The organism is Flavobacterium gilvum (assembly GCF_001761465.1).
Taxonomy (GTDB): Bacteria; Bacteroidota; Bacteroidia; order Flavobacteriales; family Flavobacteriaceae; genus Flavobacterium; species Flavobacterium gilvum.
This window is the reverse complement of sequence record NZ_CP017479.1, coordinates 1152268-1209938: the sequence shown is the minus strand read 5'-3', so window position 1 is coordinate 1209938 and position 57671 is coordinate 1152268. Positions and strand designations below refer to the sequence as shown.

Annotated in this window: 41 protein-coding genes (2 of these 41 only partly in view); 13 read left to right on the top strand and 28 right to left on the bottom strand. The window is 36.4% G+C overall.

Going from position 1 to position 57671, the window contains the following annotated elements; genetic code table 11:
- Nucleotides 1–655, bottom strand: the 5' portion of a protein-coding gene (locus EM308_RS05105; protein ID WP_035633480.1) for a zinc-dependent metalloprotease. Its footprint begins 2027 nt before the window's first position; only the first 655 of its 2682 coding nucleotides appear in the window; the start codon lies at nt 653–655; its stop codon lies beyond the left edge, outside the window.
- 351 nt (nt 656–1006) lie between these two features.
- Here EM308_RS05105 and EM308_RS05100 point away from each other — a divergent pair, with 351 nt between their 5' ends.
- The 3 genes from EM308_RS05100 (at nt 1007) to bioB (ending at nt 3900) form a co-directional block, all read left to right on the top strand.
- Nucleotides 1007–1954: a bifunctional riboflavin kinase/FAD synthetase gene (locus tag EM308_RS05100; RefSeq protein ID WP_035633482.1), complete on the top strand. Its 948-nt coding sequence runs from the start codon at nt 1007–1009 to the stop codon at nt 1952–1954.
- Between the two features lie 323 nt (nt 1955–2277).
- Complete coding sequence (locus tag EM308_RS05095) at nt 2278–2715, top strand: hypothetical protein (RefSeq protein WP_035633566.1); 438 nt, start codon at nt 2278–2280, stop codon at nt 2713–2715.
- Between the two features lie 99 nt (nt 2716–2814).
- Nucleotides 2815–3900, top strand: coding sequence for a biotin synthase BioB (bioB, locus tag EM308_RS05090; RefSeq protein ID WP_035633484.1), 1086 nt, complete (start codon nt 2815–2817; stop codon nt 3898–3900).
- A gap of 66 nt (nt 3901–3966) precedes the next feature.
- On the opposite strand, the gene EM308_RS05085 is transcribed toward bioB, so the two are convergent.
- The 3 genes from EM308_RS05085 to EM308_RS05075 form a co-directional block, all read right to left on the bottom strand.
- The gene (locus tag EM308_RS05085; protein ID WP_051877617.1) at nt 3967–6453 is read right to left on the bottom strand and encodes a hypothetical protein; all 2487 of its coding nucleotides are present in this window, start codon (nt 6451–6453) and stop codon (nt 3967–3969) included.
- Nucleotides 6454–6634: 181 nt separating this feature from the next.
- On the bottom strand, nt 6635–11371 hold the full coding sequence (locus EM308_RS05080; protein ID WP_051877618.1) for a PKD-like domain-containing protein: 4737 nt from the start codon (nt 11369–11371) through the stop codon (nt 6635–6637).
- A gap of 775 nt (nt 11372–12146) precedes the next feature.
- Nucleotides 12147–17957 (bottom strand): fibronectin type III domain-containing protein, encoded by a 5811-nt coding sequence (locus EM308_RS05075; protein WP_051877619.1) that lies wholly within the window; start codon nt 17955–17957, stop codon nt 12147–12149.
- Nucleotides 17958–18458: 501 nt separating this feature from the next.
- Between EM308_RS05075 and EM308_RS05070 the strand changes: the two genes are divergently transcribed.
- Complete coding sequence (locus tag EM308_RS05070) at nt 18459–18935, top strand: regulatory protein RecX (protein ID WP_035633487.1); 477 nt, start codon at nt 18459–18461, stop codon at nt 18933–18935.
- 55 nt (nt 18936–18990) lie between these two features.
- On the opposite strand, the gene EM308_RS05065 is transcribed toward EM308_RS05070, so the two are convergent.
- The 5 genes from EM308_RS05065 to EM308_RS05045 all read right to left on the bottom strand — a co-directional run bounded on the left by EM308_RS05065 (nt 18991) and on the right by EM308_RS05045 (nt 23965).
- Nucleotides 18991–20145, bottom strand: a complete 1155-nt coding sequence (locus EM308_RS05065; RefSeq protein WP_035633490.1) for a beta-ketoacyl synthase N-terminal-like domain-containing protein — start codon at nt 20143–20145, stop codon at nt 18991–18993.
- Nucleotides 20146–20340: 195 nt separating this feature from the next.
- Nucleotides 20341–21612, bottom strand: a complete 1272-nt coding sequence (gene bioA / locus EM308_RS05060) for an adenosylmethionine--8-amino-7-oxononanoate transaminase (RefSeq protein WP_035633493.1) — start codon at nt 21610–21612, stop codon at nt 20341–20343.
- A 96-nt stretch (nt 21613–21708) separates the two neighbouring features.
- A complete protein-coding gene (gene bioD, locus EM308_RS05055) occupies nt 21709–22329 on the bottom strand; it encodes a dethiobiotin synthase (RefSeq protein ID WP_035633496.1) in 621 nt (206 codons plus the stop codon).
- Nucleotides 22330–22398: 69 nt separating this feature from the next.
- Nucleotides 22399–22806, bottom strand: a complete 408-nt coding sequence (locus EM308_RS05050; protein WP_035633499.1) for a putative signal transducing protein — start codon at nt 22804–22806, stop codon at nt 22399–22401.
- A gap of 4 nt (nt 22807–22810) precedes the next feature.
- On the bottom strand, nt 22811–23965 hold the full coding sequence (locus tag EM308_RS05045; protein ID WP_035633502.1) for an aminotransferase class I/II-fold pyridoxal phosphate-dependent enzyme: 1155 nt from the start codon (nt 23963–23965) through the stop codon (nt 22811–22813).
- On the opposite strand from EM308_RS05045, the gene EM308_RS05040 reads away from it, so the two are divergent.
- Together EM308_RS05040 and EM308_RS05035 are read left to right on the top strand one after the other, a co-directional pair.
- Nucleotides 23956–24972: a DUF2975 domain-containing protein gene (locus tag EM308_RS05040; protein WP_035633504.1), complete on the top strand. Its 1017-nt coding sequence runs from the start codon at nt 23956–23958 to the stop codon at nt 24970–24972. The genes EM308_RS05045 and EM308_RS05040 overlap by 10 nt on opposite strands.
- A gap of 3 nt (nt 24973–24975) precedes the next feature.
- On the top strand, nt 24976–25182 hold the full coding sequence (locus EM308_RS05035) for a helix-turn-helix domain-containing protein (RefSeq protein WP_035633506.1): 207 nt from the start codon (nt 24976–24978) through the stop codon (nt 25180–25182).
- 104 nt (nt 25183–25286) lie between these two features.
- On the opposite strand, the gene EM308_RS05030 is transcribed toward EM308_RS05035, so the two are convergent.
- The 9 genes from EM308_RS05030 to EM308_RS04990 all read right to left on the bottom strand — a co-directional run bounded on the left by EM308_RS05030 (nt 25287) and on the right by EM308_RS04990 (nt 38669).
- On the bottom strand, nt 25287–26033 hold the full coding sequence (locus EM308_RS05030; RefSeq protein ID WP_035633509.1) for a porin family protein: 747 nt from the start codon (nt 26031–26033) through the stop codon (nt 25287–25289).
- Nucleotides 26034–26088: 55 nt separating this feature from the next.
- On the bottom strand, nt 26089–27213 hold the full coding sequence (locus tag EM308_RS05025) for a hypothetical protein (RefSeq protein WP_035633514.1): 1125 nt from the start codon (nt 27211–27213) through the stop codon (nt 26089–26091).
- Between the two features lie 365 nt (nt 27214–27578).
- Nucleotides 27579–27860: a F0F1 ATP synthase subunit epsilon gene (locus tag EM308_RS05020; RefSeq protein ID WP_035633517.1), complete on the bottom strand. Its 282-nt coding sequence runs from the start codon at nt 27858–27860 to the stop codon at nt 27579–27581.
- 70 nt (nt 27861–27930) lie between these two features.
- A complete protein-coding gene (gene atpD, locus EM308_RS05015; RefSeq protein WP_035633519.1) occupies nt 27931–29439 on the bottom strand; it encodes a F0F1 ATP synthase subunit beta in 1509 nt (502 codons plus the stop codon).
- A gap of 253 nt (nt 29440–29692) precedes the next feature.
- Entirely contained in the window at nt 29693–31162 is a 1470-nt protein-coding gene (locus EM308_RS05010; protein WP_035633521.1) for an SGNH/GDSL hydrolase family protein, read from the bottom strand.
- A 36-nt stretch (nt 31163–31198) separates the two neighbouring features.
- On the bottom strand, nt 31199–34036 hold the full coding sequence (locus tag EM308_RS05005; protein ID WP_035633524.1) for a TonB-dependent receptor: 2838 nt from the start codon (nt 34034–34036) through the stop codon (nt 31199–31201).
- A 302-nt stretch (nt 34037–34338) separates the two neighbouring features.
- On the bottom strand, nt 34339–36186 hold the full coding sequence (gene glmS, locus EM308_RS05000) for a glutamine--fructose-6-phosphate transaminase (isomerizing) (protein WP_035633527.1): 1848 nt from the start codon (nt 36184–36186) through the stop codon (nt 34339–34341).
- Nucleotides 36187–36218: 32 nt separating this feature from the next.
- A complete protein-coding gene (locus tag EM308_RS04995; protein ID WP_035633530.1) occupies nt 36219–37841 on the bottom strand; it encodes a DUF4270 domain-containing protein in 1623 nt (540 codons plus the stop codon).
- Between the two features lie 21 nt (nt 37842–37862).
- A complete protein-coding gene (locus EM308_RS04990) occupies nt 37863–38669 on the bottom strand; it encodes a glycogen/starch synthase (protein WP_035633532.1) in 807 nt (268 codons plus the stop codon).
- A 107-nt stretch (nt 38670–38776) separates the two neighbouring features.
- On the opposite strand from EM308_RS04990, the gene panC reads away from it, so the two are divergent.
- The 4 genes from panC to radA all read left to right on the top strand — a co-directional run bounded on the left by panC (nt 38777) and on the right by radA (nt 42686).
- Nucleotides 38777–39625, top strand: a complete 849-nt coding sequence (gene panC, locus EM308_RS04985) for a pantoate--beta-alanine ligase (protein WP_035633533.1) — start codon at nt 38777–38779, stop codon at nt 39623–39625.
- A gap of 6 nt (nt 39626–39631) precedes the next feature.
- Nucleotides 39632–39982, top strand: a complete 351-nt coding sequence (gene panD, locus EM308_RS04980; protein WP_035633535.1) for an aspartate 1-decarboxylase — start codon at nt 39632–39634, stop codon at nt 39980–39982.
- An 86-nt stretch (nt 39983–40068) separates the two neighbouring features.
- Nucleotides 40069–41322, top strand: coding sequence for an alpha/beta hydrolase (locus EM308_RS04975; RefSeq protein ID WP_035633538.1), 1254 nt, complete (start codon nt 40069–40071; stop codon nt 41320–41322).
- Nucleotides 41323–41324: 2 nt separating this feature from the next.
- On the top strand, nt 41325–42686 hold the full coding sequence (gene radA / locus EM308_RS04970; protein WP_035633541.1) for a DNA repair protein RadA: 1362 nt from the start codon (nt 41325–41327) through the stop codon (nt 42684–42686).
- Between the two features lie 67 nt (nt 42687–42753).
- Here the strand turns inward: radA and EM308_RS04965 are convergent, their stop codons facing one another.
- Both EM308_RS04965 and EM308_RS04960 read right to left on the bottom strand, forming a co-directional pair.
- Nucleotides 42754–43518: a LytR/AlgR family response regulator transcription factor gene (locus tag EM308_RS04965; RefSeq protein WP_035633543.1), complete on the bottom strand. Its 765-nt coding sequence runs from the start codon at nt 43516–43518 to the stop codon at nt 42754–42756.
- The gene (locus EM308_RS04960) at nt 43515–45470 is read right to left on the bottom strand and encodes a sensor histidine kinase (protein ID WP_051877620.1); all 1956 of its coding nucleotides are present in this window, start codon (nt 45468–45470) and stop codon (nt 43515–43517) included. Before EM308_RS04960 ends, EM308_RS04965 begins: the two co-directional genes overlap by 4 nt.
- Nucleotides 45471–45741: 271 nt before the next feature.
- Here EM308_RS04960 and EM308_RS04955 point away from each other — a divergent pair, with 271 nt between their 5' ends.
- Together EM308_RS04955 and EM308_RS04950 are read left to right on the top strand one after the other, a co-directional pair.
- Nucleotides 45742–47703, top strand: a complete 1962-nt coding sequence (locus EM308_RS04955) for a transglycosylase domain-containing protein (protein ID WP_035633546.1) — start codon at nt 45742–45744, stop codon at nt 47701–47703.
- A gap of 173 nt (nt 47704–47876) precedes the next feature.
- Complete coding sequence (locus tag EM308_RS04950) at nt 47877–49244, top strand: PQQ-dependent sugar dehydrogenase (protein ID WP_035633548.1); 1368 nt, start codon at nt 47877–47879, stop codon at nt 49242–49244.
- Between the two features lie 311 nt (nt 49245–49555).
- On the opposite strand, the gene EM308_RS04945 is transcribed toward EM308_RS04950, so the two are convergent.
- The 3 genes from EM308_RS04945 to EM308_RS04935 all read right to left on the bottom strand — a co-directional run bounded on the left by EM308_RS04945 (nt 49556) and on the right by EM308_RS04935 (nt 52940).
- Nucleotides 49556–50593, bottom strand: a complete 1038-nt coding sequence (locus EM308_RS04945; RefSeq protein ID WP_035633550.1) for an aldo/keto reductase — start codon at nt 50591–50593, stop codon at nt 49556–49558.
- A 333-nt stretch (nt 50594–50926) separates the two neighbouring features.
- Entirely contained in the window at nt 50927–51865 is a 939-nt protein-coding gene (locus EM308_RS04940; RefSeq protein WP_035633552.1) for an OmpA/MotB family protein, read from the bottom strand.
- A gap of 313 nt (nt 51866–52178) precedes the next feature.
- The gene (locus EM308_RS04935; protein ID WP_035641242.1) at nt 52179–52940 is read right to left on the bottom strand and encodes an exodeoxyribonuclease III; all 762 of its coding nucleotides are present in this window, start codon (nt 52938–52940) and stop codon (nt 52179–52181) included.
- 197 nt (nt 52941–53137) lie between these two features.
- Between EM308_RS04935 and EM308_RS04930 the strand changes: the two genes are divergently transcribed.
- Nucleotides 53138–54940, top strand: coding sequence for a GNAT family N-acyltransferase (locus EM308_RS04930; protein ID WP_070261791.1), 1803 nt, complete (start codon nt 53138–53140; stop codon nt 54938–54940).
- 348 nt (nt 54941–55288) lie between these two features.
- On the opposite strand, the gene EM308_RS04925 is transcribed toward EM308_RS04930, so the two are convergent.
- From EM308_RS04925 to EM308_RS04905, 5 genes are all read right to left on the bottom strand, one after another.
- Complete coding sequence (locus EM308_RS04925) at nt 55289–56086, bottom strand: M48 family metallopeptidase (protein ID WP_051877929.1); 798 nt, start codon at nt 56084–56086, stop codon at nt 55289–55291.
- Entirely contained in the window at nt 56070–56519 is a 450-nt protein-coding gene (locus tag EM308_RS04920) for a DUF4870 domain-containing protein (RefSeq protein ID WP_035641246.1), read from the bottom strand. The genes EM308_RS04925 and EM308_RS04920 overlap by 17 nt, the downstream gene beginning before the upstream one ends.
- 76 nt (nt 56520–56595) lie before the next feature.
- Complete coding sequence (locus EM308_RS04915) at nt 56596–56928, bottom strand: DUF2752 domain-containing protein (RefSeq protein ID WP_083273905.1); 333 nt, start codon at nt 56926–56928, stop codon at nt 56596–56598.
- A 3-nt stretch (nt 56929–56931) separates the two neighbouring features.
- A complete protein-coding gene (locus EM308_RS04910) occupies nt 56932–57270 on the bottom strand; it encodes a TM2 domain-containing protein (RefSeq protein ID WP_070261790.1) in 339 nt (112 codons plus the stop codon).
- A gap of 196 nt (nt 57271–57466) precedes the next feature.
- Nucleotides 57467–57671, bottom strand: the 3' portion of a protein-coding gene (locus EM308_RS04905) for a TM2 domain-containing protein (RefSeq protein WP_035641422.1). Its footprint extends 74 nt past the window's final position; only the last 205 of its 279 coding nucleotides appear in the window; its start codon lies beyond the right edge, outside the window; its stop codon occupies nt 57467–57469.

Here is a 57671-nt window from a genome sequence, read left to right as displayed (position 1 = left end):
TATTTACTGTTCCTCCAAAAAACTGAGTATATTCACCTGTACAAGACAGAGCTAGTCTCAAAGTTTTAAAAACTCCATTAGTGGCCTTGATTTCGGCAGTTTTCTTCACTAAATCTTTATTCAACACCACATCAACCGTTTTACAAGTCAATGGCAAAATTCCCTTTTCTCTTTTCTTCGAACTGGAAAGAACATATATCGATTTATCGTTATCTGCCCGTTCAATAAATTCCGAATCGCTATCTCCTCTCAAAACCATTGTAGAAACACCGTCTGGAGACACACTAAAACTAATTGATGCTTTTGGATCAGTAATCCCTGTCCCAGAATAGGATCTAATTTCTGGATATTTCGCTTGTAATTCGGGTGCAAAATTGGAAGATTCCACAACAGCAAACTCTTCTGTTTTTCCTTCTCCATTAGGAATTGCAACAGCTATGGTTGTTTCAGTTTTGGACTGAAGTGCTGTCAGCGACTGCCTGAATTCGGATTCATTCAAGGAGAACAAAAGCTGATGATTCAATCCCAAATCATTTTCCTGTTTTGAAACAAGTACCTTTTGAGTAGGATTTATGGATTTCCAGGATGATTTAACCTGTGAAAACCCAACGAAATTCAAAACAAATACTATCAGGAAAAATAATAATCTCTTCATAAGCTGACCGTGTTTTATGAATTGACAAATTCATATAATTTCACTCTATTTTTGTTCTATCCGTCCTATTAATTTTAGAATTCATCAACTGCTACCAATACGCGAACAGAAGAATTCATTTCGATTGGGGCCAATTCTCGATACTATTACTTCATGATTATTTTACAAAATTAACTCATTTTACAATGGAATAACCAAAGTTTTGAAAACGATTTAACAAAAGAATAATATAACGTAATTTAAAATATTTATTTAACATAAAGAATGCGGTAGCTAATAAATTTAAAAACTTCTTATCCTGCTTTTTAAAATAGATAATATAAATTTGCAAAATATTTTAAAAAAGGTATTTTGAAAATATTTCATTCTATAAACGATTTCCAAATTGCATCTGGTGAAAATGCAAAAAAGACAATTCTTACATTAGGAACCTTTGATGGCGTTCATTTTGGACATAAAAAAATATTGGAAAAAGTCACTCAAAATACCGAAAACGAGAAATACGAAAGTCTCGTACTTACATTTTTTCCGCATCCGCGAATGGTCCTACAAGAGGATTCAGATATCAAACTACTCAATACTATAGAAGAAAAAATTGAACTGCTGGATAAAATCGGGATTCAAAATTTGGTCATCCATCCTTTTGACGAAAGTTTCTCAAGGTTAACCGCCGAAGAATTTGTAAAAAACATTCTTGTAGATAAATTTCATATCTATAAAATCATAATTGGTCATGACCATCGATTTGGACGTAACAGAACTGCAAATATTAATGATTTAAAAGCTTTTGGAGCACAATATGATTTTGAAGTAGAAGAAATTTCGGCTCAGGAAATCAAAGAAGTATCTGTAAGTTCAACAAAAATTAGACACGCCTTATCCGAAGGAAATATGGCTTTGGCCAATGAATATCTAGGTTATAATTATTCTTTAACTGGAATTATAGCCAAAGGAAAACAACTGGGCAGAACAATAGGATTTCCCACAGCAAATTTAAAAATTGCCGAAACCTTCAAGCTTATTCCCAAGAATGGCGTTTATATTGTAAAAAGTATCATCCAAACAAAAACGGTTTTAGGCATGATGAACATTGGCTTCAACCCTACTGTTGATGGGAAACATCAAACAATCGAAATCAATTATTTTGACTTTGACGAAGATTTATACGACCAAAAAATCACCGTTTCCATATTGGAACGAATCCGATCCGAAGTAAAATTTGATTCGGTTGCACTTTTGAAAGAACAATTAGAAAAAGACAAAGAAACAGCTTTGGCTTATTTCAAATCTAAACTTTAGATTTTAAGCATTTAGCACAGCTAGCGCGAGCGTCCCGCTCGTGCCCGTTCCAATTTACATAATCTTAAAACCTTTGTTTGCGGGCACGAGCGGGACGCTCGCGCTAGCTTCGAATAACATAGCGTTATCGGATTATGCGATTCCTCGTTCCTCGGAATGACAACCCTGAGGCCGAATCATCCAACTTTTTACGAAAATGACAATAATAAGAAAAAACTCTTGTCGTTATCACCTCTTTTTTGTTAAAATTTTTCGTAAATTTATATCAACATACTGAATACCAAACACCTATTGCATTTCTAACTTTTAAAAAAAAACAAGCCATGAAAGTAAAAAAAGAAATTAAAAACGGGTACTTTATTTTTATATCAATAGGAACCTATTTTCTCTTGATGGAATTTTTGGGTTTATCCAATGTTTTCTATTTACGATTACTGAATGTTTTCTTTGTCCTTTATGCCGTAAATGACACATTAAAGTCAAGGGTTAAAAACGGTAACACAAGTTTTTTGCACAATATCAAGGCAGCATTAACTACTTCTCTTGTCGGAGTCACATTATCTATCCTTGGTCTTTTGATTTATAGCTATATGAGAGGTGGAGATGCTTATATTCATAATTTGTCGGAGAGTTTTTTATTCGGAGGTCATCCTTCCATCAATATGTATTGTTTCTCCTTGTTTTTTGAGGGAATTGCGTCGTCCGTAATCGTCACCTTACTGCTAGTTCTGTACTATAATGACAAGTTTGCCGCCGACTAGAACTCATTTAATCTATTTATATTAAGACATTTTAAGACTTGTGCGTTGTGTTACTTTAGAACAATTTGATTACTTTTGGGGCATCAAAAACAAGGATCAATGAGTATCACAAAACATAACTGGACGAAAGAAGAAATTATTGCAATTTATAATAAACCTTTGATGGATTTGCTTTTTGAAGCATCAACAATCCATCGCGAACATCACGACCCAAATGTGGTTCAGGTTTCTACTTTGGTTTCCATAAAAACAGGAGGATGTTCTGAAGATTGCGGATATTGCCCGCAAGCCGCAAGATACAACACCGGTGTTGAAGGAAACAATTTAATGTCTGTAAACCAAGTAAAAGAACAGGCAATTCAAGCCAAATCTGGAGGTTCTTCCCGCGTATGTATGGGTGCTGCTTGGAGAAACGTAAAAGACGGACCTGAGTTTGACCAAGTTTTGGAAATGGTTCGTACCATCAACAAAATGGATATGGAAGTGTGCTGTACTCTTGGTATGATTACCGAAAATCAAGCACAGCGACTAGCCGAAGCAGGTCTTTATGCTTATAACCACAACTTAGACACTTCTGAGGATTATTACAAAGAAGTTATTTCGACACGCGGATTTGAAGACCGTTTGCAAACTATAGAAAACGTAAGAAAAACAAGTGTTACAGTTTGTAGTGGTGGAATTATTGGAATGGGAGAAAGTATCGATGACAGAGCAGGAATGCTTGTGGCTCTTTCTACATTGAATCCTCAACCAGAATCGGTGCCAATCAATGCTTTGGTTGCCGTAGAAGGAACTCCGATGGAAAATGAAAAACCAGTCGAAATTTGGGAAATGATTCGAATGGTTGCAACCACCCGAATTGTAATGCCTGAGACACAAGTTCGTCTATCGGCAGGAAGAATGAACATGAGCCGAGAAGGTCAAGCAATGTGTTTCTTTGCTGGAGCTAACTCTATTTTTGCTGGAGATAAATTGCTTACAACGCCAAATCCCGATGTTAACGAAGACATGAAAATGTTTGATTTATTGGGTTTAAAACCGCAAAAACCATTTACAAAAAAATCACAAAGACCAACCGTTGAAGCTGTAGATTCACAATTTGAAGCTCTTGGCGAAAAGCCAAAATGGTCGCGCCCAAACCATATTATCGAAAAAAATCTTGAAGCCTCTGTAAAAGGGAAATAAGACTTTTTTAAAACTATAAAACCCCCATTTTGAAGATAAAAATGGGGGTTTTGTTTTTTTTGCCAATTAAAAAAAGACCTTATTTATCTGATAATCAGAATTATCGAAAACCGTTTTTACAATTAAAATTTGATGCTTCGAGGTTAAATTAGGAATCACAATTTGCTCTTTATCAATATCTTTCTTTTTATAGAGTAATTTTCCATTCAAATCATAAATAACAATCATCGAAATTTTTTCAACAGCAGAATTAATACTCAATTGTTTTTCCTGAGTATAAATTGCAAGTCCCTGTTTTGTTTTTTCCGTCTCTTGCTTCGAAGTGGACTTTATATCAAGTTCTTTATAACTCAACACAAAGCGACTATTATATTCTCCTTTTGATGCTGAAAACGGATAAGATCTTTCTTTTAAATCGTGGAGTATTCCTGTATTTTTATCTTCTAAAAAAATAGCACAATTGCTTAACAAACCATCGGTGTGGTCAATTTTTATTTCAAAAGCACCATCAATGTTGGTTTTAAAACCTAATGCTACTTTATCTGTATAATCAAAAGGTAAAGCCCGGCCTTGAATAACCAATTTATTTTCTTCGCTAATGCTATAAAAATCGACAAAAGCATTTCCGTCAGAAGTTGTGCCATCGTATAGATTATCCATTTCATTGGTAGCTCCCGTAACATATCCTACCAACAATTGTTTGAAAGCACCTTCGGAATTTGTTAAATTCAACCATAGTCTATTCTTCTCAATTGATGAATCCTTCTTAGTATTTGAAATTTTAAAAAATTGATTATTGGAATTAGACGCCAAAACTTTTCCCGAATTTCGCATGGCGTTATTAAACACAAAATTCCCGGCTACTTTACTCGTCACAAAAAAGGATACTCCTGAAGCAATTTTACCATTTGGAATTGTTCCCGAATCACCGGCACTCGGTGCGGCTGTTCCTGTTCCTCCCGTCAAATTATAAGAAGCATAATCATCTGAATTATAAACATAAAAAGCCCCATCTTGCTTAATAGCTGTATTATGTGTCCAAAAGTTAAGCGTTCCCACAATTATTGCAGAGTTGGCCTTGATAAATTCATCGGCATCAATGGCAGAAGGGTAAGGATTGCCTATTAAATTATCCATTCCAATACCTTCCGAAAGAATTTCGATAACGCCATTATTAGGAATCCCTTTAAACTGAACTGGTTGAGAATAAGTTGATCCTGTCCAATATTCTTTATTGGAGTATTTAGTATCAGGCTTTGGCACACGAATTACAAATCCCTTACCTGCAGGATCCATTGAATTAGCACCATTTTCGTACACCCAATTCCCATTTGCAAAACTAAAATACTTATCCGAAAGTGTATTTGGAGACAATACATTCAAAATCTGACCCTGCACTGGAGACGACCAATAAGTAAAATCAAAATTTTTCATCGGTGAAGTAATGCGATTGTAAATAATCTGACCAATGTTTACTGCAGCATCATTCACCTGAATCAAACTTGAATTGTTCTCAAAAGTTATTGTTCCTGCACCCAAAACATCTAATCTATTTTGAAGCTTTAAAACCCCTCCAGAATCAACATGAACGGCTACACCGTTATCGATTTGGCAAGAACAGGTTTCTAATGATTCATTCAGATTAAAATCTTTTGAAAAGCGTACATTTTTACCCGAATCTGGAAGACCATTAGACCAAGAACCATTATAAATCGTTTCTGGCGGAGCTGCTTTTATAACATTCGAATAACTGATTTCACCACATTCATTGGCTGATTTCAGTCGAACATAATAAGGTCCACCTGCAGCCAAATCTTCAACGGTTTCAGACAAAGTATTTCCTAAAATCTTATTTTTGTAACCTTCTAAATTATTAATAAAACCGGAATCGGTAGCCACATCAATAAAATAATTCGAAGCATTTGAACAAGCCGCCCAATTCAAAATAAAAGAAGTAGAAGTACAAGCAAGGTTCACTTCTGGCAAAGTAGGCGCTTGCGACTTTACGCAGGAAACCACACCATTAAACTGGAAATCATTAATACTAAAAGCTCCCGTTCTCGTTATAGCAGCCCATCCATAAAACCTGAAAGTAATCGGAAAATCAACTCCTTGAAAGGCCGTCGAAGACAAAGAAACCGTTCCTCTAGCTCCTGAAACAGACCCTATATTTGTTGAAAAACCATCAACACTGGAACGAAATGCAAAAAGTCTTGGACCATTAGCCGAAACTTGCCCTGTATAAACAAAACTGATAAAATTTATTTGCCTACCCTGATTTGGAGTAATGGTAAACTCAAAATAAGTGTCGGAATCAGAGTCGTCGACCTTCCAACCCTTCGCATCATATCTATTATTTGCATTTACATAACTCAAAGCCCCACTCCTGCCAATACCACTAACTTTAATGCCGGGATCCACATTTTGTCCTATCGTATAAGGATTTGATTGACCGGGATAAGTTCCCGTAATTGGATTATTAAATATTGATTGAGAAAAAATAAGAACTGGTGAAACAATAAAAAACAAACACGCCAAGAAAAATTGTTTCATAAAATGATAGCATTAATGAATACTCAGAAAACATATTAATACTAAAATAAGAATTTATTTATAATTTAAATAAAATATTAAATTTATTTTCTTACAATTTTTAATTCGTCCTGTTTTTAAAACGAAAAAGTCCCATTCCTATAAATCGGAATGAGACTTTAAAAAACGGGGGTATTGTAAATTAGTTCTTAAAAATAATCTCTTTTGTGACCCATTTCCCGTCAGTCAATTGAATCATAACAATTAAAAACTGGTCGCTGGAATTCAATCCCTGAATCACATATTCATTACTTTTCACATTAGTGTTTTCAAAAATCTTCCTTCCTCTCAAATCATACAACAAGACAGTGCCCATCGTTTTATCAAAAGAGTTGATTTTTATTTGATGATTCTTTACAGAAACAACAAGGGATTTATTTTTACTCTCAGTTGGTTTTTCAATAGTTGGATCCAAACTCTCAACTGGTGGCACGACAACTACTGGCGGTTCGGTCACAATTGGTGGATTCACAACAACTGGTGGTTCTACAGCCACTGGCGGTTCGGTCACAATTGGAGGATTCACAACAACTGGTGGTTCTACAGCAACTGGCGGTTCGGTTACAATTGGCGGATTCACGACAACCGGAGGTTCTACAGCCACTGGTGGTTCGATTACAATTGGCGGATTCACGACAACCGGAGGTTCTACAGCTACAGGAGGTTCTGTTACAATTGGAGGATTCACGACAACTGGAGGATCTACAGCTACAGGTGGTTCTGCTACAATTGGAGGATTCACGACAACCGGTGGTTCTACTGCTACCGGTGGCTCAGTTACAATTGGAGGATTCACGACAACTGGTGGCACTACAGCTACAGGCGGTTCGGTTACAATTGGCGGATTCACAACAACCGGTGGTTCTACTGCTACCGGTGGTTCCGTTACAATTGGCGGATTGACAACAACAGGTGGTTCTACCGCTACAGGAGGCTCGGTTACAATTGGCGGATTGACAACAACAGGTGGTTCTACCGCTACAGGAGGCTCGGTTACAATTGGCGGATTCACGACAACCGGAGGTTCTACAGCTACTGGTGGTTCGGTTACAATTGGTGGATTCACAACAACCGGTGGCTCAATTACAATCGGAGCATTTTTATCAACATAAACCAAAGTAAAGCGATTATCAAAAGTTCCTTTGGCCGTAGTAAATGAATAAGGACCATCATTTAGATTATGAACAGCTTTGGTTACATTATCTTCAAGAAAGACAGTTTGATTAGTCAAAACTCCGTCTACTTTGTCGATACTTATCCTAAAAGTTCCCTGTATTGCAGTTTTGTAACCCAAAGGCACCTTATCCCCTTTATCAAATGGCAAAGCACGCCCTTGTATCGTAAGTTTATCTTCTTTGTTAACACTATAAAAATCAACATAATCATTCCCATCAAAACTAATGCCGTCATACAATTTATCCATCTCATTGGTAGCACCTGTAATATAGCCCACCAACAATTGTTTGAAAGCCCCATCAGAATTGGACAAATTCAGCCAAACTCTACTCTTTTCGACAGCAACCGTTTTTTTGGTTTGAGCCATTCTCAAAAACTGACTATTCGATCCAGCCGTAGAATTACGCATCGAATTCTTAAACACAAAATCACCAGACGCTTTGCTGATCACAAAAAAGGACTGTCCAGCCGCAATTTTACCATTCGGTTTATTATTATCATCTATAGTTTCACCAGCATCGAGAACACCATTATTATTCGCATCAATAAAATTGCCTCTAGTTCCTGCTCCTCCTGTCAAGTTATAAGTTGCATAATCATTGGAATTATAAACATAAAACGAGCCACTTTGCGTAATAGCAGTGTTATGTGTCCAAAAATACAGTGCCCCACCTATGACTGACGCGTTAGCATTGATAAACGCATCGGCATCTATGGCAGAAGGATAAGGATTCCCTATTAAATTATCCATTCCAGTTCCCTCTGTCGCAATTGAAATGGAACCATTATTTGGAATTCCCTCAAATTGAACCGGCTGAGCATAGGTAGCTGTATACCATTTTTCTCCATTAGGGTAAACGACTCCAGGTTTTGGCACGCGGATAATAAATCCTTTTCCAGCAGGATTCATCTTGTTGGTTACCCCTTCAACCTTCCAATTGCCATTGTTAAAACTATAATATTTATCCCAAAGAGTATTAGGTGACAAAACATTCAACACCTGATCTTTTACTGGAGAAGACCAATACGTAAAATCAAAATTTTTCATCGGACTGGTAATGCGCTTGTATATAATTTTCCCATTATTTATTGCAGCATCATTAACCTGAATCAAACTTGCATTGTTTTCAAAGGTTAATGTCCCAGTGCTCAAAACATCCAAACCGTTTTCAATTGTCAAAACTACACCAGAAGCTACGCCAACTGCTACACCAGAATTAATTTGACATGAACAGGCATTTAAAGCAGCCGTTATGGTAACATTACCCGCAAAAACAGCTCTTTTGGTAGCATCCGGAACACCATTATCCCAACTGGAACCACTCCAAGTAGTTGTCCCTGCAACATTTAATGAAATTTTATCTGAAGCTACCGAAACGCAACCTGAAGCATTTTTGGCTGTTACATAATAATCTCCAGCTGGCACACTATTAAATATTCCAGATGTATTACTATAATTAGTTCCATCAATACTATAACTAAGTCCTGCTCCAGTTGGTGATGTTACTGTAATAGTTCCTGTTGAAACTACACAAGTAGGCTGTTTGGTAGCTGATGCTATTGGTTTTATTGGGGAAGAATTTACCGTAATTGTTACTACAGAAGAATTGACACTTGTCCCACAACCACTTTGTGATCTTGCTCTAACATAATACGTTACACCTGGAGACAGTCCGTTTATGGCTAATGAAGTAGCTGCTGCAGAAACTGAAAGATTATTATAACCCGTGAGATAAGTCCCAAATAAAGGATCTGTAGAAACATCAAATCGGTAATTTGTAATACCTGAAATTGCTGTCCAAGTTTCTGTAGCAGTAGTTTGATTACATCCCAAAGTGATATTACTTAAAACGGGAGCTACTGGAGTTGGATTTACAGTAACAACCAAATTGAACGGACTTCCGGGACAACCTGAAGCCAATTTTGGAGTCAAAATATAAGTAACAGTAATAGCTGAAGTTGTTGTATTAATCAAAGTTTCTGTGATTCCTGTAGCATTGGCAACTTCTGTAGCCGAACCTGCTGAATTGCTAATGCCGGTCACTGCTGCGCGAGTCCAATCAAATGTTGTTCCCGTGGAAGTGATTGCTCCACTAGAATAAGAAACCCCGCTACAAACAGAACTAGTTGCTGGCGCAGTGATTACAGGTCTAGGATTTACCGTAACATCTAAATTGAACGGACTCCCGGGACAACCTGAAACCAATTTTGGAGTTAAAACATAAGTAACCGTAATAGCAGAAGTTGTTGTATTGATCAAGGTTTCTGTGATTCCTGAAGCATTGGCAACTCCAGTAGCTGAACCTGCTGTATTGCTAATGCCCGTCACTGCTGCTCGAGTCCAATCAAATGTTGTTCCAGTGGAAGTGATTGCTCCACTAGAATAAGAAACCCCGCTACAAGCCGAACCGGTTGCTGGCGCAGTGATTACAGGTTTCGGATTTACCGTAACATCTAAATTGAACGGACTCCCGGGACAACCTGAAGCCAATCTTGGAGTTAAAATATAAGTAACCGTAATAGCAGAAGTTGTTGTATTGATTAAGGTTTCGGTAACTCCTGAAGCATTGTTAACCCCGGTACCTGAACCTGCTGTATTGCTGATTCCTGTTACCACTGCACGAGTCCAGTCAAATTTTGTTCCAGTCGAGGTGATTGCTCCACTTGAATAAGAAAAACCACTACAAACAGAACCAGTTGCTGGCGCAGTGATTACAGTTTTCGGATTAACTGTAATGGTTACTGGTGTTGTATATGCTGATTTAAAAGTTTTGCCTCCAATTACAGAAACCGTTCTTCGTCGATAACTTGCACTTACAGTCAGAGCCGGTGGAGAATAATCCTTTCCTGTAGCGCCTGGAATATCAACATAGCTACCACTTTCATTTGTTTGCCATTCGTATGATATTGTCCCTGAACCCGCACCGTCTCTTGTTGAACTCAAAGTAGATGGAACAAATCCATAACAAACCGTTTGTGATTCTTCTATAGAACCTGCCGAAATATTATTAACACCACCAGCCGCTTCAACTTCAGCAAAGGAATATATTGCACCACCTCCTGTACAAACAGCATAATGTACACCGCCTAGATCTAATTCGTCATTGTTATTACACGAACCACTCAAACTATTAGAACCATTTTCAAGATATATGGCAGCACCCGAAGGCAATTTAAGTGTATTATGGTCAAACTTAATTTGCCCAGTAGAACTAACAACTATCAATTGTGTAGTTAGAGTAATATCAATTTTAAAAACCATTTCCAATAATCCATCAACAGTTATGCTGTTAGCCGAAGCAGTAGTTGTATCCAAAGTCACGGTCGTTCCAGATGAAATCACTACATCGTCAATAGTTGTAGGTACAATCTTTGCCATATAACTTTGAGAAGAAAAAACAGTAGCCGTATTTGCAACTAATGTTAAATGCGTGTTATCGGTAATGGAAGAAACAGTACCAATTACAGTAGTACCATCATCTTTATACAAAATACTGCCAACTGCCAACTCTGTTGTAAATGATGTCCCAACACCAGTAACAATTTTCGAACTACTTGTTGTTGAAATCGTACCAGTTCTACTTATTGTACTCCAAGTTGATGCAGCACCCCAATTACCATTTCCTGTACTAGTAATTGTTGCACTAAAAGCGGTATTTACAAAAAATAAACATAAAAAAATTGAAAGTAAAATTCTATTCATAAATGGGGCTGTTTTTTGAATTTAATCTATTGGATTTTTATTTTGAGACAAATATTAGCCTAGCTGTTCTTTCCTGAAAAAGACAGTTATTAGGTACTTTGGCTTATACTTGTGGAGTTAGAAAACGGAAAGTCTACTCATAATATCTGGGGCTATTACAAAAAATAAACATAAAAAAACTGAAAGTAAAATTCTATCCATATGTGGGGTGGTTTTTAGAATTTAATTTATTGGATTTTATTTTGAGACAAATATTAGCCTGGCTGCTCTTTCCTGAAAAAGACAGTTATTAGGGGATACTCGGGCTGATACTTTGGAATTAAAAGAGGTAAAGTTTATTCATATTATTTGGGGCTATTGCAAAAAACAAAAAAATTGAAAGTAAAATTCTACTCATAAGTGGGGCGGTTTTAAGAATTTAATTTAAGACAAACATCAGCCTGACTACTCTTTCCGGAAAAAGGTAGTTGCTAGGTACTTAAGCTTATACTTGTGGGATTAAAAGAGGAAAAGTTGATTCATGTCGCTTGGGGCTATTTTATTATTAAAAAAAAATCTACAATTGCTGCATTCTAAAAAAAGGGTAAATGCTAAAGCAAAACAGATATATAATGATCAAAATTAAAAATTAAAAATTATTTCTTTCGTTAAGCTTGACAAACAATCTAAATATCAGTTAAACAACCTTATTTTAATAATTTAACAAGTATTAAAACACAGAAATCCCTTCCGGTTACCCAGAAAGGATTTTTATTAATAAAAAATTTTAGATGTCCTAAAAAATAATTTCCTTAGTAACCCACTGACCGTTTTTAAGCAAGACTTGCACAATTAAAAATTGCTCAGCAGAATTAAAATTAGAAACGCTAAACACATTACTGTTCACATTTTCTTTTTCATAAAGCAAACTTGCTTTTAAATCATAAATCATCACTTTATCTATTACATCTTCAAGCGAATTGATATTGATCTGTTTATCTTTAACCGATACAAGGACTGTCTTATCTACTGTATCAGCAGTGACTTTGGTACTCATTTTTGAAATACTGCCAGCTGTAAATTTCAACACAAAACGATTATTAAAAACTCCACTGGTAGTAGAAAAAGTATAAGGCCCGTTTTTAAGATTTGTAATCGTTGCTGTCACTTTGTCTTCAATAAAGATATCCTGATTAACTAAGACTCCATCTGTTTTTTCAATACCAATAGTAAAATTTCCCTGAATTGTGCTTCTGTAGCCAAGAGGTATCTCATCTGTATTTTCAAAAGGCAAAGCACGTCCTTGGATTGATAGATTATTACCGTTATTTATACTATAAAAGTCAACATACGTATTTGAATCCATACTAAGGGCATCGTATAAATTATCAAATTCGTTGGTGGCTCCGGCAATGTATCCCACTAACAATTGCTTAAATGCCCCTCCGGAATTGGTTAAATCCAGCCAAACCCTATTTTCCTCAATAGTTGTCATTTTCTTGGTTTGGGACATTCTGAAAAATGTACTGTTAGATCCAGAAGGCAAAACAATTGGGGTGTTACGCATAGCATTAGTAAAAACAAAATCACTACCACTATTGCTGGTCACAAAAAAGGCTTGCCCGGCTGCTATTTTTCCATCTGGAATTTTTCCTCCTGTTGTAGCCTTTGCCCCTCCGGTTAAGTTAAAGAGTGCATAATCTCCGTCATCATAAACAAAAAAAGCACCACTTGGTGTGACGGCCGTGTTGTGAGTCCAAAACTGCAAAGCACCGCTTATCAGCGTCGAATTGTCCTCCATAAACTTTTTTGCATCTATTGCTGAAGGGTACGGATTACCTATTAAATTATCCATATTAAGTCCTTGAGCTTTAATTGTTTTATTGCCATTGTATGGAACACCAACAAACTGAACTGGCTGTGCATACGTAGGAGCATTAGGATCATCCCAAAATGGGGGTTTTGGAACACGAATTGCAAACCCTTTTCCTGCCGGATTCATTGTATTAGATACTGGTTCAATTACCCAATTACCAGCGTTAAAACTATAATACTTATCCCATAACGTATTTGGGGACAAATCATACAAAACCTGATCCTCCACAGGAGAGCACCAATAGGTAAAATCAAAATTCTTCATTGGAGTCGAAATACGCTTGTAAATAATTTTTCCTGTATTTACAGCCTCATTCACCTGAATCAAACTCGCATTATTTTCAAAAGTTAATGTACCATTACCTTGAACATCCAAACCATTCTCTAATTTAACAATGGCATCTGCATTTACTCCACCAGGAACTCCCACAACAACATTTACGTTAGGGCTTATTACGCATGAGCAAGCGCTTATTTGGGCGGTTATTATTGCATTTCCAGAAAAAATAACTCTTTTTATACCATCATTCGGAACGCCATTATCCCAACCAGAGCCGTTCCAAGTAGTTGTCTTTATCGCATTCAACAGAACTTGATTTGAATCCAATGAAATGCAACCGGAACTATTTTGGGCTTTTACATAATAAGATCCAGCAGCCACATTATTAAAAATCCCAGAAGTATTACTATAATCAATACCATTTATACTGTAACTAAGACCTGATCCTAATGGCGATGTTACTGTAATAGTCCCCGTCGAAACAAGACAAGTAGGCTGCGTAGGTGTCGCTATTGGTTCTTCTGGCTTAGCATTAACTGTTACCACAACAGGATTACTGCTTGTCATACCACAACTATTTCTCGCAGTATATCTAAGATTCTTGCCATTATCAGCTAATGCAACAGTATATGGTAAACTTAAACTCGCAAATATTCCACTAGCATTTGTTTCCAATTCCCAACCAAATACCGTAAGTATTGTGCCATTATTATTAACTGTTGGTGTCGGTGCGTTCAAAGAAGTTCCCTCACACAATGCAGCCGGAGTACTAATAGAAGCAATGGTTGGTTTATCATTTACTATGATTGTTAGACTGTTTGAAGTAGCAGGTGTGCCTGTCGTACAAACAGCATTCGAAGTCATCACGCAAGTCACCACATCTCCATTGACTAAACCAGAATTATTATAAGTTGCCGAATTGGTTCCTACATCTGTTCCATTCAATCTCCACTGATACACAGGTGTTATTCCTCCATTGGTTGGCATGGCTGTAAAAGTAACTGGTGTACCCGCACAAATCGCACCCGAAGGAGAAGCTGTAATAGTCACACTCGCAGGCAAATTCGGATTGACCGTCATCGTTATGATATTTGAAGTAGCTGGACTTCCTGTCAGACAGGGAGTCGCATTCGAAGTCATCACACAGGTCACTATACCTCCATCCACTAATGTAGAATTGGTATAAGTAACCGAGTTAGTTCCGACATTTGCCCCATTTAGTTGCCATTGATACACCGGTGTTGTTCCCTCATTGGTTGGTGTTGCCGTAAAAGTCACCGATGTTCCCGCACAAATCACAGCCGATGGAGAAGCTGCAATACTTACACTTGCAGGCAAACTAGGCAAAACACTTAAGGTAACACTTTGTGGAGAACTTGCTGAACAATTTGGAGTAACACTTGTATTTGTAATTCCTGTAATTGTTAATGTTTGACCATTATTAGCAAAAGACAGTGCTCCGGTATTAAAACTCGCATTTCCAAAACCATCAGCAACTACTCCAGCAACTGCAGTTTGGGCAACACTGTTTATAGCATAATTTATCGTAGAGGTACTATTGGCTAATAACCCAGTCAGATTTATGGTGGCTGCCGAGCTATCACAGACAGGTGCAGACTGTAAAGCACTAATCAATGTCGTCAAGGGATTAACAAAAACTGTGTAAATAGCTGTCACCTCGTATGGCGGATTACAACTTGGTGAGCCAGTAACAGTCATCGTTAAGGTTATCGGTAATCCCGCATCAGCGACTGCAGAAGTATATGTTGGTGCAAGAGTTGTTTCATTTGTCAGCGTTCCAGCGCCATTATGCGTCCACGAAATAGCACTATCATTAGTTGCTGAAGCGCCACTCACAGTAGCACTTCCACCAACACAAATGTTTTGGCTACCACCAGCCGTTGCGGTTGGAGCGTCTCCTAGGACATTTACTGTATGACTAGCAGTTGCGACCACAGACGAACAACCATTGATACCAGTAACAGTCATTGTTAATAAAACAGTTTCTGCAGGGCCTCCTAATAGTGGTCTATAAATAGGGGTAATAGTAGTTCTATTAATCAAGGTCCCCGCCCCACCGCTTGCCGTCCATTGAATGGTACCATTACTAGCCGAAGCACTACTTATGGTAGCACTGGTATTGGAACAAATAGTTTCACTGCCACCGGCAACTGCAGTAGGTAATCCCTGAACAACAACTGTAGCTGGCTGAGAAACAGCACTACTACAACCTCCAGGATTTACAACTTGAACAGTATAATTTCCTGATACAGGAGGAGTAATACTCTGTGTGGTTTCTCCTGTAGACCATAAAATACCAGATGAAGCACTAGAGGTAATCATATCTGTTTGGCAAATATTAGTTGTGGAACCACTAATTGTCGAACTTTTCCAGCTAATGGTTGGGGTTGTAGCCACAGTTCCCGTAGTTAAAGAAGCCGGATTCGGAGTACCATAAGCACTAGATCCACAACCATTTCGAGCAGAAACCCTATAATAATAAGTTGCACCAGGGGAAAGGTTCGTAAAAGTATGTGAGGTACCGGTTATATTTGGAACTGTACTAATCAAACCAGATGGAAAACCAGGGTTCGTGGCTAATTCTACAGTATAATCAACAGCAAGAGGAGATGCCGTCCAATTTACAGTTAACTGATTACAACCTACTATTGGAGCCTCTAAGTTAGGGACACTGGGTTCAGAAGCTATTGTTGTTATATAATCTGGCCCATTCACTGGATCTCCACTTCCACAACCATTTACAGCTATAACCCTATAATAATATACTTTGCTAGGTGATAAACCTGTAACCGTATAAGGAGATGCTAGAACATGTTCAAATGATTTTAATCCCGCTGATGGAAAAGCTGGATCAGTCGATACCTCAACTGTATAATCTACAGCTCCGGAAGCCTCTGTCCAAGTTACATTGAACTGAGCACACAAAACAGTGTTAGATTCAACATTCGTTGGTTGTACCGGAGTATTCAAAGTGAGCACCGCCCCAATGGTTGCAGAATTGGTACTCGAGCAACTATTCACTGCTGTTACCTTAAAATAATAATTAGTTCCTTTGGTTAAATTCTTAACGGTATAAGACGTACTTGTCAGACCTGTAACAGCAACTGTATTCCCGAGAGAAAACCCTGAGTCTGTAGAACTTTCAACAGTATATGTGTTAGCTCCTGTTACAGCATTCCAACTTAAATCGACTTGGGTACATCTAATAGCTCCATAATTAAAATTGGCAGGTGCGGCTGGAACAGATGGAGCCACAACAGTTATTACATTTGAATTGGGACTATTACAGGTTCCATTAAAAGCTCTTACCCTATAATAATAAGTTGTCCCCGATGTTAAACCTGTAATATCTTTGGATAAAACATTACCCACATTGACAGTGCTAACCATACTAGTAAAACCACTGTTGGTGGCTACATCTAACACATAAGAAGTGGCTCCCGAAACTGCCTGCCAATTGGCCCTTACTGATGTACAACTCAAAGCAGTACCAGCAGTTGCTACCGGTGCCGTTGGAGGGGCATTAACTGCAACAGTAACGGTTTCCGAATTTGTAAAAGGAGTGACGTTATATACAGTAGAAACCGTTAATTTGATGGTATAGGATGTTCCTATGGCATTAGGAAAAGAAACGTTTTTCCCTATAAAATCCTGAGTATTTCCGAATGAATCAACTATATGCCAACCATAGACTGCAGGTGTTCCAACCAAGCCTGTGTAACTCCCCGATAAACTAACACTACTACCTTGACAAACAGCAGCTATAGATCCAATAGCAGCGTTTAAAGACCCCCCACTTGTCATTAAATCATCAAAAGTAAATTTTTTACCCGCACAATAAGAAGTGGCGTCGGGTCCAAAATTAATATCCTGGTTGTTACTACAATCCCCTATGATAGATTTATAACCTATACTCTCATCTTTATTAACGGTAAAAACACCCGTTCCAGGATATAGTGAAGATATTAACCACAAATTTACTTTATTATTAAATTCAATAAGTCCAACATTAGGTTCCACATAAACCCATTGTGCGTCAAGTTCAAATCTTGGAATAGGATTATTTATATTACCAGCCAAATATAATTTTCCTATAATAGTAATTTTACCCATAGGTTGACTGCTAAAATTTGCGCCCGAACCATCACCAATTCGAATTGTATGCCCAGCTAAAATTGTAACAGCCTCATCAATCCCATTGTCTTTCTCCCCTGGATACCCTTGAGCAGCTGTTGGAGTTAACCATCCCGTTGCTGGGCCATTATAATATAGCCAACTTGAAAGTGAAGTCCAAGCACCGGGAGTTGTTGCTGTAGACGGTGCAGATTGATAATCACCTATCGCAGGAGTCTGTCCAAAAACCATACTTGTTGAAAACAACAACAGTAAAACAATGGAAAAAAATTTAAAGGGGCGTAAAAATTTTGTCATGTTTTTATTTTTTATTCTGAAAAAATAACCCAAAATGTAAGTCCCTTATGACAAAACCGAATATTAATATTTTATACAATCATTGAAAAAAGTCTCCCAAAAAAGTATTTTTATTTTCATGATTAATCATTTTTAACATTCAGCAAGTCGTCACAAGATCTCATTCTTAATCAAAACCAATATTTTGTATAACAAGCAATTAATCTGTAAAATTATGAAACATAAGTTGCATTGATTTGTAAACATTTCCCTTTTCGATAATCCATACTTTTTTATCGCTTAAAAACTATAAACAACACTAACACATACAATTTTTACTACTTTTAACAAACATTAAACCACCTCAATACCACCTATTTACAGTCATAAAAATGGTTAAAGCTCATTATTCAATGATTAACGTTCTTAATAAATACTCAACTTCATCGCCTTTTGGATAAAATCGATTGAATACCGCCAAAAAATACTATTTTTGAATCAAATAAAAGCAGGAAGAAAAAGATGAAAGAAGTCTATTCTCTCAAAGAAGCCAAATTAAAAATTGAACATTTTTGTGCCTATCAAGAACGCTGCCACGAAGAAGTGGTTTCTAAACTGTGGAGCATGAAATTAAACCAAAACGAAATAGACGAAATCATCGTCCATCTTATCGAACAAAATTTCTTAAACGAATCTCGATTTGCCTGTAGTTTTGCCCGAGGAAAACACCGCATGAAACATTGGGGGAAAATCCGAATTGTTAATGAGCTAAAAATGCGCAACATTAATCAAACCCAGATTAATCTTGCCTTAAAAGAAATTGAACCCGAGGAATATATTGCCACTTTTGAAGATTTGGCTGAAAGAAATTGGAATTCCATAACGGAGACCAACACCCTCAAAAAAAGAAAGAAATTCTGCGATTATATGCTTCGCCGTGGCTTTGAAAGTAATTTAATTTATGACAAAGTGAAGGAATTAGAAAACAGTGGTCAGTAACTAAAAATCCGTGCCAAATCCTTTTTATCAGTTTAATCCGAGGCCAATAACGCCATTACAAACTCAACAAAACACTCACCGCATTTCCGCCAAAACCAACTGCATTGACCAAAACTTTCTTTATCGGTTTCATTTGTTTTTGCGCTTTCGCAAAAGGAACTCCGATGAACTGATTGTGCTGCATCATCAAAATAGCCATTTCCATACTCAAAATCCCCGAAGCTCCGAAAGTATGGCCTATTTTCCATTTATTGGTAGTTAACAAAGGGACATTTTCGCCAAAGACTTTCTCGATAGCTTTGTATTCTGTCAAATCGCCTTTTATCGTTCCAGGCGCGTGCATAACGATAGCATCGACTTCACTGATTGGTGTATTTTCAAGGGCCATTTTCATAGATTTCTGAAAACAAACCGCTTCGGCAGAAATTGAAATATTATGTTCCAAAATCTCTGTCGCATACCCAATGCCTTCGATAAAAGCCAAAGCATTTTCTTTTTTTCCAATCTCGAGACAACACACACCGGCTCCTTCTCCCAGAATCATGGTGTTTTGTTTTTTATCCAAATCCAAAGCGCGATTAGGATACTGTTCTTCACTTTTGGAGTAGATTTTCAATGCTCGCATTTGGCCAATTGTAAAATCGGTCAAAGGAGCCTCGCTTCCGCCTACCAAAAATTTATCGGACATTCCGGCTCTTAACCAAGCTACGCCATTGAGTACGGCATGCAAAGCTGTTGAACACGTAATGGAATGTGAAATTTCAGGGCCGTTACTTTGCAAATCATGTGCTATCCACGAAGAAATATTACCCAAAGTTGTCGTTGGCGAAGCCAAAGTCTGCGCTTTACCAGTTTCTAAATATTCCTGAAAATGTTTCTCAAACAAATCCGTTGCACCTCGAGAAGAACCAATATTAATTCCAAATTCTGCTCCTTTTCCCCAACCTGCTTTTTCAATCGCTTTTCGGGAAGCTACCATTGCAAAAAGCACCGATATATCTAACGATTTGTATTTCACATCCGATTCCCGTAAAGCTTCAACTTCTGATAGGGAATCGCCATCAAGAGCGGCAACCTTGGTAGTTTGATGATCCAAAAATTGAGTCGAGAAACAAGGATTTTCCGAGAGGTAATTTTGCCAGACCTTTTCAGGAGAATTTCCCAAAGACGAAATAGAAGCTATGGCTATTATGGAAATGGTTTGTGACAAAATGTGCTATTTTGATTTAACCGCAAAGGTCGCAAAGTTTTTGGTAAAAATGAAAACTATTAAAATAGTATAATGTTTGAGTTTTTTCAGTCCTTTTTAAATTTTATAATCTGCGGAAGTCTGCGGAGTCTGTGTGAAAAATATCGCACGCAGACTCCGCAGACTTTTGCAGATTTTTTTCAAAAACCAAAATTCTTAAATAATTTCCAAAGCGCTTTCGACCACTTCATACACTTTTTGCAATTGTACATCAGTAATCACATAAGGAGGCAAAATATAAACGATATTCCCAACAGGACGCAGAATTATTCCATTTTCTATAAAAAAATCATAAAGCCTGTTACGTAGCGTTCCGTAATAACTTGCCGAAGTCGCTGTTTTTATTTCCAATGCAAAAATAACTCCTAGTACTCTTGTCGTTGTAACCAGAGGATGTTTTTCTACCCGTTCTTTAAACTCCAAATGGCATTTGTTGATTCGAACTAAATTTTGCTGCATTTCTTCGGTTTCCAATAAAGTCAAACTGGCAAGAGCCGCTGCACAACCCGTAGGATTTGCGGTAAAAGTATGTCCGTGGAATAATGCTTTGTTGATATCTTCGTCATAAAAAGCATCAAAAAGATCTTGAGTAAAAGTTGTAATCGCCATCGGAATGGTTCCGCCCGTCAAGGCTTTGGACAAGCACATTATATCTGGTTTTTGAGTCAAATAATCGCACGCAAAGGTTTTTCCTGTTTTTCCAAAACCTGTCATTACTTCATCGGCAATCGTGAGCACATTATTTTCCTGACAAATCTGAATTAATTTGTCTAATGCTTCGGGCTCATACATCACCATTCCGGCCGCTCCCTGCACCAAAGGTTCGAATATGAAACCGGCACAATCATTATTTTTAATTGTTTCCCGTAATGCGTCAAAACTCGCCTGTTCCTGCCCTTTTACAGGAACTGGAAACCGAACCACATCGATAAACATTCCCTGGAAAGCCTGGGTGTAAAACGAAATTCCGCTCGCAGCCATCGCGGCGAAAGTATCGCCATGAAAGGCATTTTCGAAAGCAATAATCGTTGTTCTCTTTTGACCTCTATTATAAAAATACTGCAAAGCTACTTTGATTGCCACTTCAACGGATGTCGATCCGTTATCCGAAAAAAATACTTTCTTTTGATTGTCTGGTAAAATTGCCAAAAGTTTTTCGGCCAAAACAATGGCAGGTTCATGCGTGAATCCGCCAAACAAAACGTGTTCTAGGGTAGTCAACTGTTTGTAAATCGCATCGGCAATAAATTTATTGGAATGCCCAAACGGATTGACCCACCACGAAGCGATAGCGTCTATGTATTGTTTGTTGTTTTCGTCCCAAAGCAAAGCGCCTTCGCCTTTGGTTATCGCGATAGGAAGCGCCGCTGTTTTATGTTGCGTATAAGGGTGCCAAAGATGTTGGCTATCTCTTTCGATTAAAGTCATTTGATTTTAGATTGTTGATTAACGATTTTAGATTTTAGATTGGGCTGGCAATAAATAATCATTGGTTTTGACTATTGAAATTGAAATTGATTTTTGCTATTGCATTTGTAAAAGTTGCTCTCTAAACTTATCGGCGTATTCCTTGATTACACTTTGGTCAAAATATGGTTCCTGCTCGATTCTACCGATACATTTAACACCTGTTTTACTCAAAATTATTGATTCGGTTGCTTTATTTTCATCACCGGAAAAGATAATTCCTCCAATCGCTATTTTACGATTAAGCAAGGATTCTATTGTCAATAAAGTATGATTGATGCTTCCCAGATAATGCCTTGAAACCACAATCACTTTATAATCGGGCTGAATTAAGTCAATTACACAATCAGTATCATTCAACGGAACAAAAACACCTCCAGCTCCTTCTATAACCAAATGATTGTCGGTTTTGGGCTCTTTTATCTGCTTTAAATTGATGGTAATTCCGTCCAACGCGGCAGCAAGATGCGGACTCGCCGGCGTATGTAACGCATAAGCATTGGGGTGAAAATGCGACTTTGAGTTTGAAACATAACGTTTGACTTTATGGCTATCGGAATCATTCAAATCGCCCGCCTGAATGGGTTTCCAATAATCTGCCTGCAGCGCTTCAACAATGATTGATGATGCAATGGTCTTGCCCACATCGGTAGAAATTCCTGTAATAAATAGTTTCATTTTTTTGGCCCACGGATAACACGGATGGAACGGATTATCACTGATTTAAAATTTTCACAAAGGGTTTATTTAATTAAATTCGAATTTACACTTTCTACATTTGTACTTACGATTAACATAAAATGGAAATATTGATAAGAGTAATGAAAAAACAAAAAAGACAAGAGATTTAAAATCATTTACAGAAGTTACAACATTAATTTCTTCGGCATTACACTTTGGGCATTTTAACAATTTATCATTTTCATCTAATGAATATTTGCTTACTTGAGAAATAATCTCTTTAGCTTTATGATAATCCTTTTGATAGACAAAAAGTTTAACCCCACCGACAGCATTACTGTATAATGGATTTGCTTCAACAGTAAAATTATCCCGCATAAAAACCTCAATTCCTTCAGACTCTAATTTCCCTTTAAAAATTATTGCTTCTGATGAATATTGATAACTTCCTATTAATTTGAAAATGTCTTCCATAAATTTAAAAAACAAAAGTACTTAACAACGTCAACACTTTAGTCATTTCTTCCTTGCTATTATAACTGTGCAAACAAAAACGCAGTCGCTCCTGTCCTTCGGGGACTGTCGGCGAAAGTATCGCTTTGACATCAAAACCATTTTGCTGAAGTGAATGGGCAATACTTTTGACTTTTTCATTTCCCGGTATAATGACACTTTGAATAGCCGATTTACTTCGAATGAAAAGCGGACTCAAACCAAGCATTTTTTTCACCTGATTAAAAAAAACAATATTATCTCGAAGTGCCTCCAGCGCATTTTTATCTTTTCCCAAATGATGATATCCCATCAAAATAGTGACAACCGAATGAGGCGAAAGTCCCGTCGTATAAATGAAACTTCGCGCAAAATTAACGAGATACGATTTCAATGCTGATGAACCCAAAACAACAGCTCCGTGACAGCCTAAACCTTTGCCAAAAGTCATAATTCTGGCAAATATTTTGTCCTGCAAATGCAAATGCTGAATCAGCCCTTCTCCTTTTTCTCCAAAAACACCCAAAGCATGGGCTTCGTCAACCACTAAATAACAATTGTGCTTTTCTGAAACAGACACCAATTCTTCCATATTGGGGCAATCCCCATCCATCGAAAAAACAGATTCGGTTACGATGTAAATGGTTGATGGTTGATGGTTGATGGTTGATGGTTTTGAAATTAACCGTTCCAAATCCTCAAAATCATTGTGTTTGAATTTATAAGACTTCGCATTCGATAATTGGATTCCGTCGCGAATTGAAGCGTGACACAATTCATCATACAAAATCAAATCTCCTTTTTGGGGAACCGCACTAAAGAAACCAACATTGGCATCATAACCAGAATTGAATATCAAGGCCGATTCCGCTTGATGAAATTGAGAAATGTAATTTTCAGTTTCGGTGTATAAAGAATGGTTTCCTGAGAGCAATCGAGAACCCGTTGCTCCATTGATTTTGATATTTTTATCCAACAAAAATTGATGGGTTGCATCGAAAATGTTTTCCGATTTTGAAAAACCTATATAATCATTCGAAGCAAAATCAATTAAATTATTACATACAGGCAAAAAACGAAAAGCATTAGCCTCTTTTCGTTGTTGCAATTTAATAGACAAAGATTTCGGAAATGATTTCATATAATACAAATGTAGAAAATCTCATTGGAATAAAATTTCAACACAATAATTGTTTTTTAATATTTAATTATTGTTATTCGATAATTTTTGTATTTTTACAGATAGCTAAACTTAAATCAATTATGAGAACAACCAAATACATTGCTTCATTTATGTACTTTATGGTACTATTTTGTTTTATCGTTGCAACCGTAATTTTTATAATTAGTCTATCTGCAAAATTTTTTGGTAATGATGGGCAATATATTTATAAATACGATGATAATTCTTGGACAACTATTGGGAATAAAAATTCTGAAGGATCGTTAGTCCCAGTTAAACTAACTTTACAAATTCCTGATTCAATTAAAATTAATGAAAAATATATGGGTATAGTTGCCGAAGACTCCTATCCTTCTATAAACAATATGTTTTTAAAAGAAAACAAAAAAGCAAAAGCCATAAATCTATATGATGTTGCTGTGCCTTTTCCTGAAGGCAAAAAATTTCAATCCATTTCAATTGAAGAAAACGGAAATTACAAAAACCTTAAACCTAGTTTTAAATTTATCAAATATGTAAATGATGGAAACACTCAATATTTAAGTATAAAAACCGGTGATTCTTTTACAAACATAGTTTTAGGATTAAGAAGTCCAATAAATTTTCTTTTTTATATAATGCAAATGTTTTTTTTAGCAAAAATCTTAAAAGAATTAGCCAAAGAAATTTATTTCTCAAAAGTTCTTTCAAAATATATTTCCAATCTTGGTTTTTTAATGCTTTTTTCCCAAGTAATACCTTTAATTTATGTTTTTATTGACAGGAAATTATTTGGAAACATCACTATAACTCCACATGTTTTACAATCATTAAAAGATGGTTATTTTGAAAATATTAGAGTCTCATTTAATCCAACTGTTGATATGAATATTTACATAATCCTTTTGGGTGCGGTATTGGTATTATTAACTAAACTCATAAAAAGAGGACAAACATTAGAAGAAGAAAACGAACTAACAATTTAAATTATGCCGATAATAGTAAACCTTGACGTTATGCTTGCCAAACGCAAAATGCGTTCTAATGAATTGGCAGAAAAAATTGGAATTACAACTGCAAACCTTTCGATTCTGAAGACTGGAAAAGCGAAAGCTATTCGCTTTTCTACTTTGGAATTGATTTGTGAAACATTGGAGTGTCAACCGGCTGACATAATAGAATATGTTAAAGATTGACACCTAATGTGAATCAAGAACTGAAATAAAACATTGTTGTTTTCCAGCAAGACCTAACAGGTTTTAAAAACCTGTTAGGTCTTGGAACGATAATTCACTAACAGCTAATTACTTTTACTGCCTTCAGCCTCCTTCTTTTCCTTTTCAGCCGCTCTTTTAGCAGCTTTGGCTTTGCCTATTGGCAGGCCTGCCGTTACATATAACGAACGATTGTATTGAGTAGGACTGTTATCCCCCTTAAGAAGCGGTACCAAGCCATAATAATATGACAGGCCAACATTCATACCGTATTTGGTTTTTATTCGATATCCGGCACCAACAAGCAAACCTGCATCAACAACATGGATTTTGTCGCGTATGTTGTTTTTGTACTCTACATCTTCCCCATTATAGTTTTGACGGAATAAATCATGGGCTGTAGACAACAATCCCAATTGCGTTCCTGCTTTGACATAAATATTATTGTCAAACTTGTATTTAATAGTCAAAGGAACATTGAAGTAGTTTATATTTCTTTTAACGGATCCTTCGGCGAATACAGCATCTAGTTTATCGTCATGCAACGAATAAACAGCAATATCTTTGGCTCCCATTGTTGATTTTACAATTACTCCGGTGTTAAAAATCCAAGAAGGGTTCTTTAGATTAAAATCAAAATAAAACCCCAAATTGAAGTCTCTTTTATAATCTGAATCCAAATTCGAAATACTCGAAAAATTGACACCACCATCCAAACCAAATTCGATATTCGGCGAGTTCAATTTGTCTCCAAAAATCAAAGACATTATCACTTGGGATTCCGCTGTATGAAAACTAAAAAATAAAGTGATGACGAATAAAAGTTTTTTCATGTAATGATATTTATTAATTTTCTTGAAAAAAGATTCATTTTATATCATCACTAGACTACAACCCGAAACGATATTGAAAACTAGTCATAAACTGAGTTCTTGTTCCAAGGAAACCACATTCGGCACGGAGCATAAAATGTCTGTTAAACTGATATTGCGATCCTAAAATAAAATTCCACATGTTTGTCTGAGATTTTTCAAGAGAATATTGCACCGAAGAATCTCCAAGAGTACTTAATGCCCCATCGATACCATTCAACAAATTACCAGCGGCTTCCAAAGCTCTATTAGCTGTTTCATACTTGGCTTTATTAGAAGGTTTTGCTTGTTCGGCATTAGACAAGCTATTCCACCAATTATTTACGTTAGTTTGCTTCTCATCAACTTTTGCTTGAGCCTGATCCACTTTACTCTGTGCGCTTCCATCAGAAGGAAATATGTCAGACAAAGGCAGTGATCCTTTTGTTTCGCTTTTTATATGAACTCTAAAAGCTCCAGCCCAAACCGCAATATTTGTTTCCGGCTTGGCCAGTTTGAATGTTTTCCCTACTCTTGGCCCAAATATAAAACTCATCGCTGGTTTTTCTAGTTGAGGGATATCCGTCCAGGCAACGTTCATATCAAGAGCAAGCCATCCACCTCCTATACCTATGGTAGGAGTCAAACCCAACCCAAAAGTGGTCCCATCAAAATTGGTTTTAGTATTGAAAGGCAATACTTCTGTCCAATTATTATCCGCATCGGGAACCCAAACCCCGGCATTAATATTTGTGGACATATCAGCTTTTCCCAAAATTCCATATACATTCAAAAAAGGAAACAACCAAATATCCGGCCTTACATTGAGTGCAGAACCGCTAACTTTGGCACTGTGAAAACGCACAATCTGATCCAGATTATACATTGGCCCATTATTGAAACCAACCTCCAAATTTTTGAACGTCATCTCAGATTCCTGCCAAAAATAATTTAGCGAAACACCTGCCGAATACGGCAATTGGAAACCTTTTTTGGTAGCTTTGTCTCCCCAAATGGGCAAAGCATAAGGATACTCCTGAACTTTAAGACTATCCAATAACTCAGCGTTTTTTTTCCCTACAACCTTATTGGTGTATACCTGAGAAAAACCTATAGCGCTTATCAATAAAAAAAGAAATACTAAAAAACTATTATTTTTCATTTTCTATAAATTTAAATTACTATAAACTGGAAAAACTAATTTAGTAAAGTTAAACAAAATATTACTGTAATTCTTTTACAACCTTCTTTATTTTACACAATATCAACGACAAAGCAATTATCTTAATAAGGATCGAAACAATTGGCTTGATTTACAAACATGGTTTCCTGCTGTCCCCTATATTCCCGATTAACAAAAACTACGGCTAAAAAAAGCCTTGTTTTTCTAAATCGGGAGATGCCGCTTCCATCAGGGATAAAAAGTAAGCAATGGTTTTTATTTGGAAACAAAAGAAATCAGATGAATTATAGCCAAAAAAAATGCCCGACTTTCGTCAGGCATTTTCATTTTATAACTCGATTGTCTTAGTCTGCTAAAACAATTACTTTATTGTTTTTTAACTCAAGAGTTCCTGAGTTAATTTCCAAAGTATAATTCTGATCGTTTATTTTGGTAAATAAACTTGCAGTTTCTTCGTCTAGATTAAAACTAGGAGCAGTAATATTAACCGTTCCTTTTTGCAACAAAGATACTATTGGCGCGTGATTATTCAACATTTGAAAACGTCCATCCACTCCTGGAACAGAAACAGAGGTGATTTCTCCTGAAAATAATTTCGCTTCTGGTGATACTATTTCTAAAATCATCTTTTATTGTTTATGATTTGTTGTTTATGGTTTGCTGTTGAACAACAAACTACAAACAATAAACTGTTTATTATGCTTCCGCCAACATTTTCTCTCCAGCTTCGATAGCTTCTTCGATAGTACCTTTAAGGTTGAAAGCTGACTCTGGCAAGTGATCTAATTCACCGTCAATAATCATATTAAATCCTTTGATGGTATCTTTAATATCAACAAGAACTCCTTTCAATCCTGTAAATTGCTCAGCAACGTGGAAAGGTTGAGACAAGAAACGTTGTACACGTCTAGCTCTTGCTACCGCTAATTTATCATCTTCAGATAATTCTTCCATACCAAGGATGGCGATGATATCTTGTAATTGTTTGTATTTCTGAAGAATTTCTTTTACTCTTTGAGCACACTCGTAGTGATCTTTACCGATAATGTGAGGTGCCAAAATTCTTGAAGTAGAATCCAATGGATCTACTGCAGGATAGATACCTAACTCAGCAATTTTACGAGACAATACTGTTGTAGCATCAAGGTGGGCAAATGTTGTAGCCGGAGCCGGGTCAGTTAAGTCATCCGCAGGAACGTAAACCGCTTGTACAGATGTAATAGAACCTTTATTTGTAGATGTAATACGCTCTTGCATTGCACCCATTTCAGTTGCCAAAGTTGGTTGGTAACCTACCGCAGATGGCATACGCCCTAAAAGAGCCGATACCTCAGAACCTGCTTGTGTAAAACGGAAGATATTATCAACGAAGAATAATACGTCTTTTCCTTGATCAGAACCTGCACCATCACGGAAGTACTCAGCGATAGACAATCCAGAAAGTGCCACACGAGCACGAGCTCCTGGTGGCTCATTCATTTGTCCGAATACGAAAGTAGCTTTAGACTCTCTCATTCCTTGCAAATCTACTTTAGACAAATCCCATCCTCCATTTTCCATAGAGTGCATGAATTCCTCACCGTATTTAATAATTCCTGACTCCAACATCTCACGAAGTAAGTCATTTCCTTCACGTGTTCTTTCTCCAACTCCTGCGAATACAGAAAGTCCACCGTGACCTTTTGCAATATTGTTAATCAACTCCTGAATCAATACTGTTTTACCTACTCCGGCACCACCAAACAATCCAATTTTTCCTCCTTTTGCATAAGGCTCGATCAAATCGATTACTTTAATACCTGTAAATAAAACTTCAGAAGATGTAGATAAATCTTCAAATTTTGGTGCTGGTTTGTGGATTGGAGTTCCGTTTTCACCTGTTTTAGGCAAAACTGGCAAACCATCAATAGCATCACCAATTACGTTAAACAAACGACCATAAACATCTGCTCCGATTGGCATTTGAATGGCGTTTCCTGTAGCAACTACTTCATAACCTCTGCTCAAACCATCTGTTGAGTCCATCGAAATGGTACGAACCGTGTTTTCACCAATGTGAGATTGCACTTCAAGTACTAACAATGTACCGTCTTTTTTTGTGATTTCTAATGAATCATAAATTTTTGGAAGCTCAACTTCTCCGTTGAAAACTACATCGACTACTGCTCCAAAGATTTGGCCAACTTTTCCTATTACTTTTGACATTACTTATGTATTTATTAAATAGCTATTTAGGTTCATGAAATACAGCCCACCGAAACTCATCGAAATGGATACTTTTTTCAGAGCGCAAAGATAATTTTTTAAAATATAAAATCAATATTTTTTTTATAAAAAAACCTATTTTTTTATTGAATTGATTACAAGGCAGTTTTAAACTATTAAAACACTGCTTTCTTTACTAAAAAAAACCACCACGTCATAAACGGGTGGTTTTATCGATATTATAAAATCAAGCTTATTGTATGACCGCCGGATACTGAATTTGGTACTGCGACAAATCTGTTGTTCTTAAAGTTGAACCATATTTTGCATTAATGGCACTCACAAAAAGATTTGCTATATAAGCATATCCTCTTGGACTCGGATGAACACCATCTAAGGAAAAAGCTCCTCCAGTTACATAAGCAGCTGTCATATGAAAATTCCCAAACCGAACTCCGGAAGTTGACAATTGCGTCATCGCCAATTTTGTGTCAACCATTGCCAATCCTTTTGAATCTGCAACCGAAACAATTGTTTTATTATAAGCGTCTGTCGCCACCTGAACTTCTTTGACCTCATCCTTAGAAAGCACCCATTGATCTGCCAACGGAACAGAGACCCCATTTATTTTTGTTGGATCACCACCGACAGTTGTACCGATAAATGTTCTTGCAGTTAACACAACCAAATCTTCTTTTGTTACTTGTCTATAGGAAGGCAGGCCAAAAGCTGACAAGTTTGTCAAATAACTATCAACAATAACCACCGCATTATTACCCGCAGCAAATTTTATCGTTCTTCTGGCCGCCTCATCTGCAGTCAGTAATTTATTGGCAACCATTTGTTGTAAACCACCATTGTATTGTGCATATCCAGCATTCAACTGATTCGCAGTCGCAGCATCAAGCGGAACGGGATTGTATGGTACCGTTGTAAAATAAGGCAAAGTCGTCACATAAGGCAAATTAGCGACTGCACCTTTTGCTCCATTGGCTGTTAAACTGGTCGCCAAAGCGCCATAAACATTTGCAAAAACGGTAGGATCGGTAATATCATTTGAGCCATAAGTCGAAGGATCCATATTTCCGGTTTGATTTACACCTACTCCTCCTGATGTAGCATAAGCCAGAACATCATTTCCTCCTATAAACAAAGTAAAGAAGCTTGGAGACTGCGCCATTGCATCTGCCAAAACTGTTGTTGATGGCGAGCTTGAAAAACGTGCAAAATACGGATTTGCTTTCCCAGAAGCCACCCCGGCAGTATTCCCATACCCTGCCGCTACCAAATGATAACTTTTGGCGCCCGGAATTCCTAGATTATTAAAAGTCCCGGTTAAATGATTGGTCACTTCGGTTGTTGGAGTTCCCGTAACCGATACTGGAGCTTTTCCATTGAAATACAAACGCGGCCCAGCGATCACATTACCCCCCAACAACAATCCCCCAATATTATCAGACATTAATGGCGTGGTAATTGCGACTCCTCCAGCAGGCATAAATTGTTGTGCCAATATATTTACATACGAATTTTGCTGACCTGCTTTAAAAAGAGCTCCATCACTATATCCAGCTGCAAAAGAATCTCCCAACGCCACATATTTTGCAAAAGATGCAGACCCTGGAGTGATAGGAACTTCTGCCGGAGCCGAATCGTCATCGTTATTATTACATGCCACAAAGCTTAAAGAAGCCAGAAGCAACCATTTGAAATTTTTCATCATACTCTATATTTTTAAGTTTTGACTTGTCTTTTTTTATTACGGATTAATAGTCAATGAAGCAAACCATTGTTGCCCTATATATCCCGCACCGATTACCTGAATATAATCCTTGCCTCCTATGTTTGTTCCTCCCAATTTGAACAGTAATTTATATTTCGGAACAGCATAATTCACTTGAGCATCAACCACGGTGTTTTGAGGAATCATTCCATCAGCAAAAGAAGATTGCCATAAATATTCCGAATTCCATCTTACATTAGTATTAAATCCAAAATTTTTAAACAATCTCGCATTTCCAAACGAAGCTTTCACCCTGTGTTTCGGAGTGTTGAATCCTGTAACAAATCCTGGATCATCTGCTTGATTAAAATCCAATTCCGAATAATTATAATTTACTCCTAATTCAAAATCTTTATATACTTTTTTGGACAATCCGGCACCAAAACCATAAGATGAAACATTGGCATTAGTATTGGTATACACCTGATAAATTCTTCTATCGGTTCTCGTCAAAGCATAAACCGGACTTAATGGATCCGACAAATTAAGAGGTGCATTTACATCTCCATAGTAAACACCCGCAACTCTCGAAGTATTTAGAAAATGATTGTATTGATTATAATACGCATTCAGATCAATCGACAAATCATTGTTAATTACAGAACGATACCCAACCTCATAGGCTTTTACTTCTTCCGGACGAACCAACTCAACATTTGCAGATTCCAGCAAAGCAGCAGCACCCGCAACATTGGAAGGATTCGCAGCCAAAGCAGCAGCAAACGCCTGAACAGATGGAAGCGTATAGGAATTATTATAAGCGTTTCGCCCATCCATAGTCACTTTGGGACTTGAACCTGCCGCCACACCTGCTGAACTCACATTTAAAGTCTCTGAAAAACGAACTAAATTTTCGGGTGCTGAACCAATTAATGCAAATGGTCCTAAATCAAGTCCAATGTACTGGTCTTGCGTGGTAGGATTCCTGAAACCCGTCTGAAAAGAAGCTCTGAAATTGTGATTTTTTTGAGCTCCGGCAGAATAAACAAAAGAAACTCTTGGTGATAAATTTCCATCAAAATTCTGGCTTTTATCATAGCGAATAGAGGCAACAACTTTCAGACGATCCTCCATAAAAAGCTTGGAAGCTTGCGTATAAATTCCATATTCATTGTAACGAATTGGTCCATCATAATCGGTAAAAATAGACCCACTGGAATTCATTTCATATTGACGCGCAGAACCTCCAACCTGGATTTCAGCAAATTTGATTAAGTCTCTAAAATTATAATTAACATCCGAATGGTATATTTTTGATTGATCTTTAAATTTGGCACCCTCTGTAAAATCAGGATTACTCTTAACGGTATTCAACGCATTAGCAAACTCAGGAGAACCCGGTTCAAACCTAACTCCTCTTGGTGCCGAAGGATTAGACGGATCTGTATTAGGAACCAAGTTCAAACCTGGAGAAACGTTTGTATCAGCAAAAGTTCTTGCATAATTTGCTGCATCATTAGCATTAAGCCCCAAAGTTGCCGACGACAATTGGAAAGCCGTGGCATAATCCGTAAACCAGTTGGTATCTGATTTTGCCAATCTTTGCACATTCCAACCCGCAAAGCGCATATCATAAGAATCCCCCGCATCCTCGGAAGAACGATACGCTCTGACAAAGAAATTTTTCCCTTTTACCTCCACTTTGGTCTGACTCATAAAGAAATCATTCAAAGCATATCTATTGGCTCCTTGGTAAATAGTATTCCCCAAACCTAGTTTGTATTGAAAAATAATTTCAGTATCGTTTTCCCACGGTCTGAAATGCATAGAAAAATCTGCCTTTACACTATTCACCTTATTATCATTCAAATCTTTTTCACGATAACCGGTTCTGCTCACCTGCCCCACATTGTTTATAAAAGTGGTCACCTCGTCACCATAAATATTCAAACCATCATAATTCTGATTCATTTCATGACCTATCGAACCACCGGTCATACTTCTCCTATCATCGGCAATCCATTCGGTCGCTTTCATATAATTGAAGTTGGCTTTTACTGCAAAATGTTTATCAAAAGCGGTGGCCATTCTAATTCCCATATCAAAATAATCATTTGTACCAGCGACATCCTGAGAAGTCTGACCATATTTCACATAAGTACTAATTCCCTGATGCGTAAAAGGATTTTTACTGTTCATAAATAAAATCCCGTTGAACGCATTTGCCCCGTACAAAGCAGAAGACGCTCCCGGCAAAAGCTCCACACTAGCCACATCAATATCCGAAAGACCAACTAAATTACCCAACACAAAGTTCAAGGCAGGCGAAGAATTATCCATACCGTCAACCAATTGCATAAAACGGGTATTCCCAACAGATGCAAAACCACGGGTATTGACAGTTTTGAACGAAATACTACTGGTATTAAACTGTACTTCTTTTAAATTTTCCAAACCGTCATAAAAAGTGGGTGCTGTGGTGCTTTTCACCTGCTGTATTCCCATCCTTTCGATGGCAACAGGAGATTGAAGTACTCGCTCAGGCGCTCTTGAGGCAGAAACAACAATTTCATTTAGTTTTGTTTCCTCTTCCTTCAGTTTAATGTTGATTTTCTGCGATACGGATTCAACTTTCGTTTTAACCGAAAGATATCCAAGAGCAGTAATTTCAATCGAAAAAGGAAGCTTTTTAGTTGTAATTAATGCAAATGTTCCATCAGATTCGGTCACTGCTCCTTCATCAGTACCGACGACGTTAATGTTGACTCCCAAAACAGGTTGATTTTTTTCATCGGTGACAACACCTTTGATGGAATTTTGCGCAAAAGAGACACTACAAAAGAATAATGTAATAAAAAACAAGCACAATTTCATAAGGTAAAAATTAGTAGGTTAGTTGGAGCAAATTACATATATTTTTTAATTATTAATGGAAAAATCAAAAAAAATATAATTATCACCAACAAAATTACTAATTATATGACAATTCAGTATTTTTGTATTTTGCAGAATTATCAAAAAAATTACAAATTATTCCCATCAAATATTATGCATACATAACAATTTAATAATTTTGTTAAATAAATCATAAAAACCAAAGTCGCTTTCGCAAAAAGCATAAAACAACAAAAGCGAGACTTGAATCTCGCTTTTATTAAAAAAAATAGGTCAATTATTTATTCAACCGTAACTGATTTTGCCAAGTTTCGAGGCTGGTCAACATTACATCCTCTCATAACAGCGATATGATAAGACAAAAGTTGCAACGGAATGGTTGTAATCAATGGTGACAAAGCATCTGATGTTTCTGGTATTTCAATAACATAATCTGCCAATTCACGCACCTGAATATCTCCTTTTGTCACTACGGCTATAATTTTTCCGCTTCGCGACTTGATTTCCTGAATATTACTTACAATTTTATCATAATGCCCTTGTTTTGGCGCAATAATAATAACTGGCATCAATTCATCAATCAATGCAATAGGCCCGTGTTTCATTTCGGCTGCAGGATAACCTTCAGCATGAATATATGAAATCTCTTTTAGTTTCAAAGCACCTTCAAGAGCAACAGGGAAATTGTATCCGCGTCCCAAGTATAAGCAGTTAGGCGAATCCTTGAAAACAGCTGCGATCTCCTCAGATTTAGCATTTGTTTCCAAAGCCTCTTTCACTTTATCCGGAATAATTTCCAATTCCTGCAAATACGTTTGGTAATCTGTCTGTGACATTGTTCCTTTGGCTTTAGCCAAACGTAATGCCAACATCGTCAACACCGTAATTTGAGTTGTAAATGCTTTTGTAGAAGCAACTCCAATCTCTGGTCCGGCATGTGTGTAGGCGCCTCCGTGTGATTCTCTAGAAATAGACGAACCCACAACATTACACACTCCAAAAACAAAAGCTCCGTTGTCTTTGGCCAATTTAATTGCAGCCATAGTATCAGCTGTTTCACCCGATTGCGAAATAGCGATTACAACATCTTTACTGTTAATAATTGGATTACGATATCTAAATTCAGAAGCATATTCTACCTCTACAGGTATCCTGGTAAACTCTTCAATAATATATTCAGCAACCAAACCAGCATGCCATGAAGTACCACAGGCTACAATAATAATTCTGTCAGCGTTCAAAAACTTTTCAAGGTTATCCTCGACACCCGCCATCTGAATAATTCCCTCATTGGCGTGCAATCTTCCTCTGTAAGTATCTTTGATAACACTAGGCTGTTCGTAGATTTCTTTTAGCATAAAATGATCGTAACCTCCTTTTTCAATTTGCTCCAAATTCATTTGAAGCTCTTGAATATAAGGATCGACTACAGAATCATCTTTAATTTTACGCACTTTCATTGGTCTGTGCAGTCTTATGTTGGCCATTTCACCATCTTCAAGATACACGGCATTAGTAGTATACTCGATAAATGGCGACGCATCTGATGCGATGAAATATTCACCTTCACCAATTCCAATCGCCAAAGGACTTCCCAATCTTGCCGCTACAATCTCATTTGGATTTTTTTTATCAAAAACAGCAATGGCATAAGCCCCAACCACTTGATTCAAAGCCACCTGTACAGCTTTACCCAGCTTTAATTTTTCGTTTTTTTGTACTTCTTCAATAAGGTTAACCAAAACTTCAGTATCAGTATCTGAAGAAAATGTATAACCTCTTTTTTTCAACTCTTCTTTCAATGGGCCGTAATTCTCGATAATCCCGTTATGGACAATTACCAAATCACCCGAATTTGAAACATGAGGATGAGAATTGACATCATTTGGAACACCATGGGTCGCCCAACGCGTATGTCCCATTCCAATAGTACCATTAGTTGTAATTTCACTCTGAGCTTTTGCTTCAAGATCTGAAACCTTTCCTTTGGTCTTTGACAGTTTAACAGCATCTCCGTCATACAACATGACACCGGCACTATCATATCCGCGATATTCTAATCGCTTCAATCCTTTAATTACTATAGGATAGGCTTCTCTATGACCTATATATCCAACAATTCCACACATGGTTATTTATTTTAGGGGGGAGGGTTAAAATTTTAATTAGTTTTAGTGTAATAAATTTCGAACTTCAGTCTTTTATTATAATTTTTATCGTCTATAGCAATATTATTCCCAAATACAATTGTTCCTAGCGGATTCATTACTGAGGCCATCGGCGCTTTTAAAGGGAAACCTGTTTTATCTCTCAAGGAATAGAAACTTGATTTATTAATATCTTCGGTAACAACCAAACCTAAATCCACATTAGTTGAATCGGCGTATTTTACAAGATTTCGAATGTGATTTGTTATTCTAAATTTATATGAAGAACCTCCACCTTCGGCATCACTTTTCTTAACAAGAATACCTCCAAAAATATATTTATTATTTTTTGTATTAGAAGAAACCGTTGAAGTTTCACGGTAATCAATTATTATCTGATTGTTTTTAAAATCATACAAATAAATTCGTTGTGGCACATAACTATTACCCATCGCATCCGTATTCAGATTAAAAGTTAAATCAGCTTCGTTGATTAGATATTTATTTTTACGAAGAATATCCAACTGATCTGCAACGCCATTCGGCGCTCCGCTCACACCATCTACACCGTATTTGTCTTCTCCAAACAATTTCAAAACAGACATCGAACCTTCACCTCCTTTAAGATACAAATTTGGATCACCTTTTACTTTATCAGCATTAGCAATTCCATTGATGTAGTTTTGATTATCATTACTTTGATTAAGCAAACTCACTGTATTACCTGTCAAATTCAGTACAAAAGTTTTTTCAGTATCGACTGAATTGACAGTTTCGGTATAAGTAATAGTTATTTTTCCGGCTCTAAAATTTATCATTGCCAAATCTCCAGGATTTCCATTAATAGTTTCGATATTAAAAAACAACCCTCTGAAATATTCTTTAAAAGCGGCATCTGTAGCCAAGGCTGCAGTAGGAGCTTTTAATACTTTTGACATAAAAAAATCTTTATTCAAATTCAACTGCATGGCAGGTGCCGATCTAGTTGTAGTAGTTTTACCATCAGTACCAGTAGTTGTCACAACATGTTCTGCAGGATCAAAAAAGAATTCTGAATTCTCAGCTATATTCGGATCGTCATTTAAAGCGGAGCCGATTTTTAGTTGATTAAAATCTGCAAATTGATTCGTGTAATATTTTTGAGCCTGAGAAAACTGACTATCAGGATCCAAATCCCTCATATAATAACCCGACTCGTAAACACTCAATTTCATTTTTGCCTTTTCCGGACCATAAATAGAATCCAAAACATAAGTATTGTTTCCATTAGAATCAGTAACTGTTTTAGTCTTATCAAAGAAATACGGTATTGACAAAACGACACTTTTTATTTTGGCTGTTGTTAAATCAAAAACAGGGGCAGCAGTAACTAAGGCAAGCTGAGTGACAAAATTAGCATTTGTGGTTCCAAATGAAGGATTATTATAAACACCAAAAGGATTGGTTTCCAAATTATTGGATTGAATGGGACCTAATTTTTGATTATATGACACAACAGAATACTCGTTTTTGACAATATCAAAAGAGTTATCCCCGATAAGATCTGCACCTACCGCATTGATTTCTTTATCACAAGAATAAAAAAGAACTACAAATAAAAGAAATGGAATTGTTTTTAAAAAAGAATTTTTAAGCATACTAATTCGTAAAAGGTTGGTTTATAACAACATATTTTGGTAAAATTCGGTATATGCTACCGAAAATTCGTCTTTATGTTTCAAAGGTAGAAAAGGTTTGTTAGAGGATTCTATAAATTTTGTTAAACTTGGAGAAACTCCTTCTGAAGCAATAATAACCGCATCAGAATTACGAATAGTAGTCTTTATAATATTCTCGTAATTAGGCACTTCCAATTCAAAAATTGCTTCATCGGGAATACCGTCAAACCGAACTTTATTAATCATTTCAGCATCCAATGTTCCGTCAAAAGACTGACTAAAAACAGAGGTAACTATTTTTGTATCCGAAAATAATGCTTCGTTCTTATAGAAATGCTTCATATAAACAGGCAGCATGGCAGCCATCCAGCCGTGAACATGAATAATATCTGGAACCCAGTTTAGTTTCTTAACAGTTTCAACAACCCCTTTGGCAAAAAAGATAGCGCGCTCATCGTTATCAGGATACATCACCCCTTCTTCGTCGGCAAAAGTAGCTTTTCTTTTAAAATATTCTTCATTATCAATAAAATAAACTTGTATTCTTTCTTTTGGAATAGAAGCTACTTTTATAATTAAAGGCATATCCAAATCATTAACCACCAAATTCATTCCCGAAAGTCTAATTACTTCATGTAATTGATGTCTTCTTTCGTTAATATTTCCATACCTTGGCATAAAAATTCTAATTTGCCCTCCTTGATCATTAATCATTTTTGGCACGTCATAAGACATTAATGACACCTCATTTTCAGCGAGATAAGGAACAACTTCAGATGATACGTACAATATCCTCTTATCTTTCATAATATAAATTGATTAATTATTGGCAACAAAAAACATGCAAAATTACAAAATTTTATGCAGTTATTGAGTAAAATATTAAGTTTGCACCTAATTTAAAAAAAACTGCCATGCAAATTTTCTATGGAAAAGTAGCTTTGATGGAATATTTAAGTTCAATAAAGACTACAAATTCTTCAATTGGATTTGTCCCTACTATGGGAGCTTTGCATAAAGGACATCAATCGTTGATGCTTCAATCTGTCAAAGAAAATGACATCAATGTTGTGAGTATTTTTGTTAATCCCACTCAATTTAACAATCCGGAAGACCTCGAAAAATACCCGCGCAATCTCGAAGCAGATATTTTAAAAATTCAGGAAATCAGCCCAGATATAATTCTTTTTGCCCCTACTGTCGAAGATATGTACGAAGGAAAAACCGTATCGCAGTCTTTTGATTTTGACGGTTTGGAAAATAAAATGGAAGGCCAGTTCAGACCCGGACATTTTGATGGCGTTGGAACCATCGTTAAACGCCTTTTTGAAATTGTCAATCCTACAAAAGCATACTTTGGAGAAAAAGATTTTCAACAGGTGCAAATTGTCAAAAAAATGGTCGAAAAAAACCATTTACCCGTAACAATCGTCGTTTGCCCTATTTATAGAGAAATCAACAATTTGGCTATGAGTTCTCGAAATGAACGCTTAACTTTGCAGGAAAGAGAAGAAGCTGGCATTATCCATAAAATATTAATCGAAGCCAAAAGCAAATTTATCAGCAATAGCGCCCAAAAAACATCGGAATGGGTTAAAAATGAGTTTGAAAAAAATAAAAATTTTACTTTAGAATATTTTGAAATTGCAGATGAAGAAACACTTTCTACCTGCAACCGAAAATACAAAAACAAAAAATACAGAGCATTTATAGCCGTATTTGTAAACAATGTTCGATTAATCGACACTATTTCATTAAATTAAAATACCATGCACATCCAAGTTGTTAAATCAAAAATTCACCGAGTAACGGTCACAGGAGCCGACTTAAACTACATCGGGAGTATCACCATAGACGAAGCATTATTAGAAGCTGCCAACATCATTGAAGGGGAAAAAGTATCTATCGTTAACATCAATAACGGAGAGCGTTTTGACACTTATGCCATCATAGGCGAAAGAAATTCGGGAATAATTACCTTAAACGGTCCGGCAGCACGAAAAGTCCAAAAAGACGATATCATCATCATTATTTCGTATGCCACAATGGAATTTGAAGAAGCCAAAACATTCAAACCATGGATTGTGTTCCCTAACGAAAAAGACAATTCGCTGACCTAGCAATTTTCTTCTTTGGCAATACATAAAATAATTGTTTATATTGCTTTACATTTATCATAAAAATAACTAACCCCCAAATTATTTATATGAAACATTTATTTATTGTATTGTTGGCCTGTTTTTCGTTTTCCTGCTTTTCACAAGTAAAAACTATTCAGTTCAATTCGGGAAAGCTTCAGGAAAAAAGAGAACTATATGTTTCTTTGCCTGCTTCCTATGAAAAAAACCCAACCAAAAGATATCCGCTGTTAGTTTTATTAGATGGTGATTATTTACTGACTCCCTTTTTGGGACCTTTAATCTACGGTTCGCATTGGGACGATTTACCCGAAGTGATAATCGTAGGCATTAGCCAAGGCAAAAACAACCAAAGAAACATAGATTGCGGTTTGGATCAAGTTACGGGTATGCCCGACGGGAAAAGTGTTGACTTTTTTGACTTTATATCACTGGAACTTATCCCTTCGATACAACGCGATTACAGAACGACCAATTTCAAAATCATTGCAGGACACGACTTAACTGCAGCCTTTTCAAATTTTTTCTTATACAAAGACAATCCGCTCTTCAATGCTTATATCTCCATGAGTCCAGAGTTGCCGATCAATATGGAAGATGATGTATCAAAGATATTGGCATCTACAAAAAATCCAATTTTTTATTATTTATCCACAGCCGATGGAGATGATAAAAAAATGCAGGAACGAATTAAAGACTTAGACTCCAAGATTCAAACCAACAAGAATCCGAATCTGAATTATAAGTTTGAAAATTTTAAAGATGCCTCCCATTTTTCATTGGTTTTAAATTCTATTCCTACGGCTTTGTACCAAATTTTTTCGGTAGCTCAGCCTATTTCGGTATTAGAATATGAAACCAAAATTGTAACGCTTAAAGAAGGTTATGTTGATTATTTGAAAAACAAATATGAAATCATCGAAAATTCATTTGGAATAAAAACGCCTATACGAATAACCGATTTCAAAGCCATCGAAGCTGCAATCCTTGAAAACAAAGATTATAATGAATTAGACGCTTTAGCAATTCTTGCCGATAAAAGCTACCCAAAAAGCATGTTGGGCGATTACGAATTGGCAACCATGTTCGAGAAAAAAGGAGATAATCCCAGAGCTGCTCGCTACTATATGTCGGGATTCAACAAAGAAGAAATTGCCGATCTCACCAAAGATATGATGTTTGCCAAAGCAGAAGAACTAAAAAAGACTTTTGCCAAAAAACCAAAAATAAAAGGAAAAGTAGGCCAAGATGTTACTGAAAAACAAGAAGCGACAGAAACTCCAGCAGCCGAAACACCTGTTACAGAAGAAAAAAAACAATAATAATGGTTAAAGTAAAAACAACTTTTTTTTGTCAAAATTGTGGAACGCAATATGCCAAGTGGCAAGGACAATGCAATTCCTGCAAAGAATGGAACACAATTGCCGAGGAAATCATACAAAAACAGGAAAAAGTTGCGTGGAAAAGCGAATCTTCATCCACAGGTAAAGCACCAAAACCATTACGAATCAACGAGATTAACAGTGCCGAAGAAATCCGTCTCGACACTACCGACAACGAACTGAATAGAGTTTTGGGAGGCGGAATCGTCCCTGGATCGCTTATCCTTTTGGGTGGTGAACCAGGAATTGGAAAAAGTACGCTTTTGTTGCAGATTTCCTTAAAACTACCATACAAAACATTATACGTTTCGGGAGAAGAAAGCCAAAAGCAAATTAAGATGCGCGCCGAACGTATCACTCCCAACGGCGAAAATTGTTTTATTCTTACCGAAACCAAAACCCAGAATATCTTCAAACAAATAGAAGCTATTCAGCCCGAAATTGTCATAATCGATTCGATTCAGACTTTGCATACCGATTATATCGAATCTACCGCAGGGAGTATTTCGCAAATACGGGAAACCACTGCCGAATTAATAAAATTTGCCAAAGAAACCAACATTCCAGTCATCCTGATTGGACATATCACCAAAGACGGAACCATTGCAGGACCAAAAATACTGGAACACATGGTTGATACAGTACTTCAGTTTGAAGGCGATCGTAATCACGTCTATCGTATTTTGCGTTCGCTAAAAAACCGTTTTGGATCTACTTCCGAAATTGGTATATACGAAATGTTGGGAAGTGGATTGCGAGAAGTTTCCAATCCCTCCGAAATATTGATTTCGCACAAAGACGAAGAACTGTCTGGCACGGCAATTGCTACTACACTCGAAGGCATGCGCCCCTTAATGATCGAAATACAATCATTGGTAAGCACTGCAGTTTACGGAACGCCACAACGCAGTACCACTGGTTATAACGCCAAAAGGCTAAACATGATTTTGGCTGTTTTGGAAAAAAGAGCCGGTTTTAGGCTTGGCGCCAAAGATGTTTTCCTAAATGTAACTGGCGGAATCTCTGTTGATGATCCAGCCATAGATTTGGCAGTTGTAGCTGCTATTTTATCATCTAATGAAGACATCCCGGTAGAAAAAGGGTTTTGTTTTGCCGGCGAAGTGGGACTTTCGGGCGAAATTCGTCCCGTAAACCGGGTAGATCAACGCATTCAAGAAGCCGAAAAATTAGGGTTTTCAACTATTTTTGTATCTAAATACAATAAAATAGCCTTGAAAAATACAGGTATAAAAATTCAATTGGTTGCCAAAATCGAAGATGTAGCCAGCCAATTGTTTGGGTAAAAATTAAGTAAGAACACAATACGAAACAGTCCTTTCCAATTGGAAAGGACTGTTTTTTTTTAAATTCCTAAATATCCATCCAGTTTTTAATTGACTCATTGTAACTTCTTCCAGAAATTACGCTTGTTCTCTTATGGTTGTTTAACTTAATCGCAAAACGGCTATTAAAATATTTTTGAACTTCGGTTACATAATTTCTGTTTATAATAATTGAACGATGTACTCGCATAAAATAGTCTGGAAGCTTCAATTCCAATTGTGATAAAGATTGTTCAACCAAATGACTTTCTTTGTCGGTATATACAGAAACGTATTTTTCGTCAGCTTCAAAATGAGTTACTTCTTCCAGTTTTACAAAAATGAGTTTATCGCCTTTTTTCACGGTTATGGAAGTCATCTTTTTTTCCTCTTTTTGATTATAAAATTCCTTTATAACATCCAAAATAGTTGCAGACGAAAGATTGTTTTTCAAACTGCTCAATTTTTCAACAGTTTGTTGAAGTCTTTCCAATCTCACGGGTTTCAGCAAATAATCAACACTATTGGTTTCAAATGCTTTCAGGGAATATTGGTCATAGGCAGTACAGAAAACAACTATGGGTATTTTCTCTAAACGCTCCAATAATTCAAAACCATTCAATCCGGGCATTTCGATATCCAAAAAAATAACGTCGGGTTGTAATTGATTGATTTTTTCTACGGCTTCAATTCCATTTTTGGCTTCGTCAACTACTCTGAAAGTTTCTGAGAAATTTTCCAGTAATTGACGCAAACGCGCTCTTGCAGGCGGTTCATCATCTATAATTAACGTAGTGTAGGGCAAACTTTTCATTTTAAAACAGTGGCTATATAAATTGATATTTCTTTTTTGGGTTGATTGTGCCAACTGATTTCGGCTTTTTCTCCATAACTAAATCGCAATAAATCATACACCGTTTGCAATCCGTGACCGCTTACTAATCCTTCCGGAAAATCGGGACCATTATCCTGTACCGAAATCAAAACGCCATCTTCTTTCTTATTTATTTTCAAGACTATATTTCCTTGCCCTTCAATTTTGGAAATCCCATGCTTTATAGCATTTTCCACCAAAGGCTGAAGTATAAACATTGGGATTTCAATGGTCAATAAGTCGGGTTCAACATCAATGGAGAATCGCAATCGGTCACCAAAACGAATTTGTTCAATTTCCAGATAATTGCTCACCAAATTTACCTCATCTTGCACTGAATTTACTTTTTCTCCTTTTCGATTAATTGTATGACGAAACAAATCCGACAAAGACAAGGCCATTTTTTCGGTTTTATCAGCATCTGTATGAGCCAAACTCGCTATAGAATTCAAAGCATTATACAAAAAATGCGGGTTAATTTGCGATTGCAGTGCTTTGACTTCAGCTTCGGCTTTGGCTTCCTTCAAACGGCTTAACTCTACGTCTTTTTCCTTGACCAAAGATTCCGAAAAATGATTCAAATACAAGAGTAATCCTCTTCCAATTGCCAATCCAGCTGAGAAAAAAATATAGGGAAAGAAAAATTCAAAAAGTTCTTTTCTTCTATCGGATTCTAACACTAACACAAATACTACCATGGCTAAAAATGATACGAAAGTAAAAATTACTTTCAGAATCAATTGATAACTAAAACTCTCATTTCCTTTAAAACTTACTTTCTCTAATCCCCATAAAACAAAAGAAATTAGTATTGCAATTAAAATTGAGAAAACTAATTGAAATAAAAGACCATTAACCCCACTTACAATTATATTAAACCGTGTTAAATACATATAAATATTGTCTAGATTTAAAAAATATATGAATATAAAGAAAGTTGGGAATGAATAATTGAGATAGGAATACTTGTATTTTTTATTTTGAAAATAACTGAAGATTAAGATAGAAGCTAATAGGCCTACACCAATAAGAATTCCCCAAACTTTAAATTCATGATTTTTTTTATTGATAAAACTACTCGCATAACGCCAAGGATAATTGGCATACATATAGGTTTTGAATTGGTCTATAAAATCATCCGAATATAGTTTTTGGAGTAAAAATTTGTCTTGTTCGTTGAATTTAGTCTGCTCAGGAACAGATTCTGGAGCTTCAAAAACTCCGTTGCTGTTACCATACGGAAATCGGTTAGCGGGATTAATATAACAAAGTGTTCGAAGAATCTCATATTGGATACATATTTTTCTTTCCTTGTTTGATATTTCTTTATTAATATCAAATGAAATAGCAATCCCAGTATAGTCATGTTCTGAAAGTGGACCGAAAATTTCTCTTGTAATAGAACCAATTTCATTTGGAAAACGATAATTCACAATTTCTTGTGACTTAGGCAAAATATTAGAATTTGAACTTTTATTAAAATTCAACAAAGTCGTAGATTTTACCAAGTCCCATAAAGAGATTCCTTTGTATTTTTTATCATAACCATTGTATAATGCACCTTCAAAAGATACTCCTGTAAAAATTGTAAAATAGTCAATAGTTTTATTCGGAATTACAGTCCTTAATTCTTGAATAATTTCATTTACAATCAGACTGTCTTTTTTTGAAGCATTATTTAATGAAAAAAGTATCGGTCCTTCTCGCTTAAATACTTTTTCCGTTTCTCCATCAAACAATCGGTCTTTTACATATTCCCATTTTTTGTTTTCAGAATTGGGAATGTTCTTTTTTTCTATTGCTATTTTTTCATTCAAAGACATATCATCTTTAGAAACAACTATAAAACTGGTTATTACCAAAATCAGGATTAATGCGATTAGTTTTTTCATACTTATGGGTTGGTTTAATTATTTGTCAAATGAACGAATCGAACCCATTTGAAAAAACATTTTTCCGACGAACTGCAATAAGGTATTGTGAACTGCACTTTTTCTATAATGCACTTTTTATTAAACATTAGCAATGTATATCATTTATACTAATCTAAAAATAAAATTATTTTCACATTCAAAACTGCAAAAAGAATCATAAAATTATTTCTGTTCTCTTTTTTTTTCTTTTCTTTATCTGTTAAAAAACATTCAAAATACCAATCCTTTTATGAGAACAAACAAACAAAAGTTACTATTAACATCCAAAATACTTGGAGCAGTTATTGCCGTACTCTTAATTGTTTTTCTGTTATTCAGGGACGAACTTCTAGATCAGGCCGTAGACAAGGTTTCAGCAACTATGAAACTGGAATACAATAGTGAATTTGCTATCAAAAAAGCTTCCTTTAATGGCGTTTCGGGAATAGAATTGAATGGAATCACTTTGGCTCCGAAAGGCCTTGATACTATTTTTAAAATCCAGAAAATAAAAACAAATGTCAATTTATGGCGATTGCTTATTGGCGAAGTCCAACTGGGAACTCTTGAAATAAAAAATGGATATGTCCAATTAACCAAAAAAGGAAATATCAAGAACTTTGGCGCTTTCCTAAAAAGAGACAAAAACGAACCTAAAACCACCGACAAAAGAGACTACGCCGAATTTGCTTACCGAATTATATCCAAAGTCCTCAATTTGGTTCCAACAGACATGGCTTTGGAAAATCTGGTTTTCAAACTCGATGACAACGGGAAAAAAGCGACTGTAGATTTTAAAGAATTAACCCTATCACAAACCAAACTTGAATCGTCAATTGCCGTTCAAACCAATACTTTTGAGCAGCGATGGAGAATTAACGGGATTGCGGATCCAAGAAACAAAAAAGGAGATCTTCATTTTTTCAACATCGACACTGGCGCTATCAAAGTGCCTTATTTTGACGAACGTTATAACCTGAAAGCCAGTTTTGACTCCATCCGATTCAAAATTGAAAATATTGAAATGAGTCACGGCGAATTACATTTTGATGGATTCAGCTCGATTACCAATTTGAAAATGAATCACAAAAGAATTGCCAACAAAGATGTCACTATCAAAAAGGCGAGATTTGATTTCCGTTTCTTGTTGGGCAGTGATTTCATTTCACTCGACAGTACCTCAACTGCTCAGTTAAACCAAGTAAAAATACACCCTTATCTTTCTTATAATACAGAAAAAGATACCGTTTACAGGTTAAAAATTAAAACTCCAAAAATTAAAACTCAGGATTTCATCAATTCTCTACCCGATGGATTGTTTACCCATTTTCAAGGTATGGAAGTCACAGGTGATTTTGATTATCAATTGGATTTCATGTACAACAAAAACAAGCCAAATACTATTGTTTTTAAAAGTGAGGTAAACAAACGAAATACAAAAATTACAAAATTCGGGAACATTGACCTAGACAAATTGAATAGGGAATTTACTTATAGAGCCGTGGATAATGGCGTATTACAACGTCCCGTTTTTGTAGGCGCAAGCAATCCGTATTACACACCTTTGGATCAAATTTCGCCTTACTTACAAAAATGTGTTTTAACTTCCGAGGATCCTTCTTTTATGTCCCATCATGGTTTCATCAACGAAGCTTTCAAACAATCAATTCTCAAAAATATACGTACCAAAAAGTTTTCGCGAGGAGCGAGTACTATAAGCATGCAATTGGTTAAAAATGTATTCCTCACCCGAGAAAAAACCTTGTCCAGAAAACTGGAGGAAATTCTTTTGGTTTATATCATTGAAGGCAACCGAATTACGAGTAAACAACGTATGTTGGAGGTTTATTTCAATATTATCGAATGGGGGCCGAATGTCTATGGAATTGGCGAAGCAGCCGAATTTTATTTCCAGAAAAAACCTACCGATTTGAATGTACGAGAGTGTTTATTTTTGGCTACAATTATCCCAAAACCAAAAAAATTCATGTGGCAGTTTGATCAGGAAGGTTTACAAAAAGCATACGCAACCAAGCAACAAGCTTTCTTGAGAAACCTGATGTTCCGCCGAGGTTTATTGGTTCCGGAAGACACAATTGGGCTGTCGGTTCCGATAACACTTACAGGACGAGCGCATTCGTTATTAAACATTAAACCAAAAGACACAACCGTTATAGATACCATGGACGTTAAAGAGGAATTTGATTTTTAAAAATATTTAACCGCAAGGAGCGCAAAGCTTAGCGAACTTTGCGATTTTCTTTGCGTACCTTGCGGTTAAATCTCATCCAAACTACACGTATTCAAATAACAACCAAATAGTTAAACAAATTTATTATCCTTTTTATTTGTAAATTTGAGTTTATTAATCAATCTGTTTTGATTATGAAAACATCTCTATTTTTTATTACATTCTTATTTTTAAATTATTCTCATTCGCAAATCATAGGGCTACAAAATTTTGCCTCGGGATTTACAAAACCTGCTGAAATTACCAATATTGGAGACGACCGTTTATTCGTTGTAGAACAAGGCGGAATTATCAAAATCCTGAACTCAAATGGAACCGTAAACTCCTCTCCATTTCTCAACATTACAGGTCAGGTAAGCACTGGTGGCGAACAAGGATTGCTAGGATTGGCTTTTCATCCTAATTATGCTTCCAATGGTTTCTTCTACACCAACCACACCAACACCGCCGGAAACACAGTTATCACACGATATTCTGTCGATAATGCAAATCCAAATCTTGCCAATCCCTCTAGCGGAACTATACTTTTGACCATAGCCCAACCCTACGCCAACCATAACGGAGGGACTTTAAAATTTGGGCCAGATGGTTATCTGTACATTGGCATGGGTGATGGCGGCAGTGGTGGCGATCCAGAAAACCGTGCACAAAACATAAATGAATTATTGGGAAAAATGCTTCGGATTGATGTGAATTCAGGAACTCCATACGGAATTCCTTCCTCAAATCCTTATGTTGGAGTTGCTGGCGCCGATGAAATTTGGGCCATTGGCCTTCGGAATCCCTGGAAATTTTCTTTTGATAAAACCCTTGGAAACTTATGGATAGCCGATGTCGGTCAAAACAATGTAGAAGAAATCAATGTTGCACCTGCCTCGCAAGCGGGAATAAATTATGGCTGGCGCTGTTATGAAGGAAACGATGCTTACAACACCGTGAGTTGTGCCTCGCAAACTACTATGAAGTTCCCAATAAACACGATAAACCATTCTTCAGGTGCATGTTCTGTTACTGGCGGACATGTCTATAATGGAACGGCATTTCCTAATTTTAAAGGATTGTATTTCTTTACAGATTATTGCAATCCAAAAATCGGGATGATAACTTCTGGTGGTACTGTAACCTATTCGCAAGCCTTTACTGGAAACAACTTTTCGACATTCGGTGAGGACAAAAATGGGGAACTTTACATTGCTTCCCTAAACAGTGGCACCATTTATAAAATTATAGACACTTCCCTACCCGTTGATACCTTTGACCAAACTCAATTTGCAATCTATCCTAATCCGGCACATTCGGAAATCATTATCCAAAAATCAAACAAAAATTATCCGGTCGAAGTCACTCTTTTTGATATGGAAGGCAAAATGCTACTCAAACAAAAAACAGAAAATAAAAAAACAAACAGCATTCAAATGGAGCATTTATCCAAAGGACTTTATATTGTAACTGTCAAAAATGATCAGGGGCAACTTTTGACCTACAAACTTATTTTTGAATAGTTTTAACTCCGATTATGTGATAGCCACAAATTGCACAAATTAACACAAATTTGAAGAAAGACATTTTAATCGAAATCAAGTATTAAACACGAATTACACTAATTTTTCCTTTTTTGCTATTGAAAAATCTGCTAAAATCCGTTTAATCTGTGACCCGAGCGATAGCGAACAGGCGAAGCACATCCGTGGCCTATTGCGTAATCTGGATAACCGTACTGTTTGTCATTCCGGAGGAATCTCCGCAACATGAGAGTCCTGCGGAATGACAATATTGTATCAAAACTATCTTAATTTTAAAAATATCTAGACAATTAAGGAGCCGGATCAGGAATAATAGCCTGAACGGCATCAATTTCTTTCAATATTTCATCCGATAATACAAGGTCAATTGTAGCGACATTTTCTTTTAGCTGATCCATTGTTGTAGCACCAATAATGTTACTGCTCACAAAAGTCTGTTGCGTTACAAAAGCCAAAGCCATTTCGGTTAAAGTCAAACCGTTTTTATGCGCCACTTCCTGATATAATTTGGTCGCTTCGGCTGATTTTTCGCTATTGTATCTCGCCAATTGCGGAAACAATTCAATTCTTGAATTTGGATGACTTCCACCTGCTAAATATTTTCCAGTTAATCGACCAAAACCCAATGGAGAATACGCCAATAATCCAACATTTTCCCTCATGCAAACTTCCGCATTTCCAATCTCGAATGTTCTGTTCAAAAGAGAATATGGATTTTGAATGGTTTTTATTTTGGGTAAATTTTGATATTTGCTTTCTTCAAGAAAACGCATAATTCCCCAAGGCGTTTCATTGGAAACACCAATGTGTCTAATTTTTCCTTGCTTGATAAATCCATCCAAAGTTTCCAAAATAGAACGAATGTTATCTTCCCAAGAATCATTTTGCGATTTAAAACCACGTTGCCCAAAAAAATTGGTTTTACGTTCCGGCCAGTGCAGTTGGTATAAATCGATATAATCGGTTTGCAAACGAGTCAAACTTTTGTCAATTGACAACGCAATACTTTCTGGAGAGAAATCCATGTTTTCACGAACGTAAGACAATCCCGGATTGGGTCCGGCAATTTTGGAAGCCAAAACCACTTCTTCTCTTTTTCCAGTTTTTTTGAACCAAGTTCCAATGATTTTTTCGGTGCTACCATAAGTTTCTTTACGTCCGGGAACAGAATACATTTCGGCGGTGTCAAAAAAATTAATTCCTTTCTCAAAAGCATAATCCATTTGTGCGTGTCCTTCGGATTCCGTGTTTTGTTGTCCAAAAGTCATTGTTCCAAGACATATTTTGCTGACTTTAATATCTGTGTTGGGTAAATTGTTGTATTTCATTTTTTTTTAAAATTGCTAAGACTCTGAGTCTCTAAGTTGCTAAGATTTTTAATTTGAGCAAATATAAAAATTAGTTATCCTTTCTTAGTTTGGCTTTACCTAAATATTAACAAAAAAAGTCCACTATAAAAGCGAACTTTTTTAATCTTAGAAACTTAGAATCTCAGCAACTCAGAATCTTTTTCCTTGTAAGTCTCAATCATCAATACCTACAAGGTTTGGAAAAAAACCTTGCAGGAAAGGCAAATAGCATAATTAACAAAAAAGTTCGCTTTTAACGGCGAACTTTTCAATCTTAGTTACTTAGAATCTCAGCAACTCAGAATCTTTTTCCTAAAACTGATTCAACATTTTTGAAATTTCGTCCAATCTTGGAGTCAGGATAATTTCGATTCTTCGGTTTTTGGATTTCCCTTCAGGTGTTGCATTACTGGCTACCGGTGCGTATTCACTTCTTCCTGCGGCAGTAAGATTTTGTTTGTTCACTTTACCATTTTCACCCAAAATATTGACAATCGCTGTGGCTCTTTTGGTCGAAAGATCCCAGTTATCATTAATTGTTCCCGAGCCTACATACGGATCATTATCAGTATGCCCTTCTATCAATACAGAAATGTCTGGATTATCTCCAAGAACTTTCCCTACTTCGACAACCGCTTTTTTCCCTTCTGTTCCCACTGCCCAACTACCAGAACTGAACAGCAATTTATTTTCCATCGAAACATATACTTTCCCGTTTTTTTGTTCAACAGTCAAGCCTTTTCCTTCAAAACCATTCAACGCTTTGGAAAGAGTTTCTTTTAGTTTTTTCATGCTGGCTTCTTTAGCTGCAATTAAATCTTCCAATTCTTTCAAACGTTGACTGCTTTCGTTTAATTTGTTCTGTTCAGTGGCCAATGCTTTGGCTTTTGCATCGAGCTGTGCCAATAAATCACGATTCTTTTTCATATTTGCTTCCAAAGCTTCATTGCTGTTTTTTTCCAAAGCGGCATAAGAATCCTGCATCACCTTCATTTTGTTTTTGGCGGCATCATAATCGGCCTGAACTTTGGCCAAGTTGGCATTTACATTATCCAATTTGGATTGCAAAGCAGTTTTATCAGACTCCAATTGCTTTTTGGATGCCAATAAAGCGGCATTTTCGTCGGCCATTGTTTGGTTTTCTTTTTTCAGATCAGCATATTGCGCTTCAAGATCGTTGTAGATTTTCTTGGAAACACAAGACGTGGGCAACGCCATAATTAAAAGTCCGATGGAAATTCTTTTTATCATTTTAGTTTGTTTTTATTTTTTATCTTCTTTTTTGAAAACCTAAAAAACCACCCCGCCTTCCAGGCACCCCTCCGGAGGAGGGGAATTTAAACGACTTCCCCTCCTCCGGAGGGGTGCCCAACGGGCGGGGTGGTTTTTATTATTGTAATTTATGCTCTTATTTAAAAAATCAAAGGATCTTGAAATATGGAATGCCCTAGCCCAGATAGCAGTGAAAATCCTTATGAGCCGGGGTTCGGCTCATAAGATTGTAACGAATAGCTGGATTGGCTCCATAAAAATTTCAAGAATTGTTTTTTTGTTTTGCGATGGATTACTCAATTTCGACCAAAACCGGACAATGGTCAGAATGCATAGCATCTGGTAATATAACGGCTCTTTTGAGTTTTTCTTTTAATGAATCGCTGACTAAATTGTAATCGATACGCCAACCTTTGTTATTTCCTCTGGCTCCGGCGCGGTAACTCCACCAGGAATATTGGTGAGGTTCTTTATTGAAATGACGGAAACTATCAACAAAACCGGATTTCATGAATTTATCGAGCCAAGCTCTTTCCTCGGGCAAAAATCCCGAAACGGTTTTATTCCTAATTGGGTCGTGAATATCAATAGCCTCGTGGCAAATGTTATAATCTCCGCAGATAATAAGATTGGGAACTTCTTTTTTAAGATCGTCAATATAATTCTGAAAATCATCCATGTACATAAACTTATGACTCAAACGATCTCCATTAGTACCCGAAGGCAAATAAAGACTCATCACAGAACAACCTTCAAAATCGGCACGAAGGTTACGTCCCTCAAAATCCATGTGCTCAATTCCGGTTCCATACACCACATTTTTGGGTTCAATTTTGGAAAGAATGGCGACACCACTGTAGCCTTTTTTGGTTGCCGGGAAATAATATTGATACGGATAGCCTGCAGCGGTAATATCAGAAACGGGGATTTGCTCCTCAGTCGCCTTGATTTCCTGCAAACAAATAACGTCTGGGTTGGCGTGTTGCAACCATTCTAAAAATCCTTTTGTAATAGCTGCACGGATTCCGTTTACATTGTATGAGATTATTTTCATTTAGTGTACGTTTTTTTCCGGAATTACGTTTTACGCCAAACAGGTTCTTCAAAACCAATTTTTTAGCAAAAATCCCGATGATTATTATTTTTATGGATTCCAAAAATAGTAAAAAGGAGAAAGATTGGTTCAAAAAAAAAACATAAAAATGGAGTATTTTGCTATCTTTGCTTCTTGCTCAAAAAAGAAAAAAATAAATGGGTTTAGTTACCGCAAAAGAAGTCGCAAAAGCAATAAAAACGGATAAGTACGGGGTTTTCGGTACTTTTTCGGGTTGGTTATTAATGAAAGCTTTGAAGATTTCGACCTTAAATAAAATTTATGACAGGAACAAACACTTGAAAGAGTTGCCATTCCTTAACGCCATATTGGATGAGTTTCAAATTAAATTTGAAATTCCTGAAGAAGATTTTAAACGTTTGCCAAAAGATGGCGCCTATATTACTATTTCAAATCATCCGCTGGGTGGAATCGATGGAATATTATTATTGAAATTAATGCTTGAAAAAGAGCCTAATTTTAAAATAATAGCCAATTTTTTACTGCATCGCATTAATCCGATGAAACCGTATATCATGCCGGTAAATCCTTTTGAAAACCATAAAGATGCGAAGTCCAGCGTGGTTGGAATTAAGGAAACTTTACGCCATCTTAGAGACGGAAAACCGTTGGGAATGTTTCCCGCAGGTGAAGTTTCTACTTACAAAGATGGAAAATTAGTCGTTGACAGAGCATGGGAAGAAGGAGCGATCAAAGTAATTCGAAAAGCTCAGGTTCCAGTAGTTCCTATTTATTTCCACGCCAAAAACAGCCGTTTATTTTATTTTTTATCCAAAATAGACGACACCTTAAGAACTGCCAAATTACCATCGGAATTATTGACGCAAAAAAACCGCGTGATAAAAGTACGAATCGGAAAACCTATTTCGGTAGCCGAACAAAACGAATACGAATCAATCGAAGAATACACGGAATTTCTTAGAAAGAAAACCTATATGCTGGCGAATCCTTTTGAAAAAGAAACTCCGTTTTTGGCCACACCTAACTTAAAGCTACCAAAAAACCCAAAAGAAATAGCCTCTGCTGCCAGCCAGGAAAAGATTGTCAAAGAAATTGATACTTTGCGAAAAAACGACCATAGACTATTGCAAAGCAAAAACTATGAAGTCTTTTTTGCCAAAGCAAAAGAAATTCCGGATGTGCTTCATGAAATAGGTCGTTTGAGAGAAATCACTTTTAGGGAAGTAGGCGAAGGAACCAACGAATCTATTGACATTGACGAATACGACAAACATTACCGCCATATGTTTTTATGGGATAATGATGAGCAAAAAATTGCCGGTGCCTATAGAATGGGATTGGGTTCTGAAATCTTTCCTAAGTATGGAATTGAAGGTTTTTATCTAACCGACTTATTCCGTTTTGAACCTGAATTACATGAAATGCTTCACCATTCCATCGAAATGGGACGCGCCTTTATTGTCAAAGAATATCAGCAAAAACCAATGCCCCTTTTCCTGCTTTGGAAAGGAATCATTCATATTACGCTACATTATCCGGAACATAAATTCTTAATTGGCGGAGTAAGTATCAGTAATCAATTCTCGGATTTCTCCAAGTCATTGATGATTGAATTCATGAAATCCAATTTTTATGATCCTTATATAGCCCAATATATTCATCCTAAAAAAGCTTTTAGGGTAAAACTGAAAGATGCTGATAAAGATTTCATTTTTGATGAAGCCGAAGCTGATTTGAATAAATTTGACAAATTGATTGACGAATTGGAACCGGGTTCTTTACGACTACCTGTTTTGATAAAGAAATACATCAAACAAAATGCCCGAGTAGTTGCTTTTAATGTCGATCCTTTGTTCAACAACGCCATTGACGGATTGATGTACATACGGATTTCGGATATTCCTGATAGTACGGTTCGACCTGTTATGGAAGAATTTCAAGCCGAATTGGAACGCAAACTCAACGACAAAGAAGAGTAGATTTTTGATTAACGATTTGAGGTTTCTGATATATAAAAAAGTCCCGTTTTGCCTTGCAAAACGGGACTTTTTTTACACTAATTCAGAATGAAAAACAATAAATCTGATTTATTCTGAAGAACTTTATTAAATATGATTGTGTGATTCCATAGCTAACGGTTTCAACCGTTGGCGGCAGCGATTATAATAACAATTGATACTGTATTCAAACGTACCAACGGTTGAAACCATTGGCTATGGTGTGATTTATTTCTTTATAAAAATTAAAATGCTTTGATTTTATGCACTTCCATTTGCAAGTTTGGATGACTCAATTTTAACTGACTGACTAATCAATACAAATCAGAATTATTCATATTCTTTTACTGATTTCTTAAAAGTATCCCATTCTTTTTTGGTCAAGAAAGACTTTTTGTTGACTTTTTTTCCTTTTATATATTCCAGAATGTATTTAGCCCTTTCCTCCGATTCGGGATGAGAATTTATCCACGACAATGCACTTTCCAATTTATTGTTAAAAGACATTTCATACATAAAATCGGCAAATGGTGCGGGATCAACTTTAGCTTTCAACATATATTCCACACTGGCGATGTCGGCTTCTTTTTCCAGAGCACGATCATAAGCCGAAGAAGACAAAGTATGCATAACTTCGCGAATAACTCCTGAATTATTATTACCAGTTGTTATTGACATCAGTACTGAGAATCCAATTTCTTTGGATAATTTTTCCATCACATGATTTTTCTCAATATGAGCTATTTCATGCCCCAAAACACCAATTAAAGCCTGTTCGTTCTTTGATGCTTCAATCAATCCGGAATACACTACCAAATGTCCGTCTGGCAATGCAAAAGCATTCACTTCGTCTTTCTTGATGATATGAACTTTCAGGCTATCGCGCTCAATTCCGTTTTCCTTACACAAGGGTTTCAGTAACTTGTCCAAGGATTTCGTAATCGAGTCATTGACTATTATGTCTTCCGTCTGTTTGATTTGGTCCCAAATCATATCACCAACTTTCTTTTCAGTGACGCTTTTGGCTTTGTCTATTTTGAAAAAAGTGATGTAATCAACCTGAGACAATAAAATCCAAATTCCAAAGAAAGCGGCAACTATTGATAATCCTTTAAATAGTGCTTTCATAATTAGTCTTGCAGATTAAATTAGTAACATCCGAAAAGAAATACATTTCGATATGATTTCCTTTTCTGGTTTGAGCGGCCAGATAAAGCGTGAAAATAAATTCCAGCAGATTAAACCCTACGATTGTAATTATATAAGCAATGTACCGATTGGTCAATTCTGCTCCGTCAAAAACAATGGAAATTGTCCACCAAAAACCAACGGTATTAAAGAAAAACATACCCAATTGAGACAATAAGGCCTGTGTACAATGCCATTTTACAAAAACGGTGCTTTTCCTATTTCCCAAATAAAAGAAAACAGATGCCAACAAATTCATTATCGGCAATGGTAGGCCACAAAGAACTACTACAAGTGACATCAAATAACTGTTCGATGCTCTTTCTAGTTCACTGTCGTAGGGTTTATAATTAAATTTTTGTGATGCGATCATAAGTGTTTGTATATATTCCAAACCCAATTGATAAGAACTAATACGATCAATGGAATGGCAATTTGTTTCTTTTTAATTAGCTTTTCGATTTTAATATAAAAATTGTAAAAAGAATATTTTTTGTGATAGTATCCCAAATAATCCAAACAGGAGAAACAACCATAATAACGGCAACCAAAACCCCAAAAGGATTTAGAAATACCGATTTTACAATTTCGCCGGTAAACAGATAGGAAACAGCTCGCGTTGTACCACAAGAGGGGCACGGTAATCCGGTTACTCTTTTAAAAATACACACTGTCAAATCCAAACCTGAATTTTTAACGGGTGTCAACTTTAAAAAGAGCAACCAACTATACCCCAAAAAACAAGCAATAAGAATCAAGATATAAAGCTTGTTTCTGGACATATTTTATAGAAATGCGTTATTAAAAGCAGTTGCGTTTTTTTCTCTTGTCGCTCCTTGAATCAAGAACCAATCTACAATAGCCCAAATACCAAAACCTCCACAAGTAAGTAACTTTCCAACACCCATCCCCGTATCTCCAATAAAAAAACGGTCAATTCCAAGTTGTCCGGCAAAAATTGAAATCAGTAATGAGGTAGTCGGGTCTTTAAACTGGGTTAATTGTAATCTCTGCCATTGACTATCATCTAGGCTTATTAGTTTTTCTCGAATGGTATTTAAATGATGCGCTTCAAAACACTTAGCGTTCATCATCATGAACATGTCAACTTTTTGTGAATCCATTATTATTTGGTTTGTTGGTTATAATCCCTACTCTGTTTTGGATTTTCGGTTACTCCATAATACTGCTAATATATAAATAATAACAGAAATATCTTATGACAAAAATCATCTCTATGATTTCTTCTAAAAATAAATCAAAAAAAATCCCGCCCTACAAAAAGACAAGGCGAGATCATTATTTTCTTAATTATTTGTTTTAAAACCAACCTTTCTTGCCGACTTGATAGGTTTGATAGAATTCTTCATCAGACTTAGTCAAATAAATAATTCCTTCAACAAAGCCAATTATTCCTCCCATCCCGCAAGTAATTATCCCAATAATGAGTTGAATTATCCCTTCCTGTTTATAGCCCAGAATAAATTTATGGACTCCTAATCCTCCCAATACAATTGCTAAAACT

Bases quoted from the DNA above. Each gene is read 5' to 3' on its own strand.
- EM308_RS05095 (WP_035633566.1), top strand. From the start codon at position 2,278: ATGAAAGTAAAAAAAGAAATTAAAAACGGGTACTTTATTTTTATATCA.
- bioB (WP_035633484.1), top strand. From the start codon at position 2,815: ATGAGTATCACAAAACATAACTGGACGAAAGAAGAAATTATTGCAATT.
- EM308_RS05085 (WP_051877617.1), bottom strand. From the start codon at position 6,453: ATGAAACAATTTTTCTTGGCGTGTTTGTTTTTTATTGTTTCACCAGTT.
- EM308_RS05080 (WP_051877618.1), bottom strand. From the start codon at position 11,371: ATGAATAGAATTTTACTTTCAATTTTTTTATGTTTATTTTTTGTAAAT.
- EM308_RS05075 (WP_051877619.1), bottom strand. From the start codon at position 17,957: ATGACAAAATTTTTACGCCCCTTTAAATTTTTTTCCATTGTTTTACTG.
- EM308_RS05070 (WP_035633487.1), top strand. From the start codon at position 18,459: ATGAAAGAAGTCTATTCTCTCAAAGAAGCCAAATTAAAAATTGAACAT.
- bioA (WP_035633493.1), bottom strand. From the start codon at position 21,612: ATGACTTTAATCGAAAGAGATAGCCAACATCTTTGGCACCCTTATACG.
- bioD (WP_035633496.1), bottom strand. From the start codon at position 22,329: ATGAAACTATTTATTACAGGAATTTCTACCGATGTGGGCAAGACCATT.
- EM308_RS05050 (WP_035633499.1), bottom strand. From the start codon at position 22,806: ATGGAAGACATTTTCAAATTAATAGGAAGTTATCAATATTCATCAGAA.
- EM308_RS05040 (WP_035633504.1), top strand. From the start codon at position 23,956: ATGATTTCATATAATACAAATGTAGAAAATCTCATTGGAATAAAATTT.
- EM308_RS05045 (WP_035633502.1), bottom strand. From the start codon at position 23,965: ATGAAATCATTTCCGAAATCTTTGTCTATTAAATTGCAACAACGAAAA.
- EM308_RS05035 (WP_035633506.1), top strand. From the start codon at position 24,976: ATGCCGATAATAGTAAACCTTGACGTTATGCTTGCCAAACGCAAAATG.
- EM308_RS05030 (WP_035633509.1), bottom strand. From the start codon at position 26,033: ATGAAAAAACTTTTATTCGTCATCACTTTATTTTTTAGTTTTCATACA.
- EM308_RS05025 (WP_035633514.1), bottom strand. From the start codon at position 27,213: ATGAAAAATAATAGTTTTTTAGTATTTCTTTTTTTATTGATAAGCGCT.
- EM308_RS05020 (WP_035633517.1), bottom strand. From the start codon at position 27,860: ATGATTTTAGAAATAGTATCACCAGAAGCGAAATTATTTTCAGGAGAA.
- atpD (WP_035633519.1), bottom strand. From the start codon at position 29,439: ATGTCAAAAGTAATAGGAAAAGTTGGCCAAATCTTTGGAGCAGTAGTC.
- EM308_RS05010 (WP_035633521.1), bottom strand. From the start codon at position 31,162: ATGATGAAAAATTTCAAATGGTTGCTTCTGGCTTCTTTAAGCTTTGTG.
- EM308_RS05005 (WP_035633524.1), bottom strand. From the start codon at position 34,036: ATGAAATTGTGCTTGTTTTTTATTACATTATTCTTTTGTAGTGTCTCT.
- glmS (WP_035633527.1), bottom strand. From the start codon at position 36,186: ATGTGTGGAATTGTTGGATATATAGGTCATAGAGAAGCCTATCCTATA.
- EM308_RS04995 (WP_035633530.1), bottom strand. From the start codon at position 37,841: ATGCTTAAAAATTCTTTTTTAAAAACAATTCCATTTCTTTTATTTGTA.
- EM308_RS04990 (WP_035633532.1), bottom strand. From the start codon at position 38,669: ATGAAAGATAAGAGGATATTGTACGTATCATCTGAAGTTGTTCCTTAT.
- panC (WP_035633533.1), top strand. From the start codon at position 38,777: ATGCAAATTTTCTATGGAAAAGTAGCTTTGATGGAATATTTAAGTTCA.
- panD (WP_035633535.1), top strand. From the start codon at position 39,632: ATGCACATCCAAGTTGTTAAATCAAAAATTCACCGAGTAACGGTCACA.
- EM308_RS04975 (WP_035633538.1), top strand. From the start codon at position 40,069: ATGAAACATTTATTTATTGTATTGTTGGCCTGTTTTTCGTTTTCCTGC.
- radA (WP_035633541.1), top strand. From the start codon at position 41,325: ATGGTTAAAGTAAAAACAACTTTTTTTTGTCAAAATTGTGGAACGCAA.
- EM308_RS04965 (WP_035633543.1), bottom strand. From the start codon at position 43,518: ATGAAAAGTTTGCCCTACACTACGTTAATTATAGATGATGAACCGCCT.
- EM308_RS04960 (WP_051877620.1), bottom strand. From the start codon at position 45,470: ATGAAAAAACTAATCGCATTAATCCTGATTTTGGTAATAACCAGTTTT.
- EM308_RS04955 (WP_035633546.1), top strand. From the start codon at position 45,742: ATGAGAACAAACAAACAAAAGTTACTATTAACATCCAAAATACTTGGA.
- EM308_RS04950 (WP_035633548.1), top strand. From the start codon at position 47,877: ATGAAAACATCTCTATTTTTTATTACATTCTTATTTTTAAATTATTCT.
- EM308_RS04945 (WP_035633550.1), bottom strand. From the start codon at position 50,593: ATGAAATACAACAATTTACCCAACACAGATATTAAAGTCAGCAAAATA.
- EM308_RS04940 (WP_035633552.1), bottom strand. From the start codon at position 51,865: ATGATAAAAAGAATTTCCATCGGACTTTTAATTATGGCGTTGCCCACG.
- EM308_RS04935 (WP_035641242.1), bottom strand. From the start codon at position 52,940: ATGAAAATAATCTCATACAATGTAAACGGAATCCGTGCAGCTATTACA.
- EM308_RS04930 (WP_070261791.1), top strand. From the start codon at position 53,138: ATGGGTTTAGTTACCGCAAAAGAAGTCGCAAAAGCAATAAAAACGGAT.
- EM308_RS04925 (WP_051877929.1), bottom strand. From the start codon at position 56,086: ATGAAAGCACTATTTAAAGGATTATCAATAGTTGCCGCTTTCTTTGGA.
- EM308_RS04920 (WP_035641246.1), bottom strand. From the start codon at position 56,519: ATGATCGCATCACAAAAATTTAATTATAAACCCTACGACAGTGAACTA.
- EM308_RS04915 (WP_083273905.1), bottom strand. From the start codon at position 56,928: ATGTCCAGAAACAAGCTTTATATCTTGATTCTTATTGCTTGTTTTTTG.
- EM308_RS04910 (WP_070261790.1), bottom strand. From the start codon at position 57,270: ATGGATTCACAAAAAGTTGACATGTTCATGATGATGAACGCTAAGTGT.